Here is a 57671-nt window from a genome sequence, read left to right on the forward strand (position 1 = left end):
ATGATACCAAGGGGTGTCTTCAAGAGAGACGAGAGCGGAGCGGGGAGTGGTCATGGCAGATTTCCTGTGATCTTGGTGTCAGGAAGGAGCTTAACTTGGAGTGGGAAAGATGTCAAACAAAGTGGATGTCCTTTCAGTTGGCCAGTCTGTGAAGTTTAAACCACAGAGGACACAGAGAACGCAGAGAATCGGCCGATTCCTTATCTCTGAAACAAAGTGGGCGTCCTTTTCTGATCATCCAGCCGCGGCGGTGGTCGAAATTCAGGCCTGAAAACGGGTCCTCGCCACACAAGAAGGCACGACGCACGCAACGGCATACGCAGTGATACCACGGGGTATCTCAAGGGAAACAAGAACCGAGCGGGGAGCGGTCATCGCGGGCTCTCTGTGGTTTCGGTGTCGAGAAGAAGCTTAATCTGTCGCGCCCCTACCAGGTCTCCATCTTCGAATCCCTCGAGTCGCACTTTCCTTCCACCCGTAGGAAGCTGGATCGACAATGATGTCACCCCGTCAGACGTATTCACCGAGGCTTGCGGTCGATCATTAACATAAATATCAACCTCAGAGATGTTCAACGTGGTGAGGTTAATCATGGCGGTTTGGCCCTGTACACTTGTAACTTCGGCTTTGAGTACACGAGGTGTCCCCAGGGCCAGGAATTCACCGGCCCGATCATACAGATCGCGATTGCCTTCTAGCAGATCATCGCGGCTGAAGGGAATGAGGATGTCAGGTTCGACGCCCAAATCCTCCACAGGCTGACCAACCCGTTCGCCGACACGTAGCGTGCGACGTAGGGAAATCCGCATTCCGGCCCCGGCCGGTAGCGGCCGAAGTGGCCCGCCGATCCAATCATCAGCTAGTGCTTCGTGGGTTAAAACATTGGCCCCACCGGCGCCGGTGGCGGTATCCACACCAAGTATCTTCCCGATTCGGTGATCCTGAAAGCCAGCTGCGAACATATCGCAAGCGCTGTAGCAGAAGGCGTCGGTAATGAGCACCACAGGACCGTGGTATAGCTGTCCGATGCTGTTGACCACCTTCGGCTGTGACAATGGAATCCCGCTGGAGTAAGACGCCCCAGTGGCTATCCCTTGTAGTAGCGACTTCCGCCAATCATTCATAGAGGCCACCTTCGCAGTGAGAGCCAAGGTGGCCGGGGTGTTAATAAACTGAGTCGGTTCAGGTTCGATTTTTCTGTGGGTCAGAAACTGGAGGAGAAACTCAGCCGCGATAATGTAACCCCCACCATTACCACGGACATCAATGATCAACCCTTCCGGTGGGAATTCCTCGGTTAAGAGCCGCATGATCTCCACAATAAATGCTGTAACATCCCTATCTTTCATATGAAAGGTCCACAACCTGAGGAATCCGAAAGTGCCGCTAGCGGTCTGAACCAGCCTGGCAGTCAGATCGTCAGGGCGGGTTGTGGGAATAATGTTGGCCTCAGTGAAGGCAGCGGTGGTCCGAGGTACCTTTCCTTCATATTTGGCCACACGAACTTCCTCGCGCATGGCAGCCGGGGCGAAGAGCTGTTTCTTGGCTTGCCGCATCAACTCGGTCCGCTGATCCACCCCCACTTGATACCGTAGTGGAGTACGCAAATCTTTGAGTAGGCCTCCTGCGTCAGGAGCCCCACCAAGTAAATCGGATACACCCTCAAATACCTGCCAAGCCAACCGAGTTTCATGGAGACCGTTGTCGGTTCTGTAGACCAGATCAACCCAGTCTTCGTCCGGCGGCAGGGACGCCCCCAAGAACCGCAGGGCCATGCTCTCAAGGCCACGTGCATAGCGAGCTGCCCGATTGCTGCCAGCCTCTTTGTTGGCGTTGCGCCACACGGCCAGATCCATGGGCACGCCGTTCCAATGCGTAATGACAGCACCTGGCTGTAGCTCAGGATCGGTCACAAGATGGTCCGCAACTTTGGAAACCATCCAGCGAGTTTGCCCGCCTTCATCATAGGCTTCAATCAGGATGCCAATAAAGGCAATCCGACCCCGATAGGGGGCTGGCAGCGAGTAGTTCGTATGTAGGTCCCTTAGATCCTTGAAAATATCAAGCAGGTCCGCATGAAATTCCCGCTCGGAGAGAGTTTCCAGCTTGTTGTGCAAGAGCCTAAGCCGCTGCACCGGGTCCACCGCGTGCATTGCCCGCTTGAGCGGTAGATGCACATAAAGGTCCCGGATGAGGATTTCCGCTTGCTCAACCAATATTTGGCGATCACTGGAAGTCAAGTTAGGTTGCGCATCGGAGATAGCCCGAAAATCGGCGATTGTTTGCACTGCCCCAAGCCCATGACGCCCTTGGAAGGTAGACGTTTTTTTACTCATTTTTCGTTTCTCCTTCGATCTAATTCAAAAGTTGGTAGTGTTTTAATTTTGTTGCTTCCGACAAACTAAAGTGGGTGTCTTTTTGATTGCTCGAATTTTCTCCAAACAATTCATCATAAGCTGTTTCTAACGGCACGACAGCCAAACTAAGCTCAGAAAAAAGTGCCCACACATATGTATGGAAGGCGTCATGTTCGAGTCCATCATTTTCTCGGTCTCTAACCGTAAGATTAAATTCCTTTTTTATTGGTTGGGCTGCATCGATAATGTTTTCATCTGAGATAACAGGGTACATACTATGAGCACATTCATTTCTTAATTTTGTTAATCTTCGCAAGGCATCCAATACTCGATCTGGCAAACCATTTTGGGCTTGAACTATTTTCAATTTGTGGCTGTATGTAAAACGTGAATCTTTTATAACTATATCTGGTTTCCTCAAAAACATAGATAATATTCGCTCAATATACCATTCAGTTAATGCATGCAGCCTCAATAATTGACCTGGCCTATCTTTGCTTTCAAATACCGTCTTATAGAGGATTAATATTTCCTCCGCTGCCTCACGCGGCAGCTCATCTGAAGCTTCTTCATTCACTCGTTTTCTATTGGCCTAACTACAAGTAGACCTCAAAAACGACGTGAGAAAATACGTCGAAAGTGAGGCCTAATCTGCTTGCCTGTTTGCAAGTGCCTGTATATGTTGCCAATATATAGGACAAACCCATCAGGTACTGACATGGAAAACACCCCCTCCGCCGGAACGCAGACGCTTGTCGTGGCAGGTCAAGGATGCGGAAGAGAAAACTACGAAGCGCGCGAATCCATTCGCGAGGATTCGCGTGATTCGTAGTTTTTCCTCTTTCTCGCCGACCGGTAACGCTTAACTTAACGGCATTGTCTCCGAAGCGGGGCCCGCAGGCCCCGCTCCACGCTTGCCGAGGGGATAGGTTTTAAGTCGCAGACCCCTTGGCCCCGACGAACTCGGGATAGGCCTCCAGTCCGCATTCGCCGATATCCACGCCTTCCCACTCTTCTTCCTCGCTCACCCGAATGCCCATGATGAGCTTGATGATAAACCAGGTGATGAAGGAAGTCACGAAGACCCAGCCCAGGATGGTCCCGAGGCCGATGAGCTGAGCGCCGATGCTTGCCTCCTCGTTGGTGATGGGCACCGCCAGCAGGCCCCACATGCCTACCACACCGTGGACGGAGATGGCGCCCACCGGATCATCGATGCGCAGCTTGTCCAGGGTGATGATGGCGAAGACCACGATCAGGCCACCGACGGCGCCGATGAGGATCGCCAACAGGGGCACTGGGGTCAGGGGCTCGGCAGTGATGGCCACCAGACCGGCCAGGGCGCCGTTCAGGGTCATGGTCAAGTCCGCCTTGCCGAACAGTATGCGCGCCGTGATCAGGGCTGCCACCAAACCACCGGCGGCGGCCATATTGGTGTTGACGAACACCGCTGCTACGGCGTTGGCCTCGCCAATGTCGGAGACCTTGAGCTCCGAACCGCCGTTGAAGCCGAACCAACCCAGCCAGAGAATGAAGGTACCCAGGGTAGCCAGCGGCATGTTGGCCCCCGGAATGGCGTTGATGGACCCGTCCTTACCATACTTGCCCTTGCGCGCCCCGAGCAGGAGCACGCCGGCCAAGGCTGCCGAGGCGCCGCACAGATGCACGACGCCGGAGCCGGCGAAGTCGTTGAAGCCGAGCTCGTCGAGAAAGCCACCGCCCCACTTCCAGTAGCCCTGTACCGGGTAGATGAAGCCGGTCATGACGACGGCGAACAGCAGGAAGGCCCACAGCTTCATACGCTCCGCTACCGCGCCGGAGACGATGGACATGGCCGTGGCTACGAATACCACCTGGAAGAAGAAATCGGCCATACCGGAATAATAGGTCTCCCCGTTACTGGCGAGTACCTTCTCGGCGGAGTGGTCGCCCCCGAACATAAAGCTCAGATCGAAGCCTGGGATGAGCCCGCCGGCGAAACCGTCGCCCGGATACATGATGTTGTAGCCCATGAGCATGTACAGGGTGCAGGCGATAGCGAACAGGGCTATGTTCTTGGTCAGGATCTCGGTGGTGTTCTTGGCGCGGACAAGGCCCGCCTCGAGCATGGCGAACCCGGCGGCCATCCACATGACCAGAGCGCCGGAGAGGAGAAAATAGAAGGTATCGAGCGCATAGGCGAGTTCGGTTACTTTGGTTAGCGGTTCCACTCTGGGTAATCCTCTTGAAGATACGACTGATGCCTAAAGGGCGTTCGGACCGGTCTCGCCGGTGCGAATGCGGATGACTTGCTGGAGATCGAAGACGAAGATCTTGCCGTCGCCGATCTTGCCGGTGCGTGCGGTGTTGGTAATGGCCTCGATGACCTGATCTACCAGGGGGTCATCCACGGCAATCTCCAACTTGATCTTGGGCAGGAAGTCCACGACATATTCGGCGCCGCGGTAGAGCTCCGTGTGCCCCTTTTGGCGGCCGAAGCCCTTGACTTCGATGACGGTTATTCCCGAAACGCCGAGAGCGGCGAGGGCCTCGCGCACATCGTCGAGCTTGAATGGTTTGATGATGGCTGTAACTAGCTTCATTGATGGAAAACTCCGTGGTAAAGGACGGCCGTATCGGGACCGCCTCGGAATGCATGGTCAAGTAATCAGGGCCAGGTCGGCGCTGAAGTCATGGGGAACCCCGGTGCTGCCAGGACCGCGCCCTTCGAGCCTCTTGGAGCAGAGGGTATCTCCGGGGACACAGCGGCGATACCGGCTACAGGCATGGCACAAGGTAATCCATAGAGCGGTTTTTTGCACTTAGTATGCCAACCTATCCGGCTGTTCCTGAAAAACGATACTGAGTGGCAAATGTCGTTAATTCACAAGGGTCTGATGTGCACTCTGATCGAACACTCTGTGTAATTTCCCCACATCGTTGCACCATTCTGGTGCATTCAAGGTCTGATGCACTCAAGGCGGGCGCGCATCGGCTATAGCTTCCAGCGACCAGTCGCCGGCTGTTAGCTATTTTTGAGCCGCAAAGGCGCAAAGGTTTTCCGGAGGGGCACTCCCTGCAGGTGTCCAACGGCTCTGTTTTTCCCATATTCAAATCCGACCTGAGCTGTTCTGCAGTCTCATCGGAGCCGGATGAGTCTATATTTATCCGCAGATTACGCAGATTTTCACAGATTGTTTCATTCTTAATTCTTAATCTGCGAAAACCTGCGCAATCTGCGGATTCTAAGAAGAAAAGCGACGAATCGCACGAATCCGATTCGCGTGATTCGTAGTTTCTTCTCTTCGTTGAGGTTTCCAACTATTGGAAGCCGGCGATTATCCCCGGGTCCTTTGCGCCTTTGCGGTTCAAACTATCTCCCGGTCTTATCGGAACCGAGTGAGCCGTCGGTGGGTACAGCCGGCAGCTGGTGGGCACAGCCCACCCTCCCCTGCCAGCGACTGGTAGCGGGACCGAAAGACGCCCGGATGTTGGGTGTATAATAGGGTTCAGACAACAAGCCGCGAGGGTTCCTTTATATGTTGGTCCCCAAACAGTTGGATGACCTCGCCCAACGCCTCTCCGACAGCCTCCCCAAGGGCCTACAGGCGTTGCAGGAAGACATCAATCGCAATCTGCGGGCATCCCTCGAAGGGGGGTTGGCCAAACTCGATTTGGTCACCCGCGAGGAGTTCGATGTCCAGGCGGCGGTGCTCGCGCGTACCCGCGAGAAGTTGGAAGGGCTCGAGGCGCGGGTGGCGGAGCTGGAGCAAGGGTCCGGTTCCGGTGAGGGACTGCAACGGCAGTCCACCTCGGGCGAGTCCCCGAGCGAGTCGGTCCCAGGGTCCACTTGAGTCTCTGTGTCCTCAATAGCCGAGCGCGGGAGGGAATCCAGGCCCCGGCCGTCACCGTGGAAGTGCATCTCGCAGGTGGCCTGCCGGCGCTATCCATCGTCGGCCTGCCCGAGCTGGCGGTAAAGGAGAGCAAGGACCGGGTGCGTGGCGCCCTGCTCAACAGCCGCTTCCAATTTCCCATCGGCCGCGTGACCATCAACCTGGCCCCGGCGGACCTGCCCAAGGAGGGCGGGCGCTTCGACTTGCCCATCGCCGCGGGCGTCCTGGGTGCATCCGGTCAGCTCAAGTGTGACCTGCACGGCCGTCTGGAGCTGCTCGGAGAGCTCGCCCTCTCGGGGGACCTGCGCCCGGTGACCGGTGTCCTGCCGGCGGCCCTGGCGGCGCGGGATGCAGGAAGGGCGCTCATCCTGCCGCGCGAGAACGCGGACGAGGCGGCCCTGGTGAGCGGCCTTACCATCTATCCTGCGGAACACCTGCTTGAGGTCTGCGAACACCTTAACGGTACCGCCTTGCTGTCCCCATTCGAGCGCCCGAATCTGGCGCCGTCCGCGGTCGAGTATCCGGACTTGGCGGAGGTCCGGGGTCAGGAGCAGGCGAAGCGCGCCCTGGAGATCGCCGCAGCGGGTGCCCACAGCCTCCTGTTCCTCGGCCCCCCAGGGACCGGCAAATCTATGCTCGCCAACCGGCTGCCCGGTATCCTGCCGCTCATGACCGAGGGTGAGGCCCTGGAAGCGGCGGCCGTGCGTTCGGTGAGCGGACGCGAACCCTTCAACCCGCGAGATTGGCGCCGGCGCCCGTTTCGTGCCCCCCACCACACGGCCTCGAGTGTCGCCCTCGTCGGTGGCGGCGGCAACCCGCGCCCGGGGGAGATCTCACTGGCCCATCAGGGGATTCTGTTCCTCGATGAGTTCCCGGAGTTCGACCGGCGGGTGCTGGAGGCGTTGCGCGAGCCGCTGGAGTCCGGCCACATCCATATCTCCCGCGCCGCCCGCCAGGCCGAGTTCCCCGCCCGCTTCCAACTCGTGGCCGCCATGAACCCCTGTCCCTGCGGCTACCTGGGTGACGCCGGCTCACGGTGTACCTGCACCGCCGAGCAGGTGGCCCGCTACCGTGCCCGTATCTCGGGACCCCTGCTGGACCGCATCGACCTGCACGTGGAGGTACCGCAGGTGAGTGCCGGTCACCTCAATGCGCCCGCGGCGGATGGCGTCGAGACCTCCGCTCAGGTACGGGCCCGGGTGGAGCTGGCGCGTGAGCGTCAGCTCAGTCGCGCCGGTAAATCCAACCAGTCGCTCACCCCGAGCGAGATCGACCGCACCTGTCCCTTGGGGAAGGCCACCCGCCAGCTGATGGGCCAAGCCCTCCAACAGCTTGGACTATCCGCCCGGGCCTACCACCGGGTGCTCAAGGTGGCGCGCACCATCGCCGATCTGGCGGCCTGCGATCGTATCGAGACCCCGCACCTGAGCGAGGCGATCGGCTACCGCAAACTGGACCGGGCCGGTCCGATGCGTTGACCATTATGCGCCCGGGGAATGATTGGTAACGACAGCTTTAAAATCTATCCGCAGATTACGCAGATTTTCACAGATGAAAAACGGGTAGTGCCTAATGTGTAGTGATGAACTCGCTACTGAGTCTTTTCCGTCTTCGATGGGATGACTACACGATCACTCCATATTGAGCACTACCGAAAAACGAAATAATCTGCGTAATCTGCGGATTAAAAAGGGATTTAGCGAGGTCTCCGGAGAGGTTTATACGCACTTGCCCTGATGGTCCGTCCCGCCTCGATCGGGGCCACCGGCGTCTCGTGATATACTTCGCAATCCTTCGTTGACCCCTGTTCGGAGCTCGCGATGAGCAGACCATCCGGTCCTTACGAGACCCGTCCCGGCCGCCGTCATCCAGCCGGTGCGACGGTCGGAGATGAAGGCGTCAATTTCTCTGTCTACAGCCGGCACGCCACGGGTGCCGAGCTGTTGCTGTATGAGAACGCCCGCAGCCCGGAGCCCTTCCAAATTATCGGTTTGGACCCGGAAATCAATCACACCTTCTTCTCCTGGCATGTGCTGGTGGTGGGTCTGCCGCCGGGGACCCACTATACCTGGCGCATGGATGGCCCCAACGACCCCCAAGGCCAGGGCTGGCGTTTCGATCCCCGGGTGGAGCTGGTCGACCCCTGGGGCCGGGCCGTGACCACCGACAGCTGGGACCGCTGGGAACGCCAACGCAAGGGCGTCAAACCCCACGACTCACCACGGGCGGTGGTGCTCGCGGATGACTATGACTGGGAGGAAGATATCCCCCTGTATCTGCCCGGCGAGCAGATGATCGTCTACGAGCTGCACGTGGGCGGCTTTACTCGCCACGCCTCCGCGGGCGTTCGCTCCCCGGGGACCTTCGCCGGCATCGTCGAGAAGATCCCCTATCTGGAATCCCTCGGCATCACCCATGTGGAACTGATGCCGGTGATGGCCTTCGACATACAGGACGTACCCGAGCAGGTTTGGGACAAGGGGCTGACCAATTATTGGGGCTACAGTACGCACAGCTTTTTCTCGCCGCATCCCGGTTACTGCACCTCACCTGAAGCGGGCACCCACCGCACCGAGTTCCGGGATATGGTCAAGGCCCTGCACCGGGCCGGGATCGGCGTGATCCTGGATGTGGTCTTCAATCACACCGCGGAAGGCGACGGCGGCGGGCCGGTCATCAACCTCAAAGGTTTCGGTAATGAAACCTTTTATATCCTCGATCAGATCGACAAGAGCATCTACCTGGACTTTACGGGCTGTGGGAATACAGTCAACGCCAACCATCCGATGGTTGCCCGCTTCATCATCGAATGCCTGGAGTACTGGGTACGCGAGATGCACGTGGACGGCTTCCGTTTCGACCTGGCCAGCGCCCTGGCGCGGGACGAGGAGGGCCAGCCCCTGCCCAACCCGCCTCTGCTGTGGGGGATCGAGTTATCGGACGTGCTCGCCAGCACCAAGATCATCGCCGAGGCCTGGGACGCGGCGGGGCTTTATCAAGTAGGGACCTTTCCCGGCTACCGCTGGATGGAATGGAACGGGCGTTACCGCGACAGCCTGCGCCAGTTCATCCGCGGCGACCCCGGCAACATCGGTGAGGTAGCGAGCCGCATCGCCGGCAGCAGCGACCTCTATCAGGCGAACCTGCGCCTCCCCATCAACAGCGTCAATTTCATCACCTGCCACGACGGCTTTACCTTACAGGACCTGGTGAGCCACGAGCGCAAGTGCAACCGAGCCAACGGCGAGGACGATCGGGACGGTTGCAGCCATAACCTGAGCTGGAACTGTGGGGTCGAGGGCGCGAGCGACGACCCTGAGATCCGTGCCTTGCGTAAGCGCCAGGCCAAAAATCTCCTGGGCCTGCTGTTTCTGAGCCAGGGCGTTCCCATGCTATTGGCCGGTGATGAGGTGCTGCGCACCCAGGGCGGTAACAACAACGTCTGGTGCCAAGACAATGAAACGGGCTGGCTCGACTGGGCGCTTCTCGAGCGTAACGGGGATATGCTGCGCTTCGTCAGGGAGCTGATCGCCTTTCGCAAACGCCATCCGAGCCTGCAACGCCGGTATTTTCTGAGCGGGCAGCCGCGAGAAGGCTCGTCGTTGCCGGACATCAGCTGGCAAGGTCCCAAGGGTAGACCTCCGCGGTGGGACGATCCGAATAGCCACAGCCTGGGCTTCACCCTGGCAGGTACGGGGCCGGGCGAAGAGGACCTGCAGATCCTGATGAACATGGGCAAGGCGTCCCAGACCTTCGCGCTGCAGGCGCTGGATGGACGCACTTGGCATCTGGCGCTGGACACCGCCCGCGCGACGCCGATGGACATCCTGCCCAAGGACGAACAGGAACCCTGGCCTGAGAACAGCTATCCGGTCGCCGCCCATGCCCTGGTAGTGCTGGAAGGCCGCTGAGTGGGGTTGAGCTTAGGAGAGAATTAGATGGACTGGATCGTGAATAGCGTGGTCGGCATTGTCATGCTGTTGGCCGGTTTCGGTCTTGACCGCCTGTGGGAATGGAGAAAAAAGAAGAAAGCCGGCTTGACCGGTCAAGCCCACCGGATAATCGCGAAACTCGGCAAGTCGGTGCAATCCTTCGACGGCTATTACTTCCTTTCCCGCAGTCCCACCGAGAATTTCAAGATCGCAAACCATGTGTACCAACACGCGGCGGGAGAGGTGATAGGCACATGCTTTCGGGAAAACCCCACTACCTACGGTGAGCAAGACCTGTCACGGCTTCTGCCTCCCGGGGCGTCCTTCACCCGTCTGACGACAGACAGAGTCTGCTCGTCAGAAGACATCAAGAAAGTAGAAGCGGTTCTCAAAGAATTTGTTCCAAACAGCAAGATCGTGATGGTTCCATCGCAGGAACATTTCACGAGTATTGACGGGATATTTGCACAGCTATCGGACAAGACACATATTGCCCTTGTCACCTTTCCCAAAATGGGACCCGAACACCAAAACCGAGGCATCCTGTTCTACGGTCACATCGCTGAGACCTTCTTTACATACTACAAAGATTTGAGCGATGCCTCTATCAAGGCAGGGGAGAAGACAGGAAGCCCGACCAAGCCATCGAGGGCGATTGAATCCGACCGTTAGCGACAGATATAGAGGGATTTACATGGCGCCGGTGCCGATACCTAAGCCATCATTCTTGGATTCATGTGAATATCTCGGCGTTTTTTCTGGAGAAAAGAGGTGGAGGTCTTTCGACGGAAAGCGTATCTATACCTGGGACCACCTGCATGGAGAAATCGAGGTATTTAATAAACGTGGGCACCATCTAGGTGTAATTGATCCAATACATGGGGCTATGATCAAAGAAGCAGTAAAAGGGAGAAAAATCGATGTCTAGCTTTATTGAAAAATGCATCAACGGTGAGGTGCTGCTTGATGATATCGATGATTTTGTGGATTCTTGGCACGCAGGAACAAGCAAGCTACCTTTACATCATTATTTAGGGATGTCACGATCAGAGTATTCACTGTGGATAGCTGATCCCGATGTGCTTCCGTATATTATAAATGCACATCGTTACGAAAAAGACATTTCAGAACTTCTCGATGAAGCATTATCATTGGCTACCAGATCAGTGGCCCGGATAAAACGTTAAATTAAATGCCTCCGATGAGGGAGAATGGTGTGCTAAACAAAAGGCTCCAGCTGATCGTCTCAAAGCAGCGCCGCTTCGCTTGCGCAGCTTTGGGCGAGGGTTGGTCTTGCATCAGCGTCTAAAAAACTAAAGTAACTACAAGTGGTAAAACCCTATGCTTGAAAATACTCAGGCTATGGAAAATCAGGTGGAAGAAATGCCTTCCCTAAACCATAGTTATATTTGCGTTCAAGTAATGCGGCAATTATTACAAGATAATTCCATACAGCCATTACCTGAGTTGACTCTGGATATAGACAAGGGTCTTACACCGGACATTTCGGTATTTAAAAAGGAAAAAATACAACCTAATTTTTTTGAAGATATATTAAAAATCAAAGACTTACCCATATTAGCGATTGAGGTAATTTCTTCAAGTCAAAGTGTTCAAGCAATTTTTGAAAAATCCAAAATTCTGGTTAACTCCGGCGTTAAAACTGTGTGGACAATAGAGCCATATGGAAGAAGCATTTTCGTGGTAAATAAAGAAGGAAAAAAATTATTTCATGAGGAAATAGTGGAAAGTGAAGGAGTAAAAGTTGATTTCACAAAAGTCTTTAGAAGCTAACTGTTGGATCCCTGATGATTGCATAGGAACTAGACTTGGATCATTGTTGCGTGCACCGGGAGGTTATGGAGCGGCTTGTAGCTCAATGCCATTAAGTTAGCTGCTGATCGCTTGTCGTGGTCGGTCAGGATGCGGAAGAGAAAACGACGAAGCGCGCGAATCAGCGCGAATCCATTCGCGCATTCGCGCGGATTCGCGTGATTCGTCGTTTTTCCTCTTTTTCGCTGACCGGTAACGCTTAACTTAATGGCATTGGCTTGTAGCTATGTCGATAGCGGAGCAAGCATCATGAACGTCCGTTTTTTAAAAACAGCTATAGAGGACTGGTTGCAAAGTTATGAAATCAAGATTCGGCACGGATGCAAAGGGATCTCCAGCCTTCCCGGAAGGGCAGGTGAGTAGGTCGGATGCGCAGACGTTGCGGGCCCTGGCGAAGGAGATCTCCCGCGTAGCTGCGCCCCGACTCGAGGAGACGGCCTTGGTGCTCTACGACCGGGACCCAGGGTATCTCCAGGCCCAATGGTATGTCACGTCGGAAGCACTCACCGCGGCACGCCGCTTGTTTCCCGGCGACGGGACGGGCCTGCGCCAGGTGCTGCGGCTGTGCCGCCTGGATCGGGAAGACCGCATCGAGATAGTTGCGAGCCTTCCCCAGGGGTCCGGTGCATCGGAAGGAGCGGGCGAGGACGGCTTTGCCCTGCCCGGAGATGGCGCTGAGTATAGCTGCGAGCTTGGCCTGGAATCGGACGCGGGGGGGTGGCTGCTGCTGGCGCGCTCGAACCGGGTCCGGTCGGCGGACCGGCAGCTCCCCCCGTCGCGGACTACAGCCGTCCCGGACAATCCGCACGCCTGGAATGCACCGCTTGCGACGGCGGAGCAACCGAAGGAGATCGAAGCCATGCCTGTAGAAGCGGCGTTGGCGGCTGTCGGCGAGCCCCTCCACCCTGTCTTTCCCAACCTGGAGCTGGATGATGCACCGCCGCCGGGGCATCCTGCACCCCCAGAGGAGACGCCGGGCCAAGCACGGTTACAGGACCGGGAACCGGAATCCCCGTCCGGTATCCTCGAGCATCCGGCGCTTGACCTGGAGACGGATGATTCGCCGCCGGGGCATTCCGCACCCCCGAAAGAGGAGGGTGTCGCAAAAGGCACTGATCTTCGCCCTTTGACCCCCTCTCCCCAATCCCTCTCCCGGCGGGAGAGGGGCTTTTGCGACACCCTCAAAGAGGTGCCGGGCCGAATACAGCCAGAGAGCCGGAAACCGGAATACCCGCCCGGCGTCCCCCCGTATCTGGTGTCCTATGGGGAGTCGGATAATGCACCACGAGGGCATTTTGCCCCCCTGACGGAGGCACCCCGCCCAGAGATGCCCGAGCAGGAGATCCCGGACCAAGCAGGGTTACGCGACTGGAGACCCGAATTCTCACCCGGTATTCCTCACGACCCGGCTCCCCACCCGGAGACGAGGGCCGAGTTTCCTTCCGACGTCCCCGTAGAAGCGGCGTTGGCGGCCGTTGGTGAGCCCCTCTACCCCGTCTTTCCAAACCTGGAGCCGGATGATGTGCCGCCGCCGGGGTATTCCGAATCCCTGGGGGAGACACCGGGTCAAACATGGTTGCAGGACCGGGGACCGGAATTCCCGCCCGGTGTCCCTCAGGATTCGGTGCCCTACCTGGAGCCGACGACCGACCTTCCCCCCGGCGCCCACCTGGTGGATATGCCCCCACCCTTGCTGCCGTCGTCGCCGGGGCTGGACACCGCGACGGCGGATATGCCCGGACCCATCTACGACCCCCGGGCGGCCTTGTCCAGTGCGGTGCTGTCCGGCGGGGCCTTGCCCCCGCTGCCTGACCTGGAGATCCACGCGGAGCTGATCGTTCAGGGACGCGCCGCTGCGGGCTCCAGGGTCGATCTGTTCGGCTACCCGATCGCGGTCGGCGCGGACGGACGCTTCTACATTCGCCGTCCAATCGACATCTCGGCGTTAGAGCCCCTTGCCGTCGGCGGAGGTCTGCTGGCGTGGCTGGAGGCCGCCGGGCACGGGTGACAGTGCCCGGCCATCATCACGGTCATTTCGCGCTGCTGCTGCACGCGCACCTACCCTTTGTCCGTCACCCGGAACACCCTCGGCACCTGGAGGAGCACTGGCTGTTCGAGGCCGTTACCGATGTCTATCTGCCCCTGCTCGGGCTGCTCAGAGCGGCGGTTGCGCGCGGGTCCAGGTTTCGGCTTACCCTCTCCCTGTCCCCTACCCTGCTCTGCATGCTCGCGGATCCCCTGTTGGCGGGGCGCTATCTGGATTATCTCGACCGCCTCGCTCGGCTCGCGGGGCGTCTGACCGGGGACCCGCGGTCCGAGCCGGGCCGCCGCTCCCTCGCCTGCTTCTATGGTGAGCGCCTCGAGCGTCTACGGGCCTTCTACCTAGACGAGCTCGGCGGTGATCTCATCGCCGCCTTTGCGGCCCTCGAAGCAAGCGGCCTGGTCGAGCTCATGACCACGGCGGCCACCCACGGTTATCTGCCCCTGCTGCGCAGCCAGCCTACGGCGGTGCGGGCCCAGCTGCGGGTAGCGCGGGATCATTTCCGAGCCACCTTCGGCCATGCGCCGGAGGGACTCTGGCTACCGGAGTGCGGCTATTATCCCGGTCTCGAACATGCGGTCGCCCAGGCCGGTTATCGCTACCTGGTCCTCGATGCCCACGGGCTGCAACAGGCATCGCCACCCCCGCGTCACGGCGTCTACGCACCCTGTACGGCAGGCGAGACGGGCAAGGCAATTGCGGTCTTCGGCCGCGATCCGGACTCGGCGCAGGCGCTCTGGTGCCCCACCACCGGCTACCCCGGTCACCCGCTGTACCGCGAGTACCACTGGGATCCCGGTTACGAGGGCGACTCGGACCTCCTGGCGGACTTTCTCCCCCCGGGCGTCAAGGCCGCGCCGACCGGGCTGAAGTTTCACCGGGTCACCGGTAGGACAGATGCCAAGGCCCCCTATGAGCCTGCGGCTGCCCTGGATCAGGCCGAGCGTGACGCGCAGCGGTTCGTGGCGGCTCGCCGTCGGCTGCTCGGGTCCTTGTCTTTCACCGCTCGGCCTCCGATCATCGTCGCACCCTACGATGCTGAATTGTTCGGCCATTGGTGGTTCGAGGGACCGGCCTTCATCGACGCCCTGATCCGCTGCCTCGACACGGCACGGGATATGCAACCCGTGACCCTGGGTGAGCACCTCCACCGGCACGGGACCGCGGGGGAAATTCGTCCCGCGACCTCCAGCTGGGGCGAGCAGGGCTATAATGGTGCTTGGTTGCGTCCGGACATGGGTTGGGTGTATCTGCAGCTGCACCAGGCAGCAGGAGAACTCGCAGCCCTGGTAAACGGACGCCAACAGATGCCGGATCGGGATGGGGCATCCCGCCTGTTGCGGCAGGCGGCCCGTTCCCTGTTGCTGGCTCAGAGCTCGGACTGGACCTTCCACCTGGGGCGGGGTGCCGGGTCGGACTATTGTGAGTCGCGCCTGCGCGATCAGCTTGCCCGTTTCCGTTTCCTAGCCGGGGCCTTGCGCGGCGGCCGGATTCGAGACGAGCAGCTCGCCGCGCTGGAAAGGATGGACAACCTGTTCCCGGACCTGGATCTGAGACACTTCGGCTGTACTAGCCAAGGCGGATAGTCATGTATATCACCCAAGTCGGCGCCGAGTGCGCGCCCGTCGCCAAGGTAGGCGGCCTCGGAGAGGCCATCCACGGCTTGTCCCGGGCGCTGGCCGAACAGGGCCATCAAGTCGAGGTCATCCTACCCAAATACGATTGCCTGCGTCCGGACCTGATCGAGGGTCTGCATCGGGCCTACGAGGACCTGCAGGTCCCCTTCTACGACCAGTGGCTAGCTTGCAGTGTCGAATCCGGATATGTGGACGGGATTCATTGCTTCTTCATCGATCCCCATTCCGACCATGGGTTCTACCAGCGCGGACGCATCTACGGCGAAGTGGACGATCCGGGGCGTTTCGCCTTCTTCTGCCGGGCCGTCCTCGAATTTCTGCTGAAGACCGGCAAGCAACCGGACATCATTCACTGCCACGACTGGCACACCGCCCTGGTGCCGGTGCTGCGCTGGGAGGTCTATGAGGCCCTGGGGCTCAAGCGTCCGCGGGTCTGCCACACGCTGCACAATCTGTCCCATCAAGGGGTGGCGGGGGAATACCCGCTGCGCGCCGTGGGCCTGGATCCGGCCCGACTGATGACCAGTGATCGGCTGCTCGATCGGGATCGGCCGCACGCCGCCAATCTCCTCAAGGGCGCGCTCGTCTACGCCGATGCCGTGACCACCGTCTCCCCCCGCCACGCCTGGGAGATCCTGCATACGGATCAAGGTATGGGGTTGCAGGAGACCCTGCATACCCACAGCCACAAACTCCGGGGGGTGATCAACGGCATCGATGAGGGCACCTGGAATCCCCGGACAGATCCGCACATCGTCCAGACCTACGGCCCGGAGTACCTGCCCGGCAAGGCCCGCGACAAACGACAGCTGCGCCGGCAGCTGGGGCTGGAAGAGGCCGCCAAGCCGATCGTCGCCATCGTCAGCCGGCTCGATCGCCAAAAGGGCGTGGAGCTGATGCGTCACACCATCCACTATGCCCTGGAGAACAGCTGCCAGACGGTCCTGCTCGGGAGCGCCTCGGAACCCTGGATCGACGAGCTGTTTCAGGAGATCAGGCGCCACAGCGACGGGAGCGCCGATTGCCGCCTGATCCTTGAGTATGACGAAGCACTGTCCCACCAGATCCATGCCGGAGCGGACATCATGGTCATCCCCAGCCTCTATGAGCCCTGCGGACTGACCCAGATGACCGCCATGCAGTACGGCGTGGTGCCGGTGGTGCGTCGGGTGGGCGGACTGGCGGACAGCGTCTTCGATGCCAACTACTCGGACCAGGCCTTCGAGGAAGTCAACGGCTTCCTGTTCGACGACCCCACCCCCGCAGGACTCGAATCCGCCCTGCGGCGGGCCATCCGGCTCTGGTTCCGGTATCCGGCCTATTTCCGGCAGCTGCGACTCAACGGCATGCACACAGACAACTCCTGGTCCGGGCCCGCCCAAGCGTATCTGGACATCTTCGAGGGTATCAGGGCTTGAAACGGTCAGGGCGAGCGCGCATAAAAACGAATCCCAAGGGGTAGTGGTAAATTTTTAGGCTCTTTATGGATTCCGGACTGCTTTGGCGTGCGCCGGCAAAGTGGCGCGACCGCATCGAACCTCAGCGACGGGGGATACCAGCGGCGCTTGCCGAGAACCTGGGCAGCGGGTTCCACGCGCGCCGCGGCGACGGCGCTTTCCCCTGGCCGCAACGCCTGGCCGGGGATAGAGGCGTCGCCAAATCCAAAGCGGCGGCGGGTTTGCACTGTACCTGCCGGCACCCCCGGTTACACCAGGTAGCGTGGGTTGCTACCAATGCCGGGACAAGGTCGCCGCCGCACTCCAAAGTTTCCGCCGGACCGCTCCGGCTCGCCGCCTGCCGGTGCGTCCCTGCACCCATACAGGTGCTCATCAGACTCGACGGTCGTGCCGGGGAGGGAGGATAGAAGAGTCTGGAATCCGGTAGTGGCTAATGTATAAGTGATAACATGACCAACGGTACTGGCTACTATGTCCCCTCTCCCGCCGGGAGAGGGGATCAAAAAGATGAATCGCTCTACTTTTTCACTTATAATTTTACCACTACCTGGAATCCATAAGAGCCAATTTTTAAATGGTTCCGAGCATTCCATCAGGGCAAGGATCCCCGGTGAGATACGGACTAGGCGGTAATGGTCTTGGCGCCTCCCTCGGTCCCCAGAATCAGCACATCTGCCGGCCGTAGGGCAAAGATACCGACGGTTACGACCCCGGCGATATTGTTGATTTCCTGCTCCAGCTTCGATGGCTCCATGATTTCCAAGTTCTGAACATCCAGGATCAGATTGCCGTTGTCGGTGACGAACCCTTCGCGCCAGACCGGCGTGCCGCCGAGCTTGACCAATTGCCGCGCCACATAGCTGCGGGCCATGGGGATGACCTCCACCGGCACGGGAAATGCGCCCAACACATCTACCAGCTTACCGTCGCTGGCGATGCAGACGAACTGCCTGCTGGCTGCGGCGATGATCTTCTCGCGCGTGAGGGCCCCGCCGCCGCCTTTTATCAGTTGGAGCTGAGGGTTCGATTCGTCCGCGCCGTCGACATAGAGCTCGAGCTCCCCGGCATAGTTGAGATCCACTACGGGGATCCCCCGCTCCTTCAGATGGGCCGTCGATGCTTCGGAGCTGGAGACGGCCCCTTGGATGCGGCCCTTGATGGTGGCCAGAAAGTCGATAAAGTGATTCACGGTGGAGCCTGTGCCGACACCGATGATGCCTTCGTCCACGTACTCCAGGGCGGCCTTGGCGGCCAGCTTTTTCATTTCTTCCCGGTTCATTCCAATCCTCCGCGTGTGGGTTCTGAGCCGTTTCTCATCATAGCAAAGCACCGGGCGGCCTTGTCCAACCCGAATTGCGTTTGCTTTCGTTCCACTGGCCGCTTGCACGATAAAGGCATCGTCGAGGCCGGGTGGGCGCATATCATGGGCTTCGGGAATCGACTTTCCCTACCTCCTGCTACCAGTCGCCAGCTTCCGGCTTCCAGCCGCTGGAAGCTGGTGACTGGTAGCTGGTAGCTGGTAGCTGGTAGCTGGTAAAGACGCTGCGCCGATACAGCCTACTGTGTAGAATTGGCCCGTGAATCCGGTGATCGTGACGCGGAAACTTCATATGGAATGGCAGGAGATCTGTGACCATCCCCAGCTCCGCGACCTCTCTTTCAAGGTGGAGACCAACCAGTGGGGCCATTTGGAGATGACGCCCGCTTCCAATGAGCATGGGCTCTTTCAGGCGCTGATTGTCCAATGGCTCGCCAGGCTCGGGCCCCAGGGTCGCGTGATCTCCGAATGCAGCGTGCTCACCAGTGCTGGGGTCAAGGTCGCCGATGTTGCCTGGGCCGAAAAGGCGTTCTTTGAGCGTCATCGGCGGGCCAATCCCTATCCGGAGGCGCCGGATCTCGTGATCGAGGTCCTTTCGCCGTCCAATTCCGAGCAGGAGATGGACGAGAAGAAAGCACTCTACTTCGCCCGCGGGGCGCGTGAGTTCTGGACCTGCGCCCAAGACGGTAAGGTCCGCTGCTTCGACCGGCATCGGGAGTTGAGCCGGAGCGGCCTGATCCCCGGATTTCCGAACATCATCGAAATAGATTTTGCTTGAGCCCTCAGGAGGGTGTCGCAAAAGGCATCGATCTTCGCCCTTTGACCCCCTCTCCCCAACCCCTCTCCCGGCGGGAGAGGGGCTTTTGGACACCCTCCTCAGGGGCTCGGCTACCCGGCAACCACGAGAGACAGCACGTGAGTACGAATATCCAGGTCAGGGTCCCCGATATCGGCGATTTCAAGGATGTGGCGGTCATCGAGATACTGGTTGCCCCCGGCGATCGGGTGGCGCAAGAGGCCTCTCTGATCACCTTGGAGAGCGACAAGGCGACCATGGAGATTCCGTCTCCGGAGGCGGGCCAAATCACCGAGATCAAGGTCGAAGTCGGATCAAAGGTCTCGGAAGGCGATCCGATTTTGACCCTGGAGGTGGAGCAGGACGACCTGGCGGCCCAATCCCCCCCGAAACGGGAACGGCCGGCCCCACCACCGCCGGTGGAGTCTGCGCCCCATCTTGCCACCCAAGTGGTGGTCCTCGGCGCCGGGCCGGGCGGCTATACCGCTGCCTTCCGCGCCGCGGATCTGGGCAAGCAGGTGGTCCTGATCGAGCGTTACGACCGCCTGGGGGGGGTCTGCCTCAATGTGGGCTGCATCCCCTCCAAGGCCCTGCTGCACACCGCCCAAATCATCAATGAGGCGGCGGAGATAGCCACCATGGGCGTGCGCTTCGGCGCCCCCGAGATCGATCTTACGCAGCTGCGCGCGGGCAAGGACAAGGTGGTCGAGAGGCTGACCGGCGGCCTGGCGGCGCTCGCCAGGCAACGGGAGGTCCGGGTGGTACAGGGCACCGGCCGCTTCGAGGCCCCGAAGCGCATCGCCGTCGATACCCGCGAGGGTCGGGTCGGGATCGATTTCGACCAGGCCATCATCGCCTGCGGCTCCAGCCCGATAAAAATCCCCGGCTTCCCCCACGCGGATCCGCGGGTCCTGGACTCTACCGACGCCCTGGAGCTGGCGGATATCCCGGAGCGGATGCTCATCGTCGGCGGCGGTATCATCGGGTTGGAGATGGCTACCATCTACCAGGCCCTGGGGACCCGCATCGAGGTGGTGGAGCTGATGGAGCAACTGCTCCCCGGCTGCGACAAAGACCTGATACGTCCCCTGGAGAAGGTCATCAAGCGGCGCTACGACAGTATCATGTTGGGCACCAAGGTGACGGCGATGAATCCGGTTTCCGACGGTATCCGAGTCAGCTTTGAGGGCAAACAGGCCCCGCAGACGCAGACCTATGACCGGGTCTTGGTGGCCGTGGGCCGACGCCCCAACGGCAAGCTCATCGCGGCCGAGAAGGCCGGAGTCAAGGTGGACGAACAGGGCTTCATTCCCGTGGATGTCCACATGCGCACGAACGTACCCAACATCTTCGCCATTGGCGACGTGGTGGGCAATCCCATGTTGGCCCACAAGGCAACGCATGAGGCCAAGGTAGCCGCCGAGGTCATCGCCGGGCTACCCGCCCTCTCCGATCCGCTGACCATCCCCGCGGTGGCCTACACGGACCCCGAGGTGGCCTGGATGGGACTGACGGAGACCACGGCTAAGGCCCAGGGTATCGCTTACGAGAAGGGCACCTTCCCCTGGACCGCCAGTGGCCGGGCCCTCGGCGTCGGGCGCGACGAGGGTAAAACTAAGCTGCTGTTCGACCCGCAGACCAAGCGCATCCTGGGTGCCGGCATCGTCGGTCCCAATGCCGGAGAGCTGATCGGCGAGACGGTGCTGGCCCTGGAGATGGGGGCGGATTACGAGGACATCGGCCTGACCGTCCATCCCCACCCGACCCTCAACGAGACCATCTGCTTTGCCGCGGAGATGGCACGCGGCTCGATCACGGACCTGATGCCGCCGCGGAAAGGGTAAGCGCTGCCGGCTCTGGCTGGCGGGGTAGTTGAACCACAAGGGCGCGCAGGATACAAAGAATAGTCATGTAGGATGCGGTGAGCGCGGTTGGTCTTACAGGATGGCACTATTAGGGGGCGCGAACCGCATCGATGGACACCCGCAGCGAACCGCATCAATGATGCGGTGAGTAACACGAGCTGCACCGATAATGTCTTTTTGCCGCAAATGAACGCGAATTGACGCAAATCGGTCGCAATCGGTTCGCTATCATCGATGGTTACTGGTCTGCTTACGTTTATTTGCGGCCATTTGTGTTTATTTGCGGACCAATTTTCCGTGGGGATCCTGCCGGCTCGATGTTATCGGGAGTTACGAGCACCCGTACCAAACATGTGGGATAGCCTGAGACCGTGACATCTGCTCGGGCGATGTGGCTGCGACTGACGCTGCTCGGTGTGGTCAGCGGCGTAATGGCGAGCCTGGTCGTGCTGGCCTTCAGGGCGGCCATCGCGCTCGGCCAATTCCTCTTGCTGCCGCAGGGAGCACGCGGGGGCTATCCGGATCTCGATCCCTGGCTGCGACTCCTCTTGCCGGTGGCCGGTGGACTCCTGCTCGGGCTGATCTTCGACAGGCTGCGTGCCAAGCACCGCGAGGTGGGTGTCGTCCACGTACTGCACCACCTGCACACTCCCGGAAAGGCGTGCCTGCCCGCGACCAATCTGTTTACCCAGCTGGGAGGTGCGGTTACCGCAATCGTCACCGGACACGCGGTAGACACGGAAGGGCCAGCGGTCCATATCGGCGCGGCCAGCGCCAGCCAGCTCGGTCGGCGCTTGCGGGTTTCCGCCGAAGAGGACCACATACTTGCGGCCAGCGGCGCGGCCGCTGCCATTGCGGCCGCCTTCAATACGCCCCTGGCGGGCGTCGTCTTCGTGGTCGAGGTGCTGCGGGTACGTTATGAGGTCAGCCGGTTTCTGCCGATCATCGTGGCGTCCGTGGTCGGTGCGGTCATCAGTCGGCTGTTGCTGCAAGCGGACCCTATCCTCAGCGTTCCCCCGCTGGATCTGAACAATCACTGGGAGCTGCCGAATCTGATCCTGCTCGGATTGACGATCGGCGTACTGGCGATCGGCTTCATCAGCTGGTGCGAGGCCATCGCTGTGCGCACGCGTACCTGGTCCAACCGCCTGAGCTTCACCCTGGCGGGCCTGGTAACCGGCATCTTGGCCCTCTGGACCCCCGAGATCATGGGCTCCAGCTACGCTACCCTCGACCGGCTGCTGGCCGGCAAGGAAGGTCTCGGCCTGGGCCTGGTGCTCGCGCTAACCCTGACCAAGCTGGCGGCCACGGGCACGGCGGTGGGGCTGCGGGTCCCCGGTGGATTGATCGGACCGACCCTGTTCATCGGCGGGGCGGCGGGATCGGCATTCGGCATGCTGTTCGATATGCTTGGGCCCATGGACACGGCCTCGCCTGCCTTTTACGCCACGGTCGGCATGGCGGCCATGATGGGGGCGAGCCTCAGGGCGCCCTTGGCCGCCCTGATCGCTTTGCTCGAGCTCACCGGCAATCCCAATGTCATCCTGCCTGGCATGCTCGCGGTTGCCACCGCGGACATCACGAACCAATTGGCAATCGGGCGCGAGTCCGTCTTCGAGATCCTGCTGCGCAGTCGTGGGAGTGGGTCTGGATAGCGTCGTCGTGTTGCGTTAAGACGCCGGCACCGGCGCCGCCCGTAGGATGGGCAAAGCAAGCGCCCATCAAACTGATCTCAAGGGCTCGGTCGTTCCACGACGGTTTCCGCACCGCAGCTGTTTGTTAGGATGCACCAAGCGCAGCGTGCCCATCGATCCATCTGTTTTTTCTCGTTCCCACGTGCCGCGTGGGAACGCGGAAGTTCCGCGCCGCGGAGTGTCTACGCGCTTACATCGGAACCGGGCATCTACGAGCTTTTATCCCCTGTTGGGCACGGCGCGCTATGGGCTGTCGGCTCGACTGCCAGCTCGGCAGTGCGCGCCTTTGCCCAACCTACCCGCCTCGCTTCCAGCCAACTCCGGTCCCCCAACAGCGCCAACTCATTCAGAATCGCTCAACGGGTCCCATCGAGGTATTCCCTGACCATACGGGGTATTTCCTGTTCCAGGTTGTGACGTGGCGTAAAGCCTAGCTCGGTACGGATTCGATCCGAGGAGAACCAGGCATCCTCCGTCAGCTTGCGCAGGGCTTCATGGTTGAAGGGCATACGCCGGTGGAATCCTTTCTCCAACCAGGTGGCCCCGCAAGCGGCCGTCGCAAGGACCCAATAGGGGACCGCCCATCCGGGTACCGGCTCGCCCAGGGCGAGGCGAATCCGTTCATACAGCCAACGGGTGGAATAGCCCTCGCCATCGGTCACCAGGTAGGTGCGGCCCCAGGCCCGCGGATGAGTGGCTGCCAGGAGCGCCGCCGCGATGAGATCCTGCACGTGAAGGGATGAGCGTCGGTTGTGGATCTTCGGCCAAGGGGGAAACCGGTTGCGCGCCACCGCATCGATCATACGCGCGATGTTACCCGTTCCGGTCAGCCCATAGATCATCGGCGAGCGTAATACGCAGACCTGCATGCCCGTTTCGCCCGCCGCCAAGACGCTGCGCTCCGCCGCCAATTTGGCGCGTCCGTACAGGGTATCCGGCGCCGGCGGCATCGCTTCGTCCACCGGCCCCTTGCCGATCGCTGCTCCCATGACCTTGACACTGCTCAGGTAGACAAACCGCCGAACGCCTGCCGCGAGCGCCGCGTCCACCAGATTTCGGGTGCCTTCCGCCGTTACGGGCCAATGGGACGCCGCTTGATAGAGATTGGGCGCTTGCGGTGGCGGCGAGTAACTCGCCAGATGAAGGACCAGCTCGATTCCGTCGAGCCGCCCGACCAGCGTGGAGGGATCGGTGAGATCCGCGCTGCGAATGTCCAATCGCTGCCCGCGCCATAGGGACCGGGCGCTTTTTGGGTCGCGGGTCAGGAGGGCGACGTCGACACCCCGTTCAAGGAGCGCGGTCACCAGGTGACACCCGACCTTCCCGGTGGCCCCCGTGACGAGGGTGGGAACCGCCTTTAAAGAGGATACCTCGGTACTAGTACATAGTTTCGACCGATGTTGCAAGTTCATAGTATCTGCTGGCTCACACATTTGGCTTACCCGCTCCAGTGTGGCGACTAGCAATATCGACCGAAACTAGGTACTAGTTGGCGATGACACAAAAGCTGTTGGACCGAATCCACAAATCTCTAGCGCGGTGTTCGTGGGCATGGATGCTGGAGGCATCCCCGAAGGCCAGCACGAGAAACCAGTCGGCGTTCACGTAGTTCCACAGGTCTTTGATGTGGCTGCCCACATCGCAGAAGTCCTTACAGATGGGTACTACGAACGAGCCGAGGGGGTGTCGAAGACATCGAGCCGGTTTCCCAACTCGATGTCTTCGGTCCTTTTACCCTTAACGTAGCAGGTGAGCTTCGTATGCGAGAGCACAAGGCCGCCATCTCTATCGAGCAACTGTGCTTCGTTGTAGACCCTGTTTCCTCTTTACATGAAACGATCCGGCGAGGACGAGAAGAAACGGGTGGTCGGGGTGCTCGTCCGCTAGCCACCGGCAGAGCCGCATACGAAGGGTGTGGGGCAGGGTCAGCTCGGGAAAGACGACAATGCGCGCTTTTTCCCGAGCGGCTTTTGCAAGCGCTTCTTTGACACTGTTCCATCTGTCGTCGTTGCTGGTTAGTTTGGTGGCTACGAGCACTCCGCGCTCCGACCACTCGGGTTTTACGCTGTCGGTGAAAGAGGCCACAAAGACCTTGACGCCGCCGCCTTTCTGGGCCTGGGCCAAGCCTTTGCCCAGCTCTCCTCGCGAGAGGCACCCTTTGAATCTGAATTCCGTTGATCTCGTCAGGCACAATCCAGTGCCGAATGAGCCAATGCTCCAGCTTGTCGCTCTGTCTCGCTAGCGGCGCGGAGGCTGCCCGCTCGTGCGGACGTCAGAACACCCAGTATTGCCGGTCATCGAAACGGACCGACGGTGTCGGCGCGGCCAACGATGGCGGACCATACCTCTCCTTCAGGTAGTCTTCGATTCCTTGTAGGAAGGCGCACACCTGTCCCGGATACTCTTTTCTCGTCTTTTCCAACTGCTGCCGGGCGTCTTTGCCACGGGAGAGCACCTCTGCCACTTTCCCCCTGACTTTTTTGACTATTTCCAGATTGCGCCGTACAACCTTGTATGGATAGGTCATGGAGCGGCATGTTGCCTCGTAAGGTACACCAAATCCTCACCATCGCATGGTAGAGGGCCCGATTGTCGTTCACCTCCACGCCGAGGTCATTTACCACCTCCTTCATGAGGGCTGCCATCCTCTTATCCGCATCATTCTCGTTGGACATCACCGTTCCTCCGGGACTGATATAAGCCGGGTAGGTCGGGTTAGCCACAGGGATGCGGCGTAACCCGACATGGCATAGCCCCCCACCCTCATGTCGGGTTACGGCGCGCCCCATCGTCGCAACAGACCCTAGCTTCAAAAAGCGCGCCTAACCCGACCTACATGGCTATCATAGGCCGTACAAGGGACAGTTTTAGCACATCTGCCATGGAAATATGCTATCGAGTACTCCCGTCGGACGAATAAGTGGAGGTGGGGCTTCCCGCAAGCTGAACTGACGCACAAGGCAAACAAGATGAAAACAGAATCGACGAACCATTCGTGCCCACAGGAGAATACGGGGCATTCTTGTGCCGAGGGCGACCCGACCCCGTTCGAGATCGAGTACCTCCAGCGGGAGACGGAGCATTTCTACCAGGCGGAATTGCAGCACGACCAAAGGGCCAGCTGGGTCCTGGCGGTTGCCGGTGTCTTGTTGGTTTTCGTGCTCCAAGCCCTCGGGGGTCCTTCGTCTGGGATGTGGCACGAGGTCGAAGGGTGGATGTGGACCTGCACGCTATTTTTGATGCTGACCGTCGTGCTCGCCGTGGTCAGCATGTGGCCGCTGGCGGGACATGAAGGGAGATGGTGGCGGCCTTTCGTTATGCCCCCAGGGCAAACGCGAAAGTATGTTGGGGACGAAAGACCCATTGCCTGCCGGCACTGTGACGCGCACCGGCGGCGGGCCGAAAAGCACGCCATGTGGGTTATGTACACGATGCTATTGCTTCTGGCAGCGCTGCTGTGCGCGTTCATCGGTGGCGTGATTGCCGCGTGGTAGGGGTCGACTATCAGCGGATCGGGGTACTAGCGGTGTGAATTGTCGGCCTAGAGCCGTTTGCAGATAATCTGGGCTCTTTGTAAACGAATGTGGGTTTGAGACCCCGGATCGCGCGTTCGTACTCGTAATCGTAGCGTGCCGGCTGACCCGGTTCGGCGGGGAGAGGCAGGCGCGTTTCCTGGATCAATTGCGTAATTCGCGTGATTCGTAGTTAAAACAGAAAACGCTACCAAGGCCGACTCTCTTGCAGGGGACCGCCGGATTGGCGCATGAACTGCATCTCCTCAAGCATGAACTGGTTGCGCATCAGTAAAGAAGGATCGCCCTCCACCTGCCGTAGGCGCTGTTCCATGATGGCCAGACCGGGGCCGCGTATCGGCAATCCGCCCAGCGCGGCCGCTGCGGCCTGCCGGGCATCCGGCTCCAGGTCGGACATGGGCTGCTCGCCGAGCTGATCGAAACGATCGACGGCCTCCGCCGCGCTTCCTTCCGGCGGTACATCCGGCAGTCCGTCCTGCGGTGACCGGTCGGGTCGTGCCCCACGGTCATCTGTCTGCTGCCGGTCCGGGCGCTCCTCGGCCTTGCCGGGCGTCTCCTGCGCTGTATCCGGACCTTGACCCTCTCCCCGCCCTTCCTCTTCGCCACCCTCGCTGGGGGACACTTCCAGCTGTTGCTCCTCACCCTTCCCTTGCTCGGGGCGTTGCTTTTCCTCACCCCCAGCGGCCTCCCGCTCGGGCTTTTGTTCCTGGTCACCGGCGGCCGCGTCTTCGGGCTTCGACTCCTCCCCTCCTTTGCTTTCCTCATCCCGGCGTTCTTCGTTCGATCCGGTCTGTTCGGACTGATCCTTCGGTTGCTCGCCGCCAGTTTCCTCTTCGGAGGTTTTCTGCTGCTCCTGGCCGCCCTCCTGTTGCTGGGACTCGCGTTGTTCTTCACCGCCCGTTTGGGTTTCCGCTTGCCTCTGTTCCTGATCGGATTCAGGGCCGGACTCGGCCTCCTGTTGTTCTTCCGTTTGTTTGCCTTTGCCTTCGGTTTCCTGCTCCTTCTGTTGACCCTCCTGGGGCTCAGTGGTCTCGGGTTCGGACTTGCCTTTCTGCTCCTGCTCGGACGCTTTGCCCTTCGCCCGCTCGCTATCCTCCGTCTGCTCTCCGTCGCTCGGTTCGCTGTCCTCTTTCGGCTCACCCTCTGAGGATTGCTGTCCCGATCCGCTTTGCTGTTGGGATTCCTGCTGCTGTTGCTGTTGTTGCTGTTCTTGTTTCTGCTGCTCTTGTTTTTGCCCCTGTTGTTGCTCTTGCTTCTGCTGTTCCTGCTTTTGCCCCTGTTGTTGCTCTTGCTTCTGCTGTTCCTGCTTTTGCCCCTGTTGTTGCTCTTGCTTCTGCTGCTCCTGCTTTTGCCCTTGTTGTTGCTCTTGTTTCTGCTGCTCTTGCTTCTGCCCCTGCTGCTTCTGCCTTTGTTCTTGTTCCTGTTTCTGCTGTTCCTGTTTTCGCTCTTGTTGTTCTTGCTTTTGCTGCGCTTGTTTTTCCTGTTCCTGCCGTTTCTGCTCCTGACCTTCCTGTCCTTCGTCCCCCCGGCGCTCCTCTTCCGCTTGATTCCGCTGTGCTTCCTTTGCCTTCTCGTATAACTCCTGCTCGATACGCGCGAGCATGGCCCGGGCCAGGGCCAGGTTATGGTGGGCGTCCTCGTGGTTCGGATTGGTGCTCAACACGGCTTCGTAGGCCGTCGCTGCCCCTGCGAAGTCGCCGAGCCGGAAGCGGGCATTGCCCAGGTTGTAGTGGGCGTCCTCTTTCGCGGCCGAGCGCTGTACTTGGCTGAAGGCAGTGGCGGCCTCTTGGTAGCGTCCAGACCGATAGAGGGCCACGCCGCGCCGGTAATCGTCGCCGAAACCCGCGGCGGCCTGCCCGTAATCGCCGGCCTGAAAGTGCGCGTAGGCCTCTTGCTCCTGGTTCAGAAACAGATCGGCCCGCGCCCCGGCGGCAAGCACCAGAGATAAGGCGGCAGTGATCGGCAAGATCTTTGTCATATCTTGGACTCGGGTTAAGTGCGTCCGCGAAAACTCACACCGGATGAGCAGTGAGTGCCGCGAACCGCATCTGCGATCGATGCGATTCGTTCCTTACCGCATCCTACCGGCTTCCCCCCGGAAATTCACGTGGGATGCGGTAAGCACCTGTCTACTGCCTCAGGGATGGGGCAGGCAGCGAACCGCGCATTGCCGGAATCTCAGCTTCAATGAAGCCATGGCTGCTGACTGTGAAGTAGAGGCGAAAAATTTCTCGCCCCTTTTTGATCCGCAGATTGCGCAGATTTTCATAGATTGTTTCGTTTTCATCTGTGAGAATCTACGCAATCTGCGGATCAAAAAGGTTGCAGCAGGCAGACAGGCTGCACTCTAACCAGAGCTTTGATTTTAATGTAGTTGACGTTTTTAGCGCTTGATCTACAGCAAACCAAGCTGTTGCCTAGCTTGCCGAATAGTAAGTACTCCTCTTTCTTTAGATCGTTGATCCAGAAGATTCATTAGCTCTTGATCTTTTCTGGTCAACTCTATCTCTCGATCAAAATTATCCATTTCTGCCAGAACAAACTCTCTTCCATCCGTTGCCTTTAAGATGATATTGTCGTGGCTTGCAAGATCTAGTGCGTCTTCGAGGTTAAGCGAGCCACTAGTTAATTCTATCGTTCTCATATGCAGTACTCCTGGCTCCGAATATAAAGTTTATTGTGTTCTTTCCAACCAACCGCATTGATTACAAGGGCACCTTGAAAAATACGATTTTCGTCAACAGCACGCTTGAATAATCAACGGGTTAGAATAGCCTGATTGGTGAAAACACCTATTTTTCAAGGTGCCCACAACATGTTTCTTTTCCGGATCAACATCGTAGAAAACACGGTATTTTGGGACCTGCAACTCCCAGCTTGATAGGTTATTTAGTCGCAATCTCTTTTTGTTTCGATCTTTCAGAAACAGGGGCATTTCTTAGTTGTTCCTCTATCGAGTCTAAAATAGTTGTTCGCCAAACGAATGGTCGGGGTCAGCGCCCATAGCAGCAAGTGGATCTCGGAAGACGGTGCCAGCTTCTCGAAGGTAACACCGTGTTTTTTGCGATTTGCTACCGCCTTCTACTCATCCCACTCATAATTCCATCCTACGAACTCGAAATCGAACAAGGGAAAATAGGGACAGACCCTGAGGTATCCCCACAAAATCCGTCCTCGGCGTCAGCCGGCAAGGAGGACATCATGCTCGTTTGCGACCCACTGATCGGGCGGCCCGATCCTGCCGACCAGCTCATTGAGCACCTCGCGGCAGCTTGCCGGCCCTACCAACAGCCATGCGAGGAACAGCCGCGAGTATAGCCGCATCCGTCAGCTCTTCCGGGAAGGTCGATGGGCACGCTACGCCTGGTGCATCCGATCAAGCAGTCGCGGTTCGGAAACCTCCGGGGGACGGCCCAACCCTGGGACCCTCTCGATGGGCGCTTGCTTTGCCCATCCTACGGTTGCCCATCCCGCAGGCTGGGCAAAGGGACAAAGGACGCAAAGCGTAGGATGGGCAAAGCGGGGCGTGCCCATCAAATCCGGCTACAATTTGTTGTCTTATATGGAAATAATGTGGGGATACATCAGGGACAGACCACATTAGCCACCCTTCCAAACTATGAAGCGTGGTTCCAGTCAGCGCGCCATACGTGACCGGGACTACCTTCGTTCGAAGACTGCATGGAACTTGAATGGACGCGCCGGCTGAACCACACAATGCCCAAACGGCCTTTCCCGCAGGCTACCGACTTCTCTGCCTTGCACCACATTGCCGGCACTCAAAACTTCTGGCGGCTAACGACCAATCTCACCGGTCGCTGCGGAGCGACAGCGGAACAGCGGTCCGGTGGAGCGAAGTGCTAGCTGCCATTTTTGGGTGGAATCGTACCAGCCACCCCCTGCTTGTACTTGATGTGTTTTATAGTCATCGCATATGGCATCAAGATCGTAGTCAAATCTCTTCGAGTGCTCGTCTCGGATACGGCGGACTTCTTCAATAATTGGATCGTTCATACATTATCTCCCAGGAACTCTTCTGGAGAACAAATTTCCGGGCATGCCCACCCATGAGCTTCTACGATTTCCCTCACCTTCTTTCGAACAGAAGGGTTGTTTATATGTTTGAAGTTCCAGGTAACAATAACATCCATCCCGTTAGATGCGGCGACCGCTATATGAAGTGCACCCTCTGGACATTTCTTCGGGATTACTTCGCCCAGAAGAAATTTTCGTGCAAGCTCCTTTATTTCATCATCAATCTCAAGCACTTGAAATGCTTGTATTCTCTGTAACCGAAGCTTTGCTTGCGATTCATCTCCTTTTGATGCTTCTTGGATAACAATATCTGAAACAAACACGACGTAATCACCAAGATAACTCCAAAAATCCGATGTAGAAGCTTGGTGAGCTGCGACAACTATATTTCTCGATGGTCGAGCCACCAGATAGCTAACAACACTCGTTTCGATGTATATCTTTTACGTTATATTCTGGTATAGATGTCAAATCCGCTGTATCAGCTTTTGACCACTGCGGTGAAGTCCGACCACTGCTCAATGCGGAAGGCACGAATATCACGCACGGACTTCGGAAACCATGAACGGCTGCGCAAGGACTAGAGGGCGAGAAAGAGATTCGCCATGTCCTCTTCGTCGGTGATATAGGGGAAATAAAATGGGTGTCCTTTTCTTCAGTGTGAAAGTATTCGTTTCCCCCGGAAGTGGCGGGGTGAGACCGCCATATTCCACGCTAAATCCTATACCACATGGGATAAGAAGGAAGATTTTGTGCTCAATTTAGGGAAATTGTGTCGTCCTGTCCCTTTGGATCTGAAAATCCAGGAATACTTTCACAGTCTCTCCAGCGTGGGAACGCTATCTTGTCCGCTCCAGCGGACGCAGCTCCTCGGTGCTGATCGGCGTTGGCGGTTAGCCTACCGAGGCGTTTAATCGACGCTGGAGCGTCGGGATCTGCTCCCACGCTGGAGCCTGGGGAGCCAGCCGAAAATCAATGTGTTAGTTTTAGACACGTTCTGCAAGATAAGGCTCCATATCAGGGTGGTTTGAAGGTTCAGGTCTCCACGGAGGTATCCAAACCGCGACTGCCTGAAGGGGGGTACACAGCGCAGCGTGCCCATCGCTATTCGATGGGCACGCTCCGCCTTTTTTGCCTTCCGACCAGGAGCCGCGGTTCACAAAGCCCGGCACACTGCCAGCGCCCGAGGCCATCCGGATGGACGGGTTCCGCTTTGCCCATCCTACGGGCCAAATGTCAACACGCCCTAGATAATGCTAACTGATAACAGATCACCGCCTGTGTGCCAAGCAGGTATCAGCTCGACCACCGTGAATCAGGATCCGAACCTTATGCCCCAGGATGTCCAAGCCCCGATTGCCCACCGGCCCACTGTCATGGTCGGGCTGTCGGGTGGCGTGGACTCCTCGGTCGCCGCATTGTTGCTGCTGGAGCAGGGGTATCGGGTGGAGGGTCTGTTCATGAAGAACTGGGAAGAGGACGATACCGCCGATTATTGCGCCGCCGCCGCAGACCTGGAGGATGCCGCTAAAACCGCCGCGCTGCTCGGCATCCATCTGCACCGGGTCAACTTCTCGACCGAGTATTGGGACCGGGTGTTCTCCCGTTTCCTCACCGAGTACCGTGCCGCCCGCACGCCGAATCCGGATATCCTGTGCAATCGGGAGATCAAGTTCCGCGCCTTTCTGGATCACGCCCTGGATCTGGGCGCCGAGCGCATCGCCACCGGTCACTATGCCCGCGTCGCCCGCGACCATGTGCGGGCTGGCACCTGAGACTCGCGGCGGACGCGAACAAGGACCAAACCTATTTCCTGTATCTGCTCGGACAGGAGCAGCTCGGCCGCTGCCTGTTCCCCCTCGGTAATCTGAACAAACACGAGGTCCGAGCGATCGCCCGCCGCGCCGGCCTGCCGACGGCCGAGAGAAAGGACAGTACGGGCATCTGCTTTATCGGCGTCCGACTTGCCCGCTATCTACCAAGGCGTACCCAATGATGGAGACCCCGCCGCCAGGTATGAGCACCAGGTCATTCCATAACCATCGGCCAGCGCCGGGGACTGGGTATCGGCGGCCTGGCGGGCCAGGTCGAGGCGCCTTGGTTCGTGGCCCGCGACTCCGCCCGATCCTGGTCCAGGGCCACACCACTGCTGCCTTCCGCGAGCAGGGCTACCTGATGGCGGCATTGATCGTCGCCGAGCCTGTTCTTCCGTTTCGCCTGGTGGTTGGCTACGTCGCTACAGTTCCAGACTGTACGCTCATCGAGCTGGGGGACGACCGTTGTCGGGTCCGCTTCGCGCGCCCCCAGCGCGCCGTCACACCGGGCCAGGCCGCGGTATTCTATCAGCGAGTGCCTCGGTTGTCATCGAGGGCTGGCAGGGCAAAGGTATAAGTTCTATCCGCATCGACCTTAGCGCGGTACTCGTCATTCCAAGCGGCTCGGCGTCGTTTCTGTGCTAGGCGCAGGGAGGAGGGCTCGCGTTCAAACAAATTCATGCACAGGTGTCGGATCGCGGTCATGATGGCTGGTGCATGACCTTTGCGAATGCGGCTGGCGTCCTCCCGGAACACCACGTCGAGGCGCCAATGAAGCCGATTTTCCACTCCCCAGAAGGTTCACGGTGCGAAACGCGGGTGCATCATGGCGGTTATATGCTGAATGCAGCGTTGTCTGATCGCCGGTCAAGGGTGCTCGAAATTCATCGCAGTCCGCCCACTGCTCGCGGTTAAAAGCGCTGCCCGCCGGTGATCCAGTGTTGGTTTCCAAGCGCCCATGCCTTATCGACTCCTCCTTCTTCGCAGCGTCATGGTCAATAACACCAACTTCCTGTCCGCCATCATGCCTTTGATCACCTGTACAGGGCACGCTATTCCTTTGAGTCCCAGCATACCCCACCCTGACGATCTGTGGGCAATCCTGCGCTGACAGTATATCGCATCAAGGTGACAATGCCAACCCATCATCAACTCGAGTAACTCTAACCACTTAGATGCATGTCAAGTTGGATTTTCCTGCCGCCTCCCGGGTTGACCAGGCGATGTCACTCCACGCATCGACTATAAGGAATATAATTTTGGCGGTTTTAACACCACTGCGATGACCTCACCCCGTGGTTTCAGGAGATTCCTTTGGTCCACCTGCAGCATCGCTTGAAAGCCCGTTGCGGCGTGAGATCGCCTGTGGATAACTTCCGCGAGACGGACGCCATTGCGGTAAATATGAACGGCCATTACCTGCAGCCCGCGTCTTTCGCCAAACTGATCGCCTCCCCACGTCAGCACCACTGATCGCACAATCACCAACATCGGAATATCCGCCGTGGCGTTTGTTAGCTAACCCGTGATCTTCAAGTCGGGAAAAGCCTTGCTGTTTTGTCATGGGGAAATCTCCTAACCCTGTTCTCGACATCTACTTGCTGGCCAACACGCCTCTTTGAGTACGCGTCGGGCTGGCAGAACCATCAGCGATGACGCTATACGCTTTCACAATAACGACTCCGGGAGAGGGCGGCGGCGGGAACGCTCGGATTGTTCCGTGCAGTATAAAACAACAAGATCCTGGCATAGAAAGCGAGTCGGGTAGATGGGGCAATAAGTTTGTGCCGGTGCTCGAGCAAGGCGATAATTCAGACGCCAAAAGTCTGGAAGAGGTCGATGGGCACACGCACCAAACGCAGCAAACCTCCAGCCTGTTCATCGCAGTTTCGGGCAAATTTCAGCCAAATTCGTCCGCACTTCTGTCTATGACAAAAAAAGCTCATAATTCGTCAAGTCATTTCTCGCTTTATGAAAAGTGGAGTCGAGCTTCGCTGGTCGGTGGTGAATCGCCGGCGCCAGTTCGAAGTGCACAGCGGTGCTTAAAAGTCTGTCGCCGCAGTTACCGTTCTGACCGAAGTATCAACCGAAGGTGTGGACTTAAGCGGTCAACCGCCGCGCTTTGCTCGGTGGATAGTTTGTAATAGCGAGGCCGGGTAGACTAAATTGTCCCACAATTGACTACTCCTGCCGGTGCATTATGTAAGCGTCTTGACCTTCGGCCAGATCAAGCGCCGTTTTGGTGGAACGTACACTGACCTTACGGCGTCCGCCCAAGGGTTCGGTGAGCATAAAGTTAACGGCTGTTCCCACCCGTTCGTACTCGTGATCGTAGCGCGCCGGCTGACCCGGTTCGGCGGGGAGCGGCTGGCGCGTTTCCTGAATCAACTGGACCGGCTGCTCATCCAGACAGACCACCGGGCGTTTGGGGTCATACGCACGCCGGTAGACTTCCAGCACATCCTCCATGCAGGCAACAAACTCGGCGTTTTGCGCCGGTGGAATCACCCAACAGGTACGCTGATGCGGCTTGAGTTGGTTTTTTTAAGGGCGCGCATGACGGTTGGTGCGGAGATGGACTCCACCACCTCCAGGGTCACCAACTCTGCGGCCAACAGCCGCAATGTCCACCGCGCACGCCCGGCTGGGGGTTCACTACAAGCCAGCTGGATGAGACGTGCTTCTTGCTCGCCATCCAGAATCGGTTCCCGTGACGGGCGAGCCTGCTTCTTGCGCTCCAGTGCGGCTTCCGGGCCCCTTCCACAGCGTTGGCGTAGGTTATTGACGAATTCGCAACAGGTTTTGCGGTTTGCACATCATTCAATCCGTTAAATCTTGAGCAGAACATTTGCGTGCTTGATCTTGTATGCTGCGGCCTGGCCTTTGTTGACCAACTCGCTGAGCTGCGCCCGTTCTTCTTCCGTCAGACGCACAATATATTTTTTGTTCATCGGGTACCTCCTAAGCGATGCTACCAGGGTCTAACACGCTTTATATTATCACGGTTTGCCATGGAATCCGTAATCTATGTCGAAAACAGGATCGGTGCAAACGTCCACAGCAATATCGGTCGAAATCCAGGTACCAGTGGTAGCCTCAACTGGTTCGAATCCCTCATGAACAAGCAATATCAGGCCCATGCAGCAGCGGTTTGAGACATCTGCGGCGCGCGGGTTTATGTTTCACGCGGCGCGTGGGAACGAGAGAAAATCTGTTAATTGAGAACGCCCCCTAAGAAGCTGTCTAAAAACTAACCCATTGATTTTAAGCCGGTAGGCTGGGTCGAGGGACGAGACCCAGCAAACCAGGCTTGCCCCTAAAAGCTGGGTTTCGTTCCTCAACCCAACCTACCGCCTACTCTGGCCTACGGCCCTTTTTTAGACAGCCTCTGAGCCGAAACGGGGTGGGGACTGTCAGCAATCCTGAATGATTCGGCGCTGTTTGGGGGACCGGACTCAAGATTTTTGAGAGTCTTTGCTTGCCGGTTGTGATTGAGATGGGGTACGTTCCGAACTGGAAGCCTTATTCGCCGGTTGTGATTGAGGCATGTCCGAACCGGAACCCTTACTCACCGGTTGCGATTGAGATGTGACATGTTTCAGACCGGAACCCTTATCTGCCGGTTGTGATTGAGATGGGGCAGGTTCCGAACTGGAATTTTTGCTTGTCAATTGTGAAATCATTTTATCCATTAAAAAAAACAGAAGCTCCACATTGTAGCCGGTTAGAAATGATACGGCAAAGCCGGAAAGGCCAGCACTGAGATTATTTCCCGTAAAGAACCAACTGACGGTCAACCCCGCAAGTGCCCCGGTTAGAATACGTAACCGATAATTGATTTCTGTCAGTGGTAAATAGGTAAGACTCTCCAATTCCCGCGATAAGGTCCTTAACACATAGAAGATTGCACCTAACAAACCATAGAGCAAAGGAAGTAGATATCTTTCCAGAGCGATAGTCACATATGCGGAAGAAAAGGTGTTCAAAAAGAACCGATTTCGTGTTATATCATGTTCCCGCTCGAGCTGTTTTTCTCGCAATGTTTCTTTTAACGTCTTAAGTCGTTCGCGTTGGTTGTTTGCGTCTTGTTTTGTGCTATCCGTGGGCTCATTTTTTAATTGTACGGATGTTTCTTGAGCCGCGTTATCTGCATGTTCACTCTGTGACCGTATGGACATTTCCTGCTGTGCAATCCCATCTTCCAGCATCGCAAATTGGGTTTCGTAATCTGTTTCACGATACCCTCTAAGCTTACCTTGAAACTCGTCCTTAAAGAGGAGAGTCAACCATATCTTATTCCAACTTGTGAGCAGCGCATAGTTTGCATCTTCTTTTTGCTCAATCTCCTTGAATTGAACTTTTAACGCTTTGATAGTGTGGTCATCTTCCAGGTTCTGGTCTGTCAGTTTTTTGAGATGCCTGACTTCTGCGATTTTCGCCCTAATCTCCTCTTTTTGCTCAAACAGTTCTCTCGATTTCGTTTTTGCCGTGACGCCGATGATCAAATAGATCTGAACGACAAGTAAGATGATGACTGACAAAACGGCAACACCTCTATAGTGTGACGCAACTTTATCAATATTTCCCTCCATGTACTTCTTTCTTTTAGGGGATTGATGTATCGCTCTCAGGGATTGGATTGTCACGGGTTTTATGGCACGTGTCACATTCGTAAGGGATCGCCAAAATAACTGCTCCCGCTCTGCGCTCAATGTGCCTTCTCGGTATGAAAACTTCGCTTCGACCAAGACTGAGATGTCATGTTCATCAAGTGCAATACCCTTCTCGGCGACATGTTGAAGCAACAATTGAGCATCTTCAATCGCGGGCGCAATATCGTCCGTCTTCAAAGATAGCGAAGAAGGTTGTGGATTGGTATTGGGCTTCATTTACAGTCCCCTTCATTCGAATTTTCAGAGCCCGTCCGGCTTATGGGTTCGTAGCGAGGGAGCGAGGGGCGAAAGGCAATTTTTCAAGGTTCCTTGTGAGGTGTTGTCGAATGCAAGCTGGTAGCGATTCTCGAAGGACACCGTGGCGTGCAATGAAGTCTACATCATTACCGCTCACAAAGGACACCCCCTGGGCACCCGCAAGCGTCGCGTCCGGTCCCCCAAACAGCATGTCCGGCGTTATTTGGTGCGGCCCGAGAAGGCGTCGTGTTGTGTTACGCTGCGTTCGACGTCGTGCCCTCCGAGACGTTTCCCCGCGCGGCTAACGCAACCTACACCCAAAGCAAGACCCGCGCGGGCAAGCTTTTCAAGGTGCCCCTAAGCAAGTACCCTGTTATCATTCTGGCTTTAAAAACCTCGAGAAAATTGCCTTCCCGGCAATTTTTAGTGAAAATTGACTTTCCATTTCGCATTATTTTTCAAGTACTTGTGCACTTGAAAACAGGTTGCTTTTTTACATAAGGTGAAAGCTCATATGAAACAACGATTAATTCTACTACTCCCTTTTCTATTGCTCTTCTTACTGCTGACTAGCTGCGGCGGGCAGGGGGCGAAGCCGACCCCGACCCCCACGCCGACGGATACGGATTACTGCCTGAAGGCGGAACAGAATCTCAAACGCATGCAGTGCAAGGACCGAGCCGGTGACCCGATGTGGGTGAACCGGCGCGGGGAGCACTTCCGGGACACCTGCAAGACGGCCCAACGAGAAGGTCGCATTTTTCTCAACCCGAAGTGTATAGCGAACGCAAAGAGCTGTACCGAGGCCAACCAGTGCCCGGCGGAGGGAATGCAATGAGCGTATCGATCACTGAACACAAGGATGGCGTCATTACCCGTCCGGGCGGTCAGCTCGACGACCGGGAGATGAGGATCTTCGACCACAAGGCGGGGGTTCACCGCAAGCCCGACTGGTCTTCCCTGGATCGCAGCTTCTCCCGCATCGAGAAGCCGATGCGCCAGAAGGCGGGCGCAAGTCGGGAAGGCCGTGACCACATCATCCCGGAGCATACCCCCATCAGCGACCAGGGGCGTATCAATTCGTGTACCGCCACCAGCTGGTGCGACATGCTGGAGATCCTCGACGGTCTCGCAGGCGGCGACAGGGTCGAACAGCTCAGTCGCCTGTTCCTCTATTGGACCGCTAGGTACTACACGGGCGATACGGATCGTGACGGAGGCTCCTATTTACGGGCCGCCGCCCACCAGTTGCGGAAGATCGGTGTCGTCGAGGAGAAGTACCTTCCCTACAAGGACACGACCGAGGCCGTCTTCGAGTCCCCGGCGTTGGACCTCTACACGATGGCCAGTAATAACCGGCTCAAAGGCTTCTACCGAGTGACTTCCGTCGGCTCGACGCGGGGGCTCAAGGAGATCGAGCTTGCCATCCGGGCCGATCATCCGGTGGTCTTCGGCGCCCCCATCGATCGAGCCTTCACTCAGGCCCGCGGTATGGACGTCTTCGCTCCACCCGGTGGGAACGAAACCACCGAGTGGCACGCCATGATCCTTGTCGGCGTCGTCTACGACAAGGGTACTCGGCATTGGTTGCTGCGTAACAGTTGGGGTAAGCGGTGGGGAGAGAACGGGCACATCAAGGTAACCGACGACTATGTGCGGCAGTTCCGGGACGTGTGGGTCGGTACGCGGATGGACGAACTGACTTAGGGGCTATTTATTGGGGACCTTGAAAAATTGCTTTCCCGGCTCCTGCTTGCCTAATCTGCGGAAATCTGCGTAATCTGTGGATTAAAAATTAGCCACAGCCGACCTTGCAGGGCCTAGCTGCGGATATCCTCTCGGTCCTGGCGGTTGGCAGGGCGGCTCTCGTCGATGCCGTCCTGCAGGTTGGGACGAACCACGCAATAACCCATGGCATATACCGGCAAAGACAGGTCCATCGCCCTGGCGGGTGTCTATCAGTCCGTCCTGTGCGTTCGCCAGATCGCCCGTCAGGGCAGTGTGGATACGGACGCCATGACGCCTTGTATCTACAGCCTGTTCCAGACCGATGCCGATAGTGTGCCCGAGATATTCGGTGCACCGGGCAGCGTGTATGCCGGCGCGAAGGAGCTGGTGGGACAGCTGACGGGCAAACAGCCGCGGGAGATAGAACTGACCCGCTACGTCATTACCCTGCTCAAGCTCGAACGGGTGTTGGCAGGTCGCAGCCAGCTGATCCGGGACATCGGGGCAGACATAGATGACGCTCGGGCCAAGCTGGATCACTTTCCCATGCTGCACCCCAATCTGCTGGCCCATCTGGCGGACATCTACAGCCGGACCATCAGCCAACTACAGCCGCGCGTCATGGTCCAAGGCGACCCCCGTTTTCTCCAACCCCCGGACAATCAAAACAGGATTCGCGCCCTCCTCCTGGCCGGTGTGCGCTCCGCTTGGCTGTGGCGCCAGGTCGGGGGCAGCCGCTGGCAGTTCCTGTTCGGGCGCAAAGCGCTGCTCATGGCGGCCCTCGACTATCTACGCTTGGCGCGACAATGAGTCTTCCCCGCCCCAAGGAGGGTGTCGTAAAAGCCCGTCCGTGGGCGGTTGCGGGGCGGAAACGGAATAACCTGATCTCCCGTTTCCTTTTTTCTTCTGCATCACACCAAGACGCCAAGCCACAAAGGGGTATAAGGATTGAGAGAAGAACGCCAGAAAGAGAGGAGAATGCTTCGTGTCTTGGTGGCTTGGTGTGAGAAAACTGAAACAAGATCAAGCGGCGGGATGCGCTGCACTTTCCCGCCCGACTTGAATCGCACCCATTACGACACCCTCCTGGGGGGCAGGGGGGCGAGGGAGCGAATGTGGCTTTACTTCGCGATGGCTATGCCGACCGATTCGAATAATGGGTCCGCACATAGTCGTCTACCATGTGCGTGAACTCCTCAGCGATCCGGTTGCCCTTGAGGGTTGCGACCTTCTCACCGTCCACATAGACAGGTGCGGAGGGCCGTTCGCCGGTGCCGGGGAAGCTGATGCCGATGTTGGCCTGCTTACTCTCGCCGGGCCCGTTGACCACACAGCCCATGACCGCGACCTGCATGGATGCCACCCCTGGGTAACGGCTGCGCCAATGGGGCATCTGCCGGTGCAGGTGGCCCTGAATGTCCTTGGCCAACTGCTGAAAATAGGTGCTGGTGGTGCGGCCGCAACCGGGACAGGCGGTCACCATGGGCGAAAAGGACCGCAATCCCATGGTTTGCAGGATTTCCTGGGCGACGATGACCTCCCGCGTGCGTGACTCCCCAGGCTCCGGGGTCAGGGAGATGCGGATGGTGTCCCCAATCCCTTCCTGTAACAGGACCGCCAGGGCCGCGGTGGAGGCGACGATGCCCTTGGAGCCCATGCCGGCCTCCGTGAGCCCCAGGTGGAGACTGTAGTCGCAGCGCGCCGCGAGCGAGCGATAGACCGCGATCAGGTCCTGCACCCCGCTCATCTTGCAGGACAGCAGGATGCGGTCGCGGCCGAGTCCCAGATTCTCGGCCCGCTGTGCGCTCTCGAGCGCCGAGACCACCATGGCCTCACGCATCACCTCATCCGCTTCCCTGGGGGCGACGGCTCCGGCGTTCTCATCCATGAGGCGGGCGACGAGCTCCGGGTCGAGGCTGCCCCAATTGACCCCGATGCGCACCGGCCGCTCACAGCGACAGGCGATCTCGATGAAGGTGGCGAATCGGGTATCGCGCTTCTCCCCACGGCCCACGTTACCCGGATTGATGCGGTACTTGGCCAGGGCCTGGGCACAATCCGGATAATCGGCGAGCAACCGATGCCCGTTGAAGTGGAAATCGCCGATCAGGGGCACGTCCAAACCCTGCCGGTCGAGGGCTGCGCGGATGGCGGGAACCGCCCGCGCCGAGGACGCATTGTTGACCGTGATACGCACCAGTTCGGAGCCGGCCCGCGCGAGCTTGGCCACCTGATCCGTGGTGGCCGCTATATCCGCGGTATCCGTATTGGTCATGGATTGGACCACGATGGGCGCGTCACCGCCGATCCAAACACCGCCGACACACACCGGTACACTCCGGTGACGTTGGATTGGGATGAGACTCATGAGATCCCGTTAAATAGCATAAGTGTGCTAGGGACCGCTAACATTTAACCCTAACCGACCTTCCCACATATTAAATGGCTGCAACATCCTAGCTACAATCTCAACTGGTTAGCCTAGGGTCCGTTGTGAGAACCTTCTAAAGGTCAACACACCCTAGACGTGTTGCCCATCCCAAACCCCTTAACCACTGTGCTCACTGGGATTGATGAATACAAAGATAAAATCATCTCGGTTCAACCGATAACTCTTTTCCTCTGAATCAGTCGGATTCACAATGATCTGTTTGCCCTTAGCTGGTTGAATTGCGACGAGCTGGATCTCTTTATCTATGCAAAGATCGAGTAACTCATCATAATTGGAGTCACATATTTTCTGTCCAACGTATTTTGAAAGCCCTGCCGCCGATACGCGTTCTAACCTCCCCTTCTTATTTGCATCAGAATAGCTCATCGCCTTTAAAAATAGCTCGGATACGATACCTCGATTGAATACCATCTGCGCTAGGCAGTGTTCAATGAGCGTATTCGTTGGAACGGGTTGATCGATTCCTGAATGGAGAAACAGATCAAGATTTTCATCGCAACGCATCTCCGCGAGTATATGAAAGTGCTTGACAGAGGCGAAAACTTCCCCCGCAACGTCGCGAAGTACCTTCGCATACATGATCGTCTGGTCATCCTGAAAAATCTCGGAATTAGTTTCGGCACCTTGGCGATCCGGGCCAAGTATCACCGCTCGGGTCACATCTGAAAACTTATCATGGTATTCGCGGAAGAATTGAGCATCAAGTTGCTGGCTAGTCCGAAACACTGTATATCCTCCATTCGACTCTTCCTTAATTCCATGAATTTCACCACCATTATTTCCACTCTTGATGCGATATGGAATCAATTGGGTTACCCTTTTAGCGCGTTTTGACAAAATTTCAGCTATCTCTTTACCAGCGATATTATTTCCAATAAGTAGAACCACCTCGGCGGCATAATTGAACATGATAGGGGGTTGGTCGCGCAAAAACACTTTATTTCCATTGGGAACTTTCTTGTTTCTATGAACTAAAATGAGAAGATCCGTTTGTTTGATCCGATAATCCGCTTCAGTCCCAAAATGATATGGACTATCTTCACGAAATTCGATCTCGATAGACTTGGTATTGTGCTTGCGCTCTTTTCCTTGTTCGTAAACGCCCAGCAGTAACATATCGTGTCTCCGTAACATTCTGAGCATGTCCGCAAACGTTTGATCAACAACCTCAAGGGACAGTTTTCCATTCTCCAATTCCGTAGCCTTGATATTACGGATTATCTGAGAGGTTGAGAATTTCAACAAATGAAGTAGAAGCTGACTAATTCCAGGATTAAGCGCGGCGTGAGAAACCATTCGCATTGAAATGCTTTTCAAGCTAACCAGCTTGTTGACTCCACTCGACTCAAACAACTGCCTGTTTTTTTCATAATACAGCTCTGCAATGATTGGGAAGTCATCCAAACGGAACCCTTCTTTTCCTGTTCTTTCGTTTGGTGGCAAACTTAAGTTATCGCGAATAGCCACGCAGGTTAAAATACTTCGGTAGTTATTGTTGGCAATCTTATTCTGGCCTGCGACGACTATGGCGCCGAGCGCGCGTTCGATCCCGACTTTTCGGAGAATCTCGTAGTCGGAGCTTCTACCACGTACGTAGGCTACACGTTTTCCCTCTAAACCCAGCCCTTCCAATGGTTTTTCCGCGTCATGTTCGGCAATCACCACAACCCTACCATTGGCTGGAAGTGGTGATGCCGTGGAAACGAGATCCTTAAGCAGGTTAGGAACACGATCATTCCAACCACAAATAACGACATGATTCTTGAATCGTGGAATCGAAATACCCTGGGCTTGGCGTTCAATTTCCCGATCAGCGCTGAAAGTCCTGTTTACCACGATAAAGAAAGTAAGGAGAATACCGAGAATCGGAATGAGAACCGCAAGGACTTTAGCAGATAGTGTGTTAGGATAGATATCCTGGCTAAAACCGGTAATAGCAAACGTTAAGAGCCATACCGCACTATCAAGAAATTCGATGCTGGAGAACGGATTTTCCACATCTTTTGCAATCGAGTGTTCTTTCTCGAGGAATCGAATGAAATAAATCGCACCGATAAAGGTAATTGCAAAAAGCCATGTCAATATCCGTACTGTCGTCGCACACGTAAGTTTCAGGAAAGCATCCCAGGTCATTTTAAACCATGAATGTTGTGTGTAGAGGTAAGTCACAGGCCGCGTCCGAAGCAACCTAGCTACGAAATTAGTATTCCTTAAAACCCGCGCAAAAATAATCACCATCCCAATAAAGATCGACATCGCAATGATGACATATTCCCAGAACCTTATATGAGGCAACATATTCTGGGACCGGAAATATTCTGCTGCTCCCGGATGAATATTGTTGGTAATCCGACGCACCAGTCGATCTTCAAAAAAGAAATCTAGATCGGCTGAAACATCTCTATCCAAACTCGACTGCTTCTTGTGGATCTGTTCGACAATATACTTGGCATCCTTATTTGACAATCCTTGATGACTTTTCGGTGAGCGGGCAATGAGATTGGCCCGTGTAAACAACAAAGGTACTGTTCCTTTTTCTGGAATCTCTACCGAAGCGAGACTGTAATATTCGAATCGCCGCTTTAGTTTGTTCACTAACTCCTTTCTAATTGAAAGATGTCGCAAACCCTCCTTTTCGATGAAACCTCCCGATGTAGAAAAGACCGCATCCAAGTGCCCTTTTTGTAAGAGTTCTAACGCGGCAGGAGTTGTGAGATACTTTTCCCCAGCCTCGAGATGAGGATATGCAATTTCTTTAGCAGAATCAGATGTAAGGTCGTCGACAGATTTTACATCTTCGTATTTTATACCAGATACTTCGAGAAGGTCGGTAGCATTGTAACGTGTGCCACTGTCTGGAAGACCGATATAGAGTTTTCTACCATTGAGCTTCCGAAGTTTACGAATTCTGGTTTTTTTTCCGACTAAGATTTGTATATATTCTGGGTATAGTGCCAGCAAACTCACTATCTCGTTTTTATTATCGCTAAACTCCAAGCGGTCATCGTCGGATTTGGGATCTTTTGCGCGATGGAGAATATCGCTCTGGACAATTGCCAAATCGCAATCTTTTTTGATAAGCTTATATATATTTTCAACAGATCCTTTACTTTCTTCGACATTCACCGGTGTCTTCTCTACCAGCAAACCCGCAATTGCTTTTCCTACTGAATAGTAGGAACCATCCTTTGGCCCCGTCATCATCGTTAGCTCCGCGCGAGCGTTACCAACAGTGAATAATAAGATAAACAAGTACCTGGAGAATTTCATAATCTTCATGACAAGCCTTCCGTTCTTTTATTTTTCTATGCTCCGTTAGGTGTTAGGTTCCGCTTCTCTAAACAGCATCCAAATCAGGATTAGACATTCCAACAGGGGTCTCGATGGTGTGCTTACCGAAGCCGATAAACAAGGGGGGTAGAAATGGTCCGACTGAGTTTGCGTGACGACCAATAGGGTCAGATCCAGACTGACCCGGCAGCCCGTAGGATGCGACGGCTTCCCAGGTCCTCTTCATCAAGTCCCTTTATAGCCGATCCTTGGCTCTCCCTTGGAAACAGAACATACAAGGATGCGGTTCACCGTGGCCCCGTCCTAGGGCCACCGCTCACCACATCTACACCCTTATCCGACCTATCCGCAGAATGCCTAAACTGGGCAGTTCCGTAGGGCGGGAAAGCGCAGCGCATCCCGCCTTCAGCCGCTTACCGCACCATTGATGCGGTTCGCGTCTCCTCGCACTGCCATCCTGAAAGATCTCCCGCGCTCACCGCATCCTACGCCATCTCATTCACATTTAATCCGCAGATTACGCCGATTTCCGCAGATGAAGAATGAAATAATCTGCGGAAATCGGCGTAATCTGCGGATAAAAGATGCCTATTTTCCCATGCTCAATCCAGCCCGGACAGCTCCGTGGCCCATAGGGTGGGCTGGGCCCACCATTGTTTCAGCAATCTCATCTGGTGGACGCAGCCCACCGGGCAGGCTGAACACCGCCGGAATGCCTAAACCGTCCGGGTCAGACAACCCGATTGTCACGCAGGCGCTTGATCTCGGAGGGAGTCATCCCCAGCAGGTCCTGCAGCACTTCATCGGTATGCTGCCCGAGCCTGGGCCCCAGGCTGTCGATCTCCCCCGGCGTCTCCGACAGACGCGGCAGCGAACAGGGGACGACGAGCGTCTCTCCCACATCGGGATCGTCCACCGCAACCAGGTTGCGACGGGCATGGAATTGCCGGTTACCGAAGATATCCGCGATATTGGCGAGGGGGGCATAGGGCGCGCCGGTCTCATTGCACTTCTTTTCCACCTCATCGCGCGTCAGCGAGCCGCACCAGGCGCTTACCACGTCGTTCACCTCGTGCCGGGCCTCCAGGCGCTTCTGGTGCCGTCCGTAGAGGCCGTAGGAGGCCAATTCCGGCCGGTCCATCGCCTTGGCCAGGGCCTCGAACAGCTTGTTGGTCGTGCAGGCAAAGGCCACCCATTTATCGTCCTTGGTGCGGAAGTGACCGAGGGGACAAGCGATCGGATTGTGGGGACCCGTGCGTTCGCGCACTGTTCCATAGAGGGCATAGGCCGGCGCCATTTCATCCGAGAGCCGAAAGACCGACTCATACAAGGCAGCATCGATGTACTGCCCCTTGCCCGTCTTCTCTTTGTAGCGCAGGGCCAGCAGGATCCCGATCACCCCATAGAGTCCGGTCAGGTAATCGGCAAGCGTGGTGGAACCCGGCGTAACGGGGGTCTCCCGCGGCATACCTGCAAGATAGGCCAGACCGCCGACGGCATGGGCGATGCGGGCAAAGCCGGGCCGGTCCCGGTACGGCCCGGTCTGGCCGTAGCCGGAGATACGCAACATCACCAACCCCGGGTTGAGTTCGCTCAGCACCTCCCAGCCGAGCCCCCATTTCTCGAGGGTTCCGGGACGGAAGTTCTCGCACAGGACGTCGGTTTTGCTGACCAGCTTCTTGAAGGTAGCAGCCCCATCAGGGGTGCGCAGATCAAGGGTGACCGACTTCTTGTTGCGGGCCTCGCTGAGCCACGCAAGGGTGTCACCGCGTTTGGTCGCGGTCCCGAAGTTGCGGCAGGGATCGCCGCCGAAGGGGTGTTCGACCTTCAGCACCTCGGCCCCGAACTCGCCCATGATTCCGGCGGCATAGGGCGCTGCGATGAAGGTTGCCACATCGATGACGCGAATCCCGGACAGCGGCAGATGCGGTTTTGGTTCCGATTTCGAATCGCTGCGCACGGTTGTTTTGTCCTTCTGTTTGGGCTGAAGAGCCATAGGGACGCCCTCTTAAATCAGACCACGTGGTTCTTGTGAAACTCGGCGAGCTCGGCGGCGGTCATCCCCAGCAGCTCTCCGAGCACCTTATCGGTCATATTCCCGAGCGGCGGCCCCAGGTGTTCGATACGCCCCGGGGTCTCCGACAGCCTTGGGATGACGCCCGGCACCGTGATCTCGCCCACATCCGGATCATTGACCGTAGCCAGATTGCCACGCGCCTGGTAATGGGGATCGGCGAAGATGTCGGCGATGCTGTTCAGGGCTCCGATGGGGACCTGCGCGGCCAGACACTTCTCCATCAGCTCATCACGGGTCATCGAGGCCGTCCAGTCGCCGACGATGCGGTCGACCTCTTCGTGGGCGGCCAGCCGCTTGTGCTTGAGTCCGAAGGTCCCTTCGGCGGCCAGCTCGGGTCGTTGCATCGCATCCTCGGCCAAGCGGGCGAACATCTTGTCGTTGGTGCAGGCGATCGCCACCCACTTGTCGTCCTTGGTACGGAAGTGGCCGTGGGGACAGGCGATGATGGTGCCCGCGCCTTCCCGCTCGCGGATCTTGCCGTGGAGCCCGTAGGCCGTTGCCATCTCGTCCAGCTGGCGGAACACCGCCTCGTAGGTGCCGATATCGATGTATTGGCCCCGCCCGGTCTGCTCCCGATGGCGCAGGGCCAGCATGATGCCGATCGCCCCATACAGGCTCACCATATAGTCGGCCAGCGGATTGGGGCCGGGGATGGTGGGCGTTTGTCCGGGAAATCCGCACAGATAGGCGAGACCGCCGAAGGCATGGGCCAGGTGCGCGAAACCGCGGTGGTCCTTGAAGGGGCCGGTTTGGCCATAGCCGGTAACCCGCAGCATAACCAGCCCCGGATTGTCCTTGCGCAAGTCGTCCCAGCCGACCCCCCAGCTCTCCATGGTGCCTGGCCGGAAGCTCTCTACCACCACATCGCATTTCGCAACCAGCTTCCGAAACAGCTTGGCCCCGGTGGGTTGGCGCAGATTGATGGTAACGGATTTGCGGTTGCGGGCCTCACTCAGCCAGAACAGGGTCGAGTCCTGGCGTCGCGAGGGCGTACCCAAGGCCCGCATCGGGTCGCCGGCGATCGGGTACTCGACCTTGTAGACCTCGGCCCCGAACTCGCTCAGGATCGAGGCCGCATAGGGCCCCGCAATGAAGTTACCCACGTCGACCACCCGGACACCGTCGAGCGGCAGGTCCTTGGGCTCTTTGGGTGCAACGGCGGGTTGATTCTGTGCCTGACCGGTCGGCTCCTCGACTTTAGCGTCCTTTGCCGCCTGCTGGGTCTCCTTAACGCCCGAATTTTGCGTTTCTTGGCTCATTGCCTACCCCTGTTTCGCTTTTGTAATGATGCAGGCATGCCTGCGGCAACCCGATAGTCCGGCGTCGGGGCGGATGCGATCGATTGGTCGCATAACCCCACCCGGCGCGGTTTCCTACGCCTTGAAGGGGGAGCAAAACCACCGCTCCCAATCGGGAGGTCGTTCCATGCCGGCCTATGGTCCATGAGTGAATCATATTTGGTGCCGCAAGGTAAAGCCTCCGTTCGGATGTGGAATCTCTCAGGCATAGGGCGGGAAATGCCCGTCCCACATCCGGGCACCGACAAAGACCAAGGGCACAGGCCGGTTCGAACGGGGATGGGGGGAGAGCGACTGATGATCTCCGGATGCATATCCGGTGTCCATGCACAAACTCGACTCATTTGTAAAGATGTGGGTCCCTCAAGGATCCTAGTTCTGCAAGAGCCATGGAGTATACTGGTTGAGGTCAGTGATGAAAATTGGTCCGGCGTGGTGGGGCGCGGTTGCAAGGCGCGCTGTCGGGGGGGGTGGCTTCCCTCCCGCTGACCATTTTAATCCTCCCGGAGCTGTTCGGCGCTATGTTGGTGCTGCCCGCGAAGGCGTCGTGTTGCGTTACGCCGCGTTCGACGCCCTGCCCCTCGGCATTTCCCGCGCGGCTAATGCAACCGACACACAACGCCAGGTCCGCGCGGGCCAGCAGCATGGCGGGCGACTCAAGGGTAGCCCGGTCCCCCGAACACGGGGCTTGACAGCCATGAATATGCACATTCATTCCGAGAATATGGTCCAGACGATCGGTGCCTTAGAGCAGTATATTCAACGCCCGATCCCTGATGCAAAGGTCATACGCCACCTTGCGAAGAAGCACCCGATGCGGATCACCCACTATTATCTCGATTTAATCGATTGGGATGATCCGAAAGATCCCATCCGCAAGATAGCCATCCCATCGCTCGGAGAACAGAAACGCTCCGGCACCTTCGATACCAGCGGAGAACACGTCCATACGAAATTTCGGGGGTTCCAGCATAAGTACCGACAAACCGCCTTGATTTTGACGACGAACCGTTGCGCGGTGTATTGCCGGCACTGTTTCAGAAAACGACTGGTCGGACTGGTGGACAATGAGGTCGTCGTCGACTGGGATGAGGTGGTGGCCTACCTCGGGGCGCATCGGGAAGTGACCAATGTCCTGCTCAGTGGTGGCGATCCCCTGATACTTGCCACCGATCACCTTGAAGATATCCTGGGCCGACTGGCGAGGATCCCCCATCTCCGGTACGTCAGGATCGGCTCTCGCATTCCGGTCGTCCTCCCCGACCGCATCCTCGACGATGACCCACTACATGAGGCCTTCAAGGCCTTTGCATCGGGTGGGAAACAACTGTACGTCACCACCCAATTCAACCATCCGCGCGAGCTGACCACAACCAGTATCCGGTCCGTGAAACGTCTGCAAGAGGATGGGGTGATCGTGAACAATCAAACGGTCTTATTAAAGGGGGTCAACGATTGCCCCTCCGTCATGGCGGAATTGCAAGCCGCTCTGGCTCGCGCTGGTGTGATTCCCTATTATGTCTTTCAATGTCGGCCGGTGACCACTGTGATGGATGAATTTCAGGTCCCACTCCATGACGCCTGCCAGCTGATCGACGAGGCTCGGAAACAGCTTGACGGATTAAGCAAGCGGTTCAGATTCGTCATGTCACATCTAACCGGCAAGATCGAGATTTTAGGCTGGAGTGACGGTGGGATCTATGCGAAATATCACCAGACCAACCGTCCGTCTCTCCACAATAAGCTCTTTCATAAAAGACTGGGAAAAGACGTCGGATGGCTGGATTTGGGCGGATAACGACGTTGTCCGCGCTGGCCCGGGATCGGCTAGACTTGAATCCTCTTCGGAACTCCGCCACAGCGCACAGCGAGCACTTTGAACCCCATCCCTGTCAAGCGATTTTTCTATCGACTTTTGCGTCTGGTGCCTATGCCCGTCATCTCCATCCTGGTGGGGATAGCGGTGGGCTTGGTCGTATGGGGGGTGTTGGACCAGATTCAGGGCCGGGCGATTAAGAAGATCGCCGCTAAGGAGCTGGAGGTACAGCTCGATCGACGGGCCCGTGAGAGCCTGATCCGGTTCGATCAATACCTGAAAAACTATGCGATGACCGCCCGGTTGCTGGCGAATCACCGCAGCTTGGCGGAGTACCTCGAACCCTTGTTTTGGTCGTCGCAAGAAGCGTTCGAGCCGGTCGTCTATCGTAAGTCCTCCCCATCCTGGCTGACCGATTTCATCGCGCGTAATGCACTTTCCGCACCCAGCCACATCTTGCTGGTAGACACCCACGGACAAGTCCGGGAGGTCTACCAATCCGGAGACGCGGAGCTGCCGCGGGAGCTGGAGCAGGGCATTGGCGAAAAATTCACGGATACCGGCGAGCTGCGCACGGTCGTCACCCGCCTCGACGAACGGCCCTACCTGCTAGTGAGCGATGCGGTCGAGGACACAGGTGGCTACAGGATGGGTGACCTGATCGTGGTGGTGCCCATCAACGACGAGTTTCTCGCTGCCTCTCAGCGTGGGTTGTCCTCCGGCCGCGCAGCCGTGGCATTGGTGGACGTGGACAAACAACGTATCCTGGCGAGCATCGATCCGAGTTTGCTGGTCCCCGGTACCCGGCTCTCCGAGTGGCGGGACACCTATCTGATCACGACCCAATCGCTTCCCGAGTACGAAGGCACGGATTGGAACCTCTTACTCGCTACCTTCATCTCCCACCAGAGTGTCACCAAGATGTCCAGCCGGGTGCGCAATTTCGAGCAGCAGCAGCGTGTCAGGGCCGCGCTCGTCTACATCCTGGTCTTCACGCTGGTGATCTATCTGGTCTCGGCGCGCCTCAACAAGGTGCTTAAGCGCATGGCCGGGTTTTCACAGCGCGCGCTCGGCATCGAACATCCGGGTTTCAAACGGGGTGCCAACCAGTTGATGCTGCTCGAAGAGTGGATCCAGCACTTCACCCAGCTCGTGCTCAAGGCACGCGAGGAGATGAGTCGCAGGCACGAGAGCGAGATGCGTGCGAGCGAGGCCCTCAAGGCCGCCATCATGGAGGCCTCCCTCGATCCCATCGTTACCCTGAGTCGCAGGGGGAAAGTCATCGAGCTCAATCCCACTGCGGAGCGTACCCTCGCACTTACCCGCGATCAGGCGATCGGCGCCAGCTTCAGCAAGCTCTTCCTGACCCTGGACGGGAGAAGGCGCTTTCTCGGTCTGTTGAGAGACTCGCGGCGCGCCCGGCGAGAGGGCCGGATACCCCAAGCCCGAGGTCAGCTGATGGCCCGCCGCGCGGGTGGCTCCGAGCTTCCGGTGGAACTATCCATCGTACCGATCCAACTGGATGACAAGTTCGTCTACACCGTTTATATGCATGACATCACCAAACGCAGGGAGGCAGAGCGGGAAATCAAGAGCCTAGCCCGGTTCGCCGGTGAAAGCCCGAACCCGATCCTGCGCGTGAGCCCATCCGGGCTCGTGGTCTACGCCAATGCCGCCAGCTCGCCGTTGCTTGCCGCCTGGGGCACACAGAAAGGGGGCCTGCTGCCTGCAAAGCAGATCGAGGAGGTTGGTGAGGCACTGAGAGATGGGCGTTCGCTCGAACACGAGACGGAGCTCGGTGACCAAATCTATTCGTTGCTGTTTGCCCCGATTCAGGAGCTGGGTTATGTAAACATTTATGCCCGGGATATCACGGCGGTGCGTCGCGCCGAGCAGGAATCACGCCGGCATCAGGCGGAGCTGGTCCATGTCTGCCGTTTGAGCACCATGGGAGAGGTGGCCACGGGGATGGCCCACGAGCTCAATCAGCCGCTCTCGGCCATCGTCAATTTCGCCAACGGCTGCAGCCGCCGTCTGCAAGGCAGCCTGGGGCCACGGCAGGAGCTCATGGATGCCATGGGCCAGATCACGACCCAGGCCCAGCGGGCCAGCGAGATCATCCGCCGGCTGCGGGCGCTGGTCGGCAAGCAACCGCCGATCCAATCCGAGGTCGACCTCAACCATCTGGTACGGGAGGTGTGCTCCTTCGTAGAGTTCGATACCGACCAGATGGGCTTTGCGATCGAGCTCGATCCGGAGCCGGACGGGATTGCGGTAGACGTGGATTTGGTACAGATCGAGCAGGTCTTGCTCAACCTGGTGCAAAATGCGCTGGATGCCCTGCAGGAGGTAGCGCCCGCGGCACGGCATCTGACCGTGCGCACCCGCTTGATCGGTGACGAGGCCGAAGTCGTCGTTCAGGATTCCGGTCCGGGCATTGAACCTGAGCGCATGCAATCCTTGTTCGAGCCCTTCTTCACCACCAAAGCGTCGGGTATGGGCATGGGGCTGCCGATCAGCCAGACGATCCTCAAGAACCATGGGGGACACATCTGGGCGGAATCCGTCCCGCGGGGTGGGGCCGTCTTTTTCATCCGGCTACCGGTTGCGCCATCGGCGCGCCAATCCCTCGCAGCTCAGGGCTGACTAAAGGCACTTCGGTTCGGGATTCAGAGCCTGTCTGGCTTACGCGTTCGTAGCGGGAAATCTGACCGGCCTCCTCGATTCCGCAGTAGAACAGTCGTATGCCAGACAGGCTCTCAGAGGAGATGCATGCATGAACAACGGACCCACACCCACAGTCTTCGTGGTGGACGACGATCAGGCGATGCGTAGCTCGCTCAAGTGGCTCATCGAATCCATCGGCATGCAGGTCAAAACCTATGGTTCCGCGGATGAATTTCTGAGCAGCTACTTTCCGGGGCGGGCCGGCTGTCTGCTTCTGGATGTACGCATGCCGGGAATGAGCGGCTTGGAGCTGCAGGCCCATCTCGCGCGGGAGGATTCCCGGCTCCCGGTGATCATTATTACCGGACATGGTGATGTAGCGATGGCCGTCAAGGCCATGAAGTCCGGGGCCGTGGATTTCATTGAGAAACCCTTCCACGACGAAGCTTTGCTCACCAGCATCCGCAACGCCCTGGAATTCGACGAGAAACAACGTGCGCTCCAGTCGCGACGGGCGGAGATCGCCGTCCGCTTGGCGGAGCTGACGCCCCGCGAGCACGAGGTCATGGAGATGGTTACCGAGGGCCGGGCCAACAAGGAGATCGCTACCGTACTGGGGGTGAGCGCCAAGACGGTAGAGGCGCATCGGGCGCGGGTGATGGACAAGATGGGCGCAAGCTCCCTGGCCGAGCTGGTGCGGATGGCTCTGATCGCCGGTGGTGACGAGCAATTGTCTTGAAGCTGCGGCGGATAGGGGTTTTCTCCGTCTCCTAGCCCACATCTCTCGCCGGGGATCGCCATCCTTATAAGTGAATACCCCCAAGTGATAGTCTGAAATAATCGGCAATCCCTACCGTATGACGCTCCTTGTCGGTAAATTTCATTGGCGTGGGATAAACGACCTGCAGGTCCCGTAAAAATGCCGTAGCAATACCGACCGCAACGCTCTGCATCTTGCTTCCCGTGGGGCTTATCACCAATTTGTCGAACGCCGAATGCTTCGCATAGAGTTCCAGTATCAAATGCAAGGTCTCTATGTAATCGAGTGTACTTGTTTGATGGACCTTTCGGTTTGGGATGGCTTCCATAGCTTGGGAATTCAACTGTCGAATGGCACGAGCGCGCCAACGGTACGCTTCATGGGGTGGTATCCCCTCGATTAAGTTGATGTAAGTCGGTTGCAACTCGTCTATACACTGTCTCAGCTGGGCCCGATTGAAAGAAGGAAAAGTGACCAAACGGATAGACTGTCCGGCCATGGCGGGTGAGGTCAACTCGGGCGTAACCGCCAACGCCTGAACACCCCATGAAATAAATGTCGGATCTGCCTCTTCTGCATTGGCATAGTCCGATTCGAATTCACCCCGCGATGGCGGATATTCCTCAGCCTCCGTGTAGATGAGCTTACAGTTCGCATAACCCTGGGGTCGCCGTCCTAAAGCCACCAATAACTGAACAATCAGTAGTCGGCTCATGCCTGAAATATCTACCATCAAGGGGACATCCTGACCAATTTCAGTCAGGATACGCTCGCCGATTCCTGTCGGATCGTGACGGTCATAGACTATCCAGACAGGTTCGATTCCTGCAGATCGGCACTGGTCTTCTAATCGCGCCTTCCGATTTTCATCATAGTGTGGTCGATACTCGATAGCGATTACGCGAAACCCGGTGGACTCATTCTTCAAGGATTCATCCAGATAGGCTCCGGCTCGATCTTCAAAACCGCTGGCGACAATGATAGTTTGCCCGGACTCGATCTCAGGCTTAGCTATGGATTCAAGCCCCGGCCAGGCCAGCTTATCCAGTTTTTCATCCGTGCGTAACAGGGGTTCAATCATTGGATCACCTCAATTAAGGTCACTCAACAAATCTTTAGTATGCCCTTCTTCGTCCGGGTTGTGCATACGTTGCCGATCCTCTGGGCCACGTATACGTTTCTGATCCTCGAACTTCTTTGGATCAGTGAGCAATTGTTCAATCTCCCCAGACTTCAACGGAATGGAATCTCTCCCACTCAAGGTAAGATTGAGTTTCGGAATCAGATAGCGACGCAGATGATACCGAGGTACGATCTGACCCCGTCGGCTCTTTCCACGCGGATCCTCCAAAAAGATCGAATAGCGGAGTAGAGCCTTCAGGATCTTAGCGGCTTCGTCATGGAGTTCAAAAGACTCGTAAGGCTCGATGCGTATCGCCTGATAGGGAGGCTTTCCCGTTTGGTTTTTTGACGTCCTGTATTTGAGATAGGAGCGTGCGACATTGCCGAATGCGGTAACAATATCCGCCAAACGCTGACCAACCTCCGGGAGCATGCGTACCGAGTTGAGGAATTCACCGGCATTCTTCTTCACAACCCGATGTTGCTCTTGATAATCGATCTTGGGTGATTGTTCGCGGGACTTCAACGCATCTACTCCACCGATTTCGGCGACCATGGAACCGACCAATCGAATCATATAGTGAATGTCGCCGCTGCAAAGTGCTGCGAGTGTTGTCCTTCCCGAATAGGTATCATTCGGCACCCGATCCCGAAGTTGGCGCGCCAATTCGTTCTCGTTCCTCTTTTTGTCACCGATTAGTTCATCCAGCGTGGTGACGGAGTAATTCTGAACCTTTCTAAAGCGTCGCTCGAATAGGCTATCTAAAAAGGGTAATTTATCCTCTACGCCTGATCTAATGTAACGAATTCCGAGGTTCAGTAGATCGTATTCCCGCGTCTCCACATAGGATTTTCCGTCGATATCCCGTGGAACAAAGGACACGGGACTCTCCGTGGAAATCTTGAAATAGCAATCACTGTCGCGATGCATCACCAATCGGTTCAAATTTTCCTGCAAGTCCGTCGTGATCTTGGGATCCGAATAGTCATCAATGAAGAAATAGAAGGGATGCCGAAGTAGAAATCCAAACTCTTCTTTCAGAACTTGGCATACTTGTTTCAGGTATTGAGGGCCAAAATAGCGGCCAAAACCCTGTTTTGGGTCATGTTGAACCGGATACTTCCGAGTAGCCCGACTCCGTTCCTTCTGTAATCTAGCTATCAGCGAGTCAAACTGCATCGCATCCGGCGTTTGGGGAGGCTTCAAATCGAACGCCTGCCACAACCTCCGGCAAGCCTGCGATTCAATCCGCCGAAAGTCTTCGGAGAAATGCTTGCGAGCCCAGCCTTGAATAGTTACGAGGGTCTCTCTGACAAGGCTGGCGATGAGGAAGTGCATCGGAATATCGATAGCTTCAGGGATCTCGGATCTGCGAAACCGCGGAAAGGCAAAATACAAATCGTCACAGCGGTAATAAATGCCAATGTAAGATAGGTTATCTGGTTGATCTTTACCCACCTTGAGTTTGTGCTGAAGGCTCAAGGCCCGAAAGACGGTTGTCTTGCCGCAACCCCGTGGTCCGGTGAGTACCAGGTTAGTACGTGCTTCAATCTGGGATAATCCCAGAAACCGGTCAGAGTAAAGTGCGTCCAGCAGCAGATGGAGATTTCCCATCTGCTCGCAGTTCGGATAGTCGAATGGGGTAACCATTCCTGTTTGTTCCCGCTCTTCAACATAACGTTGATAAGCCGTTCTCAAATCCCGTATTTTTGAATAAAGTTTTCTCGGGTTTCGTGCTAATTGGTCGATTAACGGATCGTCTTCAATCAGATGACGAGCTAAGAACTCATCACGCAAAATATCCCAGATGTATTTATCCTGAGCACTGATTTCCGGGCCGTTCCTATCCATGGTGCCCAACAGGAGCCTCAGCATTTCTGCGATACGATGATAATCCGACTGTCCCCCCACGGATGAGGTTACGTGATGGACACCAAAGTCGATGATCTTGAAGGAGTATTCAGGCTCGATGGCAGTCTCGGCGGGATCGGCTACGATCACATTTCCGGCATGCAGGTCCCCATGCTCGATCTTGCGCTGCTGCATTGCATACAGCAACTCGAACATGGTCACCAGGAACTTCTCGATAAAAGGGATTGTGATCTCATTCCTGTTATTTTTTACATAATCCCGGAGATTCCGACCTTTGATGAATGGAAACAGAAATGCAACATACGTCTTTTCATCGTCGGTTACCTCCCAAAGCAGATCGTCCTGGCAGGGCACGGCGGCTGAATGTTCTACCTCGTTGGAAATCCTCTTTGCTGCCTCAAGCCATTCCTGCCTTGCCTCCTTGTTTTCGGGTAGGTTTTCAGGCGGAACGATGCGACAGGCCAATTCGTAACCCGTACTCTCATTCACGGCGCGAAAGACAAGGGCGTCATTCCCCTTGTTAATTAATTCCGTAACTCGGACTCGGGGGTGTCCTGGGACATAATGCCCAAGAAACAGGACCGGGTCAGGTAAGTGCTTACGCATCTTTATCTCTTCTGGTACACTAAGACGTGTTCCTTCTTCACCCCCGAGAGCCGACGCCGGGATCGGCGGACGTCCGGAATCACATCTGCTATGACCTCTTTCAAACCGACCGAGGGCGCCTGTGTGTTCATGATTGTCGCTACCTCGGCAGAAGGGTAGTTGTCTATTCCGCGGGCATCATGTTCACCTACTATAAATAATGCGTAACCACCGGGCCTGAGCCATTTCTCCAGGTTACACGCGACGGCCCTGATAGCTTCTCTGAATTCTTCTCGCCCATTCGATTTCCTATCAAACAATTGAGGCTGTTGTTCACCCAGGAACCAGAGTCTTAAACGATTATCCCGGCCATAATCCAGCGCGTTCATGTACGGCGGGCTGGTAATCAAACAATCAATCTGTTTTGACAATCGGATATCCTGAACGCGCGACTTTTCACAAGTAACCGTCCTACGATGGGTCACCGACGAGGGGGGACGTTTGAAAGCACGTTCGATTTTTGCTTCCAAACGTGGTCGGAGTGCCCGATAAGTATATAATTCGGGATACTTATCGCGCGGATATTTGTTGTTACGCAGGTAGGGTACGAGATGACTGCTGGGATAGGAAAGGAATCCTGGGCGTTGATGGTGCAAAATTCCAAGGAGACACGACAAAATGAAGGGACTGTTTGCCTCTTTCGCTACCTGCGCGAATCGAAATGCCTCCTTCAAGGTACGTGGATGGAAGAAAGTTCTCGCCCACTTGGGAACACGGCGTAAATCGGGCAACGGATTCCGCTCTGCCTCCATCAATAAATCATCCGTAATTGAGAGCGTCCGGTCGAGCCTCGCTGGTGCTCCAAGCTTCCCTTTGGTCAAGGTTACGGCGTAGAGACTGGCGTCGAA

49 protein-coding genes and 1 pseudogene (1 of these 50 running past the window's edge) are annotated in these 57671 nt (G+C 57.2%); 24 read left to right on the forward strand and 26 right to left on the reverse strand.

The annotated features are described in order from the left end of the window. Positions 1 to 371 precede the first annotated feature (371 nt). The 5 genes from E1958_RS01945 to E1958_RS20030 form a co-directional block, all read right to left on the reverse strand. Positions 372 to 2336: a S41 family peptidase gene (locus E1958_RS01945; RefSeq protein WP_133510377.1), complete on the reverse strand. Its 1965-nt coding sequence runs from the start codon at positions 2334 to 2336 to the stop codon at positions 372 to 374. A 19-nt stretch (positions 2337 to 2355) separates the two neighbouring features. After that, positions 2356 to 2934: a hypothetical protein gene (locus E1958_RS01950; RefSeq protein WP_133510378.1), complete on the reverse strand. Its 579-nt coding sequence runs from the start codon at positions 2932 to 2934 to the stop codon at positions 2356 to 2358. A 355-nt stretch (positions 2935 to 3289) separates the two neighbouring features. Then, on the reverse strand, positions 3290 to 4567 hold the full coding sequence (locus E1958_RS01955) for an ammonium transporter (protein ID WP_133510379.1): 1278 nt from the start codon (positions 4565 to 4567) through the stop codon (positions 3290 to 3292). 33 nt (positions 4568 to 4600) lie between these two features. Then, the gene (locus E1958_RS01960) at positions 4601 to 4939 is read right to left on the reverse strand and encodes a P-II family nitrogen regulator (protein ID WP_089726844.1); all 339 of its coding nucleotides are present in this window, start codon (positions 4937 to 4939) and stop codon (positions 4601 to 4603) included. Positions 4940 to 4996: 57 nt separating this feature from the next. Next, positions 4997 to 5158, reverse strand: a complete 162-nt coding sequence (locus tag E1958_RS20030) for a hypothetical protein (RefSeq protein ID WP_165741516.1) — start codon at positions 5156 to 5158, stop codon at positions 4997 to 4999. 717 nt (positions 5159 to 5875) lie between these two features. Between E1958_RS20030 and ubiK the strand changes: the two genes are divergently transcribed. The 11 genes from ubiK (at position 5876) to E1958_RS02015 (ending at position 17536) form a co-directional block, all read left to right on the forward strand. Beyond that, on the forward strand, positions 5876 to 6190 hold the full coding sequence (gene ubiK, locus E1958_RS01965; RefSeq protein ID WP_089726847.1) for a ubiquinone biosynthesis accessory factor UbiK: 315 nt from the start codon (positions 5876 to 5878) through the stop codon (positions 6188 to 6190). Then, positions 6187 to 7707 carry a YifB family Mg chelatase-like AAA ATPase gene (locus E1958_RS01970; protein ID WP_133510380.1) on the forward strand — a complete coding sequence of 507 codons (1521 nt, stop codon included), beginning with the start codon at positions 6187 to 6189 and terminating at the stop codon, positions 7705 to 7707. Before ubiK ends, E1958_RS01970 begins: the two co-directional genes overlap by 4 nt. Positions 7708 to 8049: 342 nt before the next feature. Beyond that, on the forward strand, positions 8050 to 10140 hold the full coding sequence (gene glgX / locus E1958_RS01975) for a glycogen debranching protein GlgX (protein ID WP_133510381.1): 2091 nt from the start codon (positions 8050 to 8052) through the stop codon (positions 10138 to 10140). Between the two features lie 27 nt (positions 10141 to 10167). Then, complete coding sequence (locus E1958_RS01980; RefSeq protein ID WP_133510382.1) at positions 10168 to 10833, forward strand: hypothetical protein; 666 nt, start codon at positions 10168 to 10170, stop codon at positions 10831 to 10833. Positions 10834 to 10855: 22 nt separating this feature from the next. After that, positions 10856 to 11089, forward strand: a complete 234-nt coding sequence (locus tag E1958_RS21820; protein WP_133510512.1) for a colicin E3/pyocin S6 family cytotoxin — start codon at positions 10856 to 10858, stop codon at positions 11087 to 11089. Further along, complete coding sequence (locus E1958_RS01990) at positions 11082 to 11348, forward strand: hypothetical protein (protein ID WP_133510383.1); 267 nt, start codon at positions 11082 to 11084, stop codon at positions 11346 to 11348. Before E1958_RS21820 ends, E1958_RS01990 begins: the two co-directional genes overlap by 8 nt. Before the next feature lie 154 nt (positions 11349 to 11502). Further along, positions 11503 to 11955 carry a Uma2 family endonuclease gene (locus tag E1958_RS01995; RefSeq protein ID WP_207787550.1) on the forward strand — a complete coding sequence of 151 codons (453 nt, stop codon included), beginning with the start codon at positions 11503 to 11505 and terminating at the stop codon, positions 11953 to 11955. A gap of 337 nt (positions 11956 to 12292) precedes the next feature. Beyond that, complete coding sequence (locus E1958_RS02000) at positions 12293 to 14002, forward strand: hypothetical protein (protein ID WP_133510384.1); 1710 nt, start codon at positions 12293 to 12295, stop codon at positions 14000 to 14002. Beyond that, positions 13975 to 15621 (forward strand): glycoside hydrolase family 57 protein, encoded by a 1647-nt coding sequence (locus E1958_RS02005; protein ID WP_133510385.1) that lies wholly within the window; start codon positions 13975 to 13977, stop codon positions 15619 to 15621. Before E1958_RS02000 ends, E1958_RS02005 begins: the two co-directional genes overlap by 28 nt. A gap of 2 nt (positions 15622 to 15623) precedes the next feature. Beyond that, positions 15624 to 17090 carry a glycogen synthase gene (locus E1958_RS02010; RefSeq protein WP_133510386.1) on the forward strand — a complete coding sequence of 489 codons (1467 nt, stop codon included), beginning with the start codon at positions 15624 to 15626 and terminating at the stop codon, positions 17088 to 17090. 65 nt (positions 17091 to 17155) lie between these two features. Then, positions 17156 to 17536, forward strand: coding sequence for a hypothetical protein (locus E1958_RS02015; RefSeq protein WP_133510387.1), 381 nt, complete (start codon positions 17156 to 17158; stop codon positions 17534 to 17536). A gap of 215 nt (positions 17537 to 17751) precedes the next feature. On the opposite strand, the gene rpiA is transcribed toward E1958_RS02015, so the two are convergent. Beyond that, positions 17752 to 18408, reverse strand: coding sequence for a ribose-5-phosphate isomerase RpiA (gene rpiA / locus E1958_RS02020; protein WP_133510388.1), 657 nt, complete (start codon positions 18406 to 18408; stop codon positions 17752 to 17754). Between the two features lie 331 nt (positions 18409 to 18739). Here rpiA and E1958_RS02025 point away from each other — a divergent pair, with 331 nt between their 5' ends. The 3 genes from E1958_RS02025 to E1958_RS02035 all read left to right on the forward strand — a co-directional run bounded on the left by E1958_RS02025 (position 18740) and on the right by E1958_RS02035 (position 22763). Beyond that, positions 18740 to 19225 (forward strand): Uma2 family endonuclease, encoded by a 486-nt coding sequence (locus E1958_RS02025; protein WP_133510389.1) that lies wholly within the window; start codon positions 18740 to 18742, stop codon positions 19223 to 19225. Positions 19226 to 19362: 137 nt separating this feature from the next. Next, entirely contained in the window at positions 19363 to 21087 is a 1725-nt protein-coding gene (gene lpdA, locus E1958_RS02030; protein ID WP_133510390.1) for a dihydrolipoyl dehydrogenase, read from the forward strand. Positions 21088 to 21479: 392 nt separating this feature from the next. Then, on the forward strand, positions 21480 to 22763 hold the full coding sequence (locus E1958_RS02035) for a chloride channel protein (protein WP_208108560.1): 1284 nt from the start codon (positions 21480 to 21482) through the stop codon (positions 22761 to 22763). A gap of 395 nt (positions 22764 to 23158) precedes the next feature. Here the strand turns inward: E1958_RS02035 and E1958_RS02040 are convergent, their stop codons facing one another. The 4 genes from E1958_RS02040 to E1958_RS02050 form a co-directional block, all read right to left on the reverse strand. Then, complete coding sequence (locus E1958_RS02040; protein ID WP_133510391.1) at positions 23159 to 24214, reverse strand: NAD-dependent epimerase/dehydratase family protein; 1056 nt, start codon at positions 24212 to 24214, stop codon at positions 23159 to 23161. Between the two features lie 73 nt (positions 24215 to 24287). Continuing rightward, complete coding sequence (locus tag E1958_RS20035; RefSeq protein ID WP_165741514.1) at positions 24288 to 24440, reverse strand: hypothetical protein; 153 nt, start codon at positions 24438 to 24440, stop codon at positions 24288 to 24290. Between the two features lie 147 nt (positions 24441 to 24587). Beyond that, positions 24588 to 24926 carry a hypothetical protein gene (locus tag E1958_RS02045; protein ID WP_133510392.1) on the reverse strand — a complete coding sequence of 113 codons (339 nt, stop codon included), beginning with the start codon at positions 24924 to 24926 and terminating at the stop codon, positions 24588 to 24590. 148 nt (positions 24927 to 25074) lie between these two features. Next, a complete protein-coding gene (locus E1958_RS02050; RefSeq protein WP_089726944.1) occupies positions 25075 to 25329 on the reverse strand; it encodes a hypothetical protein in 255 nt (84 codons plus the stop codon). A gap of 442 nt (positions 25330 to 25771) precedes the next feature. On the opposite strand from E1958_RS02050, the gene E1958_RS02055 reads away from it, so the two are divergent. Next, positions 25772 to 26296 carry a hypothetical protein gene (locus E1958_RS02055; protein ID WP_133510393.1) on the forward strand — a complete coding sequence of 175 codons (525 nt, stop codon included), beginning with the start codon at positions 25772 to 25774 and terminating at the stop codon, positions 26294 to 26296. A gap of 226 nt (positions 26297 to 26522) precedes the next feature. Here the strand turns inward: E1958_RS02055 and E1958_RS02060 are convergent, their stop codons facing one another. The 5 genes from E1958_RS02060 to E1958_RS02075 form a co-directional block, all read right to left on the reverse strand. Beyond that, positions 26523 to 28313, reverse strand: a complete 1791-nt coding sequence (locus tag E1958_RS02060) for a tetratricopeptide repeat protein (RefSeq protein WP_133510394.1) — start codon at positions 28311 to 28313, stop codon at positions 26523 to 26525. 417 nt (positions 28314 to 28730) lie between these two features. After that, positions 28731 to 28979 (reverse strand): hypothetical protein, encoded by a 249-nt coding sequence (locus E1958_RS02065; RefSeq protein ID WP_133510395.1) that lies wholly within the window; start codon positions 28977 to 28979, stop codon positions 28731 to 28733. A 536-nt stretch (positions 28980 to 29515) separates the two neighbouring features. Next, a complete protein-coding gene (locus E1958_RS20040) occupies positions 29516 to 29659 on the reverse strand; it encodes a hypothetical protein (protein WP_165741509.1) in 144 nt (47 codons plus the stop codon). 471 nt (positions 29660 to 30130) lie between these two features. Next, positions 30131 to 30349 carry a hypothetical protein gene (locus E1958_RS02070; RefSeq protein ID WP_133510396.1) on the reverse strand — a complete coding sequence of 73 codons (219 nt, stop codon included), beginning with the start codon at positions 30347 to 30349 and terminating at the stop codon, positions 30131 to 30133. Further along, positions 30346 to 30810, reverse strand: a complete 465-nt coding sequence (locus tag E1958_RS02075; RefSeq protein WP_089726937.1) for a PIN domain-containing protein — start codon at positions 30808 to 30810, stop codon at positions 30346 to 30348. Before E1958_RS02075 ends, E1958_RS02070 begins: the two co-directional genes overlap by 4 nt. Positions 30811 to 31701: 891 nt before the next feature. On the opposite strand from E1958_RS02075, the gene E1958_RS21825 reads away from it, so the two are divergent. From E1958_RS21825 to E1958_RS21835, 3 genes are read left to right on the forward strand one after another with little or no spacing between them, the layout of a single operon-like run. After that, positions 31702 to 32145, forward strand: coding sequence for a hypothetical protein (locus E1958_RS21825; protein ID WP_424945061.1), 444 nt, complete (start codon positions 31702 to 31704; stop codon positions 32143 to 32145). Positions 32146 to 32189: 44 nt separating this feature from the next. Continuing rightward, positions 32190 to 32366 carry a hypothetical protein gene (locus E1958_RS21830; protein WP_424945064.1) on the forward strand — a complete coding sequence of 59 codons (177 nt, stop codon included), beginning with the start codon at positions 32190 to 32192 and terminating at the stop codon, positions 32364 to 32366. Positions 32367 to 32386: 20 nt separating this feature from the next. Continuing rightward, the gene (locus tag E1958_RS21835) at positions 32387 to 32761 is read left to right on the forward strand and encodes an aminomethyltransferase beta-barrel domain-containing protein (RefSeq protein ID WP_424945062.1); all 375 of its coding nucleotides are present in this window, start codon (positions 32387 to 32389) and stop codon (positions 32759 to 32761) included. 1604 nt (positions 32762 to 34365) lie between these two features. Here E1958_RS21835 and E1958_RS02095 read toward each other — a convergent pair. From E1958_RS02095 to E1958_RS02105, 4 genes and pseudogenes are all read right to left on the reverse strand, one after another. Beyond that, positions 34366 to 34653, reverse strand: a complete 288-nt coding sequence (locus tag E1958_RS02095) for a hypothetical protein (protein WP_133510397.1) — start codon at positions 34651 to 34653, stop codon at positions 34366 to 34368. A gap of 35 nt (positions 34654 to 34688) precedes the next feature. Beyond that, positions 34689 to 34958: pseudogene (locus tag E1958_RS21840) on the reverse strand (helix-turn-helix domain-containing protein); the annotation flags it as partial. A 54-nt stretch (positions 34959 to 35012) separates the two neighbouring features. Then, a complete protein-coding gene (locus tag E1958_RS21590) occupies positions 35013 to 35135 on the reverse strand; it encodes a hypothetical protein (RefSeq protein ID WP_279512406.1) in 123 nt (40 codons plus the stop codon). Between the two features lie 504 nt (positions 35136 to 35639). Beyond that, positions 35640 to 37073 (reverse strand): AAA family ATPase, encoded by a 1434-nt coding sequence (locus tag E1958_RS02105; protein WP_133510398.1) that lies wholly within the window; start codon positions 37071 to 37073, stop codon positions 35640 to 35642. Positions 37074 to 37608: 535 nt separating this feature from the next. Between E1958_RS02105 and E1958_RS02110 the strand changes: the two genes are divergently transcribed. From E1958_RS02110 to hflD, 3 genes are all read left to right on the forward strand, one after another. Beyond that, positions 37609 to 37932, forward strand: a complete 324-nt coding sequence (locus E1958_RS02110) for a hypothetical protein (RefSeq protein ID WP_133510399.1) — start codon at positions 37609 to 37611, stop codon at positions 37930 to 37932. Continuing rightward, positions 37929 to 38801 (forward strand): C1 family peptidase, encoded by an 873-nt coding sequence (locus E1958_RS02115; protein ID WP_133510400.1) that lies wholly within the window; start codon positions 37929 to 37931, stop codon positions 38799 to 38801. Before E1958_RS02110 ends, E1958_RS02115 begins: the two co-directional genes overlap by 4 nt. A gap of 204 nt (positions 38802 to 39005) precedes the next feature. Next, positions 39006 to 39632, forward strand: coding sequence for a high frequency lysogenization protein HflD (hflD, locus tag E1958_RS02120; RefSeq protein ID WP_133510401.1), 627 nt, complete (start codon positions 39006 to 39008; stop codon positions 39630 to 39632). Positions 39633 to 39957: 325 nt separating this feature from the next. Here hflD and ispG read toward each other — a convergent pair whose 3' ends face one another. The 4 genes from ispG to E1958_RS02140 form a co-directional block, all read right to left on the reverse strand. Further along, positions 39958 to 41190: a flavodoxin-dependent (E)-4-hydroxy-3-methylbut-2-enyl-diphosphate synthase gene (ispG, locus tag E1958_RS02125; protein ID WP_133510402.1), complete on the reverse strand. Its 1233-nt coding sequence runs from the start codon at positions 41188 to 41190 to the stop codon at positions 39958 to 39960. Positions 41191 to 41370: 180 nt separating this feature from the next. After that, positions 41371 to 44553, reverse strand: a complete 3183-nt coding sequence (locus E1958_RS02130) for a TAXI family TRAP transporter solute-binding subunit (RefSeq protein ID WP_133510403.1) — start codon at positions 44551 to 44553, stop codon at positions 41371 to 41373. A gap of 742 nt (positions 44554 to 45295) precedes the next feature. Beyond that, positions 45296 to 46561: a CaiB/BaiF CoA transferase family protein gene (locus tag E1958_RS02135; protein WP_133510404.1), complete on the reverse strand. Its 1266-nt coding sequence runs from the start codon at positions 46559 to 46561 to the stop codon at positions 45296 to 45298. 17 nt (positions 46562 to 46578) lie between these two features. Continuing rightward, a complete protein-coding gene (locus E1958_RS02140) occupies positions 46579 to 47901 on the reverse strand; it encodes a CaiB/BaiF CoA transferase family protein (protein ID WP_133510405.1) in 1323 nt (440 codons plus the stop codon). A 454-nt stretch (positions 47902 to 48355) separates the two neighbouring features. Here E1958_RS02140 and E1958_RS02145 point away from each other — a divergent pair, with 454 nt between their 5' ends. From E1958_RS02145 to E1958_RS02155, 3 genes are all read left to right on the forward strand, one after another. Then, positions 48356 to 49738, forward strand: coding sequence for a KamA family radical SAM protein (locus E1958_RS02145; RefSeq protein WP_208108562.1), 1383 nt, complete (start codon positions 48356 to 48358; stop codon positions 49736 to 49738). A 78-nt stretch (positions 49739 to 49816) separates the two neighbouring features. After that, positions 49817 to 52402, forward strand: a complete 2586-nt coding sequence (locus tag E1958_RS02150) for a PAS domain-containing sensor histidine kinase (protein WP_341765479.1) — start codon at positions 49817 to 49819, stop codon at positions 52400 to 52402. 130 nt (positions 52403 to 52532) lie between these two features. Further along, positions 52533 to 53162 carry a response regulator transcription factor gene (locus E1958_RS02155; protein WP_133510406.1) on the forward strand — a complete coding sequence of 210 codons (630 nt, stop codon included), beginning with the start codon at positions 52533 to 52535 and terminating at the stop codon, positions 53160 to 53162. Positions 53163 to 53226: 64 nt separating this feature from the next. On the opposite strand, the gene E1958_RS02160 is transcribed toward E1958_RS02155, so the two are convergent. The 3 genes in view from E1958_RS02160 to E1958_RS02170 are tightly spaced (at most 9 nt apart) and all read right to left on the reverse strand, a layout consistent with a single transcriptional unit that may run on beyond the window. Further along, the gene (locus tag E1958_RS02160) at positions 53227 to 54264 is read right to left on the reverse strand and encodes a hypothetical protein (protein WP_133510407.1); all 1038 of its coding nucleotides are present in this window, start codon (positions 54262 to 54264) and stop codon (positions 53227 to 53229) included. A gap of 9 nt (positions 54265 to 54273) precedes the next feature. Further along, positions 54274 to 56784 carry an ORC-CDC6 family AAA ATPase gene (locus E1958_RS02165; RefSeq protein WP_133510408.1) on the reverse strand — a complete coding sequence of 837 codons (2511 nt, stop codon included), beginning with the start codon at positions 56782 to 56784 and terminating at the stop codon, positions 54274 to 54276. Between the two features lie 2 nt (positions 56785 to 56786). Next, positions 56787 to 57671: the 3' portion of a DNA methyltransferase gene (locus E1958_RS02170; RefSeq protein WP_133510409.1), read on the reverse strand. Its footprint extends 291 nt past the window's final position; the window shows 885 of its 1176 coding nt (coding positions 292–1176); its start codon lies off the right edge, out of view; the stop codon is at positions 56787 to 56789.

Origin of the sequence: Candidatus Thiosymbion oneisti (assembly GCF_004359955.1) — a bacterium.
GTDB lineage: Bacteria > Pseudomonadota > Gammaproteobacteria > Chromatiales > Chromatiaceae > Thiosymbion > Thiosymbion oneisti.

Coding starts and splice junctions, on each gene's coding strand:
- rpiA (WP_133510388.1), bottom strand. CDS start 18,408: ATGAACCGGGAAGAAATGAAAAAGCTGGCCGCCAAGGCCGCCCTGGAG.
- hflD (WP_133510401.1), top strand. CDS start 39,006: ATGGCATATACCGGCAAAGACAGGTCCATCGCCCTGGCGGGTGTCTAT.
- E1958_RS02000 (WP_133510384.1), top strand. CDS start 12,293: ATGAAATCAAGATTCGGCACGGATGCAAAGGGATCTCCAGCCTTCCCG.
- E1958_RS02105 (WP_133510398.1), bottom strand. CDS start 37,073: ATGAAGCCCAATACCAATCCACAACCTTCTTCGCTATCTTTGAAGACG.
- E1958_RS02165 (WP_133510408.1), bottom strand. CDS start 56,784: ATGCGTAAGCACTTACCTGACCCGGTCCTGTTTCTTGGGCATTATGTC.
- E1958_RS21835 (WP_424945062.1), top strand. CDS start 32,387: ATGAGCACCAGGTCATTCCATAACCATCGGCCAGCGCCGGGGACTGGG.
- E1958_RS02040 (WP_133510391.1), bottom strand. CDS start 24,214: ATGAACTTGCAACATCGGTCGAAACTATGTACTAGTACCGAGGTATCC.
- E1958_RS02010 (WP_133510386.1), top strand. CDS start 15,624: ATGTATATCACCCAAGTCGGCGCCGAGTGCGCGCCCGTCGCCAAGGTA.
- E1958_RS02025 (WP_133510389.1), top strand. CDS start 18,740: ATGGAATGGCAGGAGATCTGTGACCATCCCCAGCTCCGCGACCTCTCT.
- E1958_RS01960 (WP_089726844.1), bottom strand. CDS start 4,939: ATGAAGCTAGTTACAGCCATCATCAAACCATTCAAGCTCGACGATGTG.
- E1958_RS20040 (WP_165741509.1), bottom strand. CDS start 29,659: ATGCGGCTATACTCGCGGCTGTTCCTCGCATGGCTGTTGGTAGGGCCG.
- E1958_RS02160 (WP_133510407.1), bottom strand. CDS start 54,264: ATGATTGAACCCCTGTTACGCACGGATGAAAAACTGGATAAGCTGGCC.
- ispG (WP_133510402.1), bottom strand. CDS start 41,190: ATGAGTCTCATCCCAATCCAACGTCACCGGAGTGTACCGGTGTGTGTC.
- E1958_RS02050 (WP_089726944.1), bottom strand. CDS start 25,329: ATGACCTATCCATACAAGGTTGTACGGCGCAATCTGGAAATAGTCAAA.
- E1958_RS21820 (WP_133510512.1), top strand. CDS start 10,856: ATGGCGCCGGTGCCGATACCTAAGCCATCATTCTTGGATTCATGTGAA.
- E1958_RS02115 (WP_133510400.1), top strand. CDS start 37,929: ATGAGCGTATCGATCACTGAACACAAGGATGGCGTCATTACCCGTCCG.
- E1958_RS02130 (WP_133510403.1), bottom strand. CDS start 44,553: ATGAAGATTATGAAATTCTCCAGGTACTTGTTTATCTTATTATTCACT.
- E1958_RS02060 (WP_133510394.1), bottom strand. CDS start 28,313: ATGACAAAGATCTTGCCGATCACTGCCGCCTTATCTCTGGTGCTTGCC.
- ubiK (WP_089726847.1), top strand. CDS start 5,876: ATGTTGGTCCCCAAACAGTTGGATGACCTCGCCCAACGCCTCTCCGAC.
- E1958_RS01995 (WP_207787550.1), top strand. CDS start 11,503: ATGCTTGAAAATACTCAGGCTATGGAAAATCAGGTGGAAGAAATGCCT.
- E1958_RS01980 (WP_133510382.1), top strand. CDS start 10,168: ATGGACTGGATCGTGAATAGCGTGGTCGGCATTGTCATGCTGTTGGCC.
- E1958_RS01990 (WP_133510383.1), top strand. CDS start 11,082: ATGTCTAGCTTTATTGAAAAATGCATCAACGGTGAGGTGCTGCTTGAT.
- E1958_RS02155 (WP_133510406.1), top strand. CDS start 52,533: ATGAACAACGGACCCACACCCACAGTCTTCGTGGTGGACGACGATCAG.
- E1958_RS02110 (WP_133510399.1), top strand. CDS start 37,609: ATGAAACAACGATTAATTCTACTACTCCCTTTTCTATTGCTCTTCTTA.
- E1958_RS01945 (WP_133510377.1), bottom strand. CDS start 2,336: ATGAGTAAAAAAACGTCTACCTTCCAAGGGCGTCATGGGCTTGGGGCA.
- E1958_RS02140 (WP_133510405.1), bottom strand. CDS start 47,901: ATGAGCCAAGAAACGCAAAATTCGGGCGTTAAGGAGACCCAGCAGGCG.
- E1958_RS02070 (WP_133510396.1), bottom strand. CDS start 30,349: ATGAACGATCCAATTATTGAAGAAGTCCGCCGTATCCGAGACGAGCAC.
- E1958_RS21825 (WP_424945061.1), top strand. CDS start 31,702: ATGCCCCAGGATGTCCAAGCCCCGATTGCCCACCGGCCCACTGTCATG.
- E1958_RS02145 (WP_208108562.1), top strand. CDS start 48,356: ATGAAAATTGGTCCGGCGTGGTGGGGCGCGGTTGCAAGGCGCGCTGTC.
- E1958_RS02015 (WP_133510387.1), top strand. CDS start 17,156: ATGGATTCCGGACTGCTTTGGCGTGCGCCGGCAAAGTGGCGCGACCGC.
- E1958_RS02095 (WP_133510397.1), bottom strand. CDS start 34,653: ATGGAGGATGTGCTGGAAGTCTACCGGCGTGCGTATGACCCCAAACGC.
- E1958_RS02055 (WP_133510393.1), top strand. CDS start 25,772: ATGAAAACAGAATCGACGAACCATTCGTGCCCACAGGAGAATACGGGG.
- E1958_RS02065 (WP_133510395.1), bottom strand. CDS start 28,979: ATGAGAACGATAGAATTAACTAGTGGCTCGCTTAACCTCGAAGACGCA.
- E1958_RS21590 (WP_279512406.1), bottom strand. CDS start 35,135: ATGAACAAAAAATATATTGTGCGTCTGACGGAAGAAGAACGGGCGCAG.
- E1958_RS02135 (WP_133510404.1), bottom strand. CDS start 46,561: ATGGCTCTTCAGCCCAAACAGAAGGACAAAACAACCGTGCGCAGCGAT.
- glgX (WP_133510381.1), top strand. CDS start 8,050: ATGAGCAGACCATCCGGTCCTTACGAGACCCGTCCCGGCCGCCGTCAT.